General features: G+C 44.2%; 63 protein-coding genes and 2 other annotated features. Of the genes, 62 read left to right on the top strand and 1 reads right to left on the bottom strand.

The genetic code is table 11. The annotated features are described in order from the left end of the window. Nucleotides 1-357: 357 nt before the first annotated feature. Nucleotides 358-1011 (bottom strand): LysE family translocator, encoded by a 654-nt coding sequence (locus G476_RS0102195; RefSeq protein WP_026688660.1) that lies wholly within the window; start codon nt 1009-1011, stop codon nt 358-360. Nucleotides 1012-1124: 113 nt separating this feature from the next. On the opposite strand from G476_RS0102195, the gene G476_RS0102190 reads away from it, so the two are divergent. The 62 genes from G476_RS0102190 (at nt 1125) to rpsK (ending at nt 52763) form a co-directional block, all read left to right on the top strand. Then, on the top strand, nt 1125-1865 hold the full coding sequence (locus G476_RS0102190) for a YqcI/YcgG family protein (protein WP_026688659.1): 741 nt from the start codon (nt 1125-1127) through the stop codon (nt 1863-1865). A 354-nt stretch (nt 1866-2219) separates the two neighbouring features. After that, on the top strand, nt 2220-2921 hold the full coding sequence (locus G476_RS0102185) for an MgtC/SapB family protein (protein WP_051314617.1): 702 nt from the start codon (nt 2220-2222) through the stop codon (nt 2919-2921). 609 nt (nt 2922-3530) lie between these two features. Next, nucleotides 3531-3992 (top strand): CtsR family transcriptional regulator, encoded by a 462-nt coding sequence (locus tag G476_RS0102175; protein WP_026688657.1) that lies wholly within the window; start codon nt 3531-3533, stop codon nt 3990-3992. A gap of 31 nt (nt 3993-4023) precedes the next feature. Further along, nucleotides 4024-4563, top strand: a complete 540-nt coding sequence (gene mcsA, locus G476_RS0102170) for a protein-arginine kinase activator protein McsA (protein ID WP_026688656.1) — start codon at nt 4024-4026, stop codon at nt 4561-4563. Between the two features lie 3 nt (nt 4564-4566). Beyond that, entirely contained in the window at nt 4567-5643 is a 1077-nt protein-coding gene (mcsB, locus tag G476_RS0102165; RefSeq protein WP_026688655.1) for a protein-arginine kinase McsB, read from the top strand. 22 nt (nt 5644-5665) lie between these two features. Continuing rightward, a complete protein-coding gene (gene clpC / locus G476_RS0102160) occupies nt 5666-8119 on the top strand; it encodes an ATP-dependent protease ATP-binding subunit ClpC (protein WP_026688654.1) in 2454 nt (817 codons plus the stop codon). A 339-nt stretch (nt 8120-8458) separates the two neighbouring features. Next, the gene (radA, locus tag G476_RS0102155) at nt 8459-9868 is read left to right on the top strand and encodes a DNA repair protein RadA (protein ID WP_026688653.1); all 1410 of its coding nucleotides are present in this window, start codon (nt 8459-8461) and stop codon (nt 9866-9868) included. Beyond that, nucleotides 9846-10925: a DNA integrity scanning diadenylate cyclase DisA gene (disA, locus tag G476_RS0102150; protein ID WP_026688652.1), complete on the top strand. Its 1080-nt coding sequence runs from the start codon at nt 9846-9848 to the stop codon at nt 10923-10925. Before radA ends, disA begins: the two co-directional genes overlap by 23 nt. A 197-nt stretch (nt 10926-11122) precedes the next feature. Further along, a complete protein-coding gene (locus tag G476_RS0102145) occupies nt 11123-12223 on the top strand; it encodes a PIN/TRAM domain-containing protein (protein WP_026688651.1) in 1101 nt (366 codons plus the stop codon). 29 nt (nt 12224-12252) lie between these two features. Then, nucleotides 12253-12957 (top strand): 2-C-methyl-D-erythritol 4-phosphate cytidylyltransferase, encoded by a 705-nt coding sequence (gene ispD, locus G476_RS0102140; RefSeq protein ID WP_026688650.1) that lies wholly within the window; start codon nt 12253-12255, stop codon nt 12955-12957. After that, on the top strand, nt 12950-13429 hold the full coding sequence (ispF, locus tag G476_RS0102135; RefSeq protein WP_026688649.1) for a 2-C-methyl-D-erythritol 2,4-cyclodiphosphate synthase: 480 nt from the start codon (nt 12950-12952) through the stop codon (nt 13427-13429). The genes ispD and ispF overlap by 8 nt, the downstream gene beginning before the upstream one ends. Before the next feature lie 299 nt (nt 13430-13728). After that, nucleotides 13729-15189: a glutamate--tRNA ligase gene (gene gltX / locus G476_RS0102130; RefSeq protein ID WP_026688648.1), complete on the top strand. Its 1461-nt coding sequence runs from the start codon at nt 13729-13731 to the stop codon at nt 15187-15189. Then, nucleotides 15190-15411, top strand: a binding site (T-box leader). Nucleotides 15412-15795: 384 nt separating this feature from the next. Next, a complete protein-coding gene (gene cysE / locus G476_RS0102125; protein WP_026688647.1) occupies nt 15796-16473 on the top strand; it encodes a serine O-acetyltransferase in 678 nt (225 codons plus the stop codon). Next, entirely contained in the window at nt 16463-17863 is a 1401-nt protein-coding gene (gene cysS, locus G476_RS0102120; protein WP_026688646.1) for a cysteine--tRNA ligase, read from the top strand. The genes cysE and cysS overlap by 11 nt, the downstream gene beginning before the upstream one ends. A 3-nt stretch (nt 17864-17866) precedes the next feature. Continuing rightward, nucleotides 17867-18286: a Mini-ribonuclease 3 gene (locus G476_RS0102115; protein WP_026688645.1), complete on the top strand. Its 420-nt coding sequence runs from the start codon at nt 17867-17869 to the stop codon at nt 18284-18286. A gap of 4 nt (nt 18287-18290) precedes the next feature. Next, a complete protein-coding gene (gene rlmB, locus G476_RS0102110) occupies nt 18291-19046 on the top strand; it encodes a 23S rRNA (guanosine(2251)-2'-O)-methyltransferase RlmB (RefSeq protein ID WP_026688644.1) in 756 nt (251 codons plus the stop codon). A gap of 1 nt (nt 19047) precedes the next feature. Next, the gene (locus tag G476_RS0102105; protein WP_026688643.1) at nt 19048-19560 is read left to right on the top strand and encodes an NYN domain-containing protein; all 513 of its coding nucleotides are present in this window, start codon (nt 19048-19050) and stop codon (nt 19558-19560) included. Nucleotides 19561-19865: 305 nt separating this feature from the next. Continuing rightward, nucleotides 19866-20504, top strand: a complete 639-nt coding sequence (gene sigH / locus G476_RS0102095; RefSeq protein WP_035185971.1) for an RNA polymerase sporulation sigma factor SigH — start codon at nt 19866-19868, stop codon at nt 20502-20504. A gap of 676 nt (nt 20505-21180) precedes the next feature. Further along, a complete protein-coding gene (gene rpmG / locus G476_RS23140) occupies nt 21181-21330 on the top strand; it encodes a 50S ribosomal protein L33 (protein ID WP_084405562.1) in 150 nt (49 codons plus the stop codon). Nucleotides 21331-21368: 38 nt separating this feature from the next. Further along, nucleotides 21369-21572 carry a preprotein translocase subunit SecE gene (secE, locus tag G476_RS0102090; protein ID WP_035185935.1) on the top strand — a complete coding sequence of 68 codons (204 nt, stop codon included), beginning with the start codon at nt 21369-21371 and terminating at the stop codon, nt 21570-21572. Between the two features lie 56 nt (nt 21573-21628). Beyond that, nucleotides 21629-22162, top strand: a complete 534-nt coding sequence (nusG, locus tag G476_RS0102085; RefSeq protein ID WP_026688639.1) for a transcription termination/antitermination protein NusG — start codon at nt 21629-21631, stop codon at nt 22160-22162. 181 nt (nt 22163-22343) lie between these two features. Continuing rightward, the gene (rplK, locus tag G476_RS0102080; protein WP_026688638.1) at nt 22344-22769 is read left to right on the top strand and encodes a 50S ribosomal protein L11; all 426 of its coding nucleotides are present in this window, start codon (nt 22344-22346) and stop codon (nt 22767-22769) included. Between the two features lie 152 nt (nt 22770-22921). Continuing rightward, nucleotides 22922-23617, top strand: a complete 696-nt coding sequence (gene rplA, locus G476_RS0102075; protein ID WP_026688637.1) for a 50S ribosomal protein L1 — start codon at nt 22922-22924, stop codon at nt 23615-23617. Nucleotides 23618-23666: 49 nt separating this feature from the next. Then, nucleotides 23667-23813, top strand: a sequence feature (ribosomal protein L10 leader region). 39 nt (nt 23814-23852) lie between these two features. After that, entirely contained in the window at nt 23853-24353 is a 501-nt protein-coding gene (gene rplJ, locus G476_RS0102070) for a 50S ribosomal protein L10 (RefSeq protein WP_026688636.1), read from the top strand. Nucleotides 24354-24419: 66 nt separating this feature from the next. Beyond that, on the top strand, nt 24420-24782 hold the full coding sequence (gene rplL / locus G476_RS0102065; RefSeq protein WP_026688635.1) for a 50S ribosomal protein L7/L12: 363 nt from the start codon (nt 24420-24422) through the stop codon (nt 24780-24782). Between the two features lie 122 nt (nt 24783-24904). Continuing rightward, the gene (locus G476_RS0102060) at nt 24905-25510 is read left to right on the top strand and encodes a methyltransferase (RefSeq protein WP_026688634.1); all 606 of its coding nucleotides are present in this window, start codon (nt 24905-24907) and stop codon (nt 25508-25510) included. A gap of 404 nt (nt 25511-25914) precedes the next feature. After that, a complete protein-coding gene (gene rpoB / locus G476_RS0102055; RefSeq protein WP_026688633.1) occupies nt 25915-29457 on the top strand; it encodes a DNA-directed RNA polymerase subunit beta in 3543 nt (1180 codons plus the stop codon). 36 nt (nt 29458-29493) lie between these two features. Then, entirely contained in the window at nt 29494-33108 is a 3615-nt protein-coding gene (gene rpoC / locus G476_RS0102050) for a DNA-directed RNA polymerase subunit beta' (RefSeq protein WP_026688632.1), read from the top strand. A 400-nt stretch (nt 33109-33508) separates the two neighbouring features. After that, entirely contained in the window at nt 33509-33757 is a 249-nt protein-coding gene (locus G476_RS0102045) for a 50S ribosomal protein L7ae-like protein (RefSeq protein ID WP_026688631.1), read from the top strand. 114 nt (nt 33758-33871) lie between these two features. After that, complete coding sequence (gene rpsL / locus G476_RS0102040; RefSeq protein ID WP_026688630.1) at nt 33872-34285, top strand: 30S ribosomal protein S12; 414 nt, start codon at nt 33872-33874, stop codon at nt 34283-34285. Nucleotides 34286-34336: 51 nt separating this feature from the next. Then, nucleotides 34337-34807 (top strand): 30S ribosomal protein S7, encoded by a 471-nt coding sequence (gene rpsG, locus G476_RS0102035; RefSeq protein WP_026688629.1) that lies wholly within the window; start codon nt 34337-34339, stop codon nt 34805-34807. Between the two features lie 140 nt (nt 34808-34947). Next, on the top strand, nt 34948-37026 hold the full coding sequence (gene fusA / locus G476_RS0102030) for an elongation factor G (RefSeq protein WP_026688628.1): 2079 nt from the start codon (nt 34948-34950) through the stop codon (nt 37024-37026). Between the two features lie 129 nt (nt 37027-37155). Further along, entirely contained in the window at nt 37156-38346 is a 1191-nt protein-coding gene (tuf, locus tag G476_RS0102025) for an elongation factor Tu (protein ID WP_026688627.1), read from the top strand. Nucleotides 38347-39289: 943 nt separating this feature from the next. Next, nucleotides 39290-39598, top strand: coding sequence for a 30S ribosomal protein S10 (gene rpsJ / locus G476_RS0102020; protein ID WP_026688626.1), 309 nt, complete (start codon nt 39290-39292; stop codon nt 39596-39598). A gap of 30 nt (nt 39599-39628) precedes the next feature. Next, complete coding sequence (rplC, locus tag G476_RS0102015; RefSeq protein WP_026688625.1) at nt 39629-40258, top strand: 50S ribosomal protein L3; 630 nt, start codon at nt 39629-39631, stop codon at nt 40256-40258. Between the two features lie 29 nt (nt 40259-40287). After that, nucleotides 40288-40911 (top strand): 50S ribosomal protein L4, encoded by a 624-nt coding sequence (gene rplD / locus G476_RS0102010; RefSeq protein WP_026688624.1) that lies wholly within the window; start codon nt 40288-40290, stop codon nt 40909-40911. Continuing rightward, on the top strand, nt 40911-41201 hold the full coding sequence (gene rplW, locus G476_RS0102005; protein ID WP_026688623.1) for a 50S ribosomal protein L23: 291 nt from the start codon (nt 40911-40913) through the stop codon (nt 41199-41201). Before rplD ends, rplW begins: the two co-directional genes overlap by 1 nt. Nucleotides 41202-41233: 32 nt before the next feature. After that, nucleotides 41234-42064: a 50S ribosomal protein L2 gene (gene rplB, locus G476_RS0102000; RefSeq protein WP_026688622.1), complete on the top strand. Its 831-nt coding sequence runs from the start codon at nt 41234-41236 to the stop codon at nt 42062-42064. Nucleotides 42065-42127: 63 nt separating this feature from the next. Next, nucleotides 42128-42406, top strand: coding sequence for a 30S ribosomal protein S19 (rpsS, locus tag G476_RS0101995; protein WP_026688621.1), 279 nt, complete (start codon nt 42128-42130; stop codon nt 42404-42406). A 21-nt stretch (nt 42407-42427) separates the two neighbouring features. Further along, nucleotides 42428-42769 (top strand): 50S ribosomal protein L22, encoded by a 342-nt coding sequence (gene rplV / locus G476_RS0101990; RefSeq protein WP_026688620.1) that lies wholly within the window; start codon nt 42428-42430, stop codon nt 42767-42769. Between the two features lie 3 nt (nt 42770-42772). Then, nucleotides 42773-43432 carry a 30S ribosomal protein S3 gene (gene rpsC / locus G476_RS0101985; protein WP_026688619.1) on the top strand — a complete coding sequence of 220 codons (660 nt, stop codon included), beginning with the start codon at nt 42773-42775 and terminating at the stop codon, nt 43430-43432. Nucleotides 43433-43434: 2 nt separating this feature from the next. After that, on the top strand, nt 43435-43869 hold the full coding sequence (rplP, locus tag G476_RS0101980) for a 50S ribosomal protein L16 (RefSeq protein WP_026688618.1): 435 nt from the start codon (nt 43435-43437) through the stop codon (nt 43867-43869). Then, nucleotides 43859-44062 carry a 50S ribosomal protein L29 gene (gene rpmC / locus G476_RS0101975; RefSeq protein WP_026688617.1) on the top strand — a complete coding sequence of 68 codons (204 nt, stop codon included), beginning with the start codon at nt 43859-43861 and terminating at the stop codon, nt 44060-44062. The genes rplP and rpmC overlap by 11 nt, the downstream gene beginning before the upstream one ends. Before the next feature lie 21 nt (nt 44063-44083). Continuing rightward, a complete protein-coding gene (rpsQ, locus tag G476_RS0101970) occupies nt 44084-44347 on the top strand; it encodes a 30S ribosomal protein S17 (RefSeq protein ID WP_026688616.1) in 264 nt (87 codons plus the stop codon). A gap of 50 nt (nt 44348-44397) precedes the next feature. Beyond that, complete coding sequence (gene rplN / locus G476_RS0101965) at nt 44398-44766, top strand: 50S ribosomal protein L14 (protein WP_026688615.1); 369 nt, start codon at nt 44398-44400, stop codon at nt 44764-44766. Between the two features lie 41 nt (nt 44767-44807). Beyond that, nucleotides 44808-45119, top strand: coding sequence for a 50S ribosomal protein L24 (rplX, locus tag G476_RS0101960; protein ID WP_026688614.1), 312 nt, complete (start codon nt 44808-44810; stop codon nt 45117-45119). A 31-nt stretch (nt 45120-45150) separates the two neighbouring features. Beyond that, the gene (gene rplE, locus G476_RS0101955; protein ID WP_026688613.1) at nt 45151-45690 is read left to right on the top strand and encodes a 50S ribosomal protein L5; all 540 of its coding nucleotides are present in this window, start codon (nt 45151-45153) and stop codon (nt 45688-45690) included. Nucleotides 45691-45717: 27 nt separating this feature from the next. Next, complete coding sequence (locus G476_RS0101950) at nt 45718-45903, top strand: type Z 30S ribosomal protein S14 (protein ID WP_026688612.1); 186 nt, start codon at nt 45718-45720, stop codon at nt 45901-45903. A gap of 27 nt (nt 45904-45930) precedes the next feature. Beyond that, nucleotides 45931-46329, top strand: a complete 399-nt coding sequence (gene rpsH, locus G476_RS0101945) for a 30S ribosomal protein S8 (RefSeq protein ID WP_026688611.1) — start codon at nt 45931-45933, stop codon at nt 46327-46329. A 28-nt stretch (nt 46330-46357) separates the two neighbouring features. Beyond that, the gene (rplF, locus tag G476_RS0101940; RefSeq protein ID WP_026688610.1) at nt 46358-46894 is read left to right on the top strand and encodes a 50S ribosomal protein L6; all 537 of its coding nucleotides are present in this window, start codon (nt 46358-46360) and stop codon (nt 46892-46894) included. Nucleotides 46895-46927: 33 nt separating this feature from the next. Beyond that, nucleotides 46928-47290 (top strand): 50S ribosomal protein L18, encoded by a 363-nt coding sequence (gene rplR, locus G476_RS0101935; RefSeq protein WP_026688609.1) that lies wholly within the window; start codon nt 46928-46930, stop codon nt 47288-47290. Between the two features lie 25 nt (nt 47291-47315). Next, nucleotides 47316-47816, top strand: a complete 501-nt coding sequence (gene rpsE, locus G476_RS0101930) for a 30S ribosomal protein S5 (RefSeq protein WP_026688608.1) — start codon at nt 47316-47318, stop codon at nt 47814-47816. A 13-nt stretch (nt 47817-47829) separates the two neighbouring features. Beyond that, entirely contained in the window at nt 47830-48018 is a 189-nt protein-coding gene (gene rpmD / locus G476_RS0101925) for a 50S ribosomal protein L30 (protein WP_026688607.1), read from the top strand. Nucleotides 48019-48049: 31 nt separating this feature from the next. Beyond that, the gene (gene rplO, locus G476_RS0101920; RefSeq protein WP_026688606.1) at nt 48050-48490 is read left to right on the top strand and encodes a 50S ribosomal protein L15; all 441 of its coding nucleotides are present in this window, start codon (nt 48050-48052) and stop codon (nt 48488-48490) included. Beyond that, entirely contained in the window at nt 48490-49782 is a 1293-nt protein-coding gene (gene secY, locus G476_RS0101915; protein ID WP_026688605.1) for a preprotein translocase subunit SecY, read from the top strand. The genes rplO and secY overlap by 1 nt, the downstream gene beginning before the upstream one ends. Before the next feature lie 72 nt (nt 49783-49854). Next, the gene (locus G476_RS0101910) at nt 49855-50508 is read left to right on the top strand and encodes an adenylate kinase (RefSeq protein WP_026688604.1); all 654 of its coding nucleotides are present in this window, start codon (nt 49855-49857) and stop codon (nt 50506-50508) included. Next, nucleotides 50505-51251, top strand: a complete 747-nt coding sequence (gene map, locus G476_RS0101905) for a type I methionyl aminopeptidase (RefSeq protein ID WP_026688603.1) — start codon at nt 50505-50507, stop codon at nt 51249-51251. The genes G476_RS0101910 and map overlap by 4 nt, the downstream gene beginning before the upstream one ends. 25 nt (nt 51252-51276) lie before the next feature. After that, on the top strand, nt 51277-51579 hold the full coding sequence (locus G476_RS0101900; protein WP_026688602.1) for a KOW domain-containing RNA-binding protein: 303 nt from the start codon (nt 51277-51279) through the stop codon (nt 51577-51579). A gap of 4 nt (nt 51580-51583) precedes the next feature. Next, nucleotides 51584-51802, top strand: coding sequence for a translation initiation factor IF-1 (infA, locus tag G476_RS0101895; RefSeq protein ID WP_010896341.1), 219 nt, complete (start codon nt 51584-51586; stop codon nt 51800-51802). 48 nt (nt 51803-51850) lie between these two features. Continuing rightward, nucleotides 51851-51964 (top strand): 50S ribosomal protein L36, encoded by a 114-nt coding sequence (rpmJ, locus tag G476_RS0101890; protein WP_026688601.1) that lies wholly within the window; start codon nt 51851-51853, stop codon nt 51962-51964. Between the two features lie 22 nt (nt 51965-51986). Continuing rightward, on the top strand, nt 51987-52352 hold the full coding sequence (rpsM, locus tag G476_RS0101885) for a 30S ribosomal protein S13 (protein ID WP_026688600.1): 366 nt from the start codon (nt 51987-51989) through the stop codon (nt 52350-52352). An 18-nt stretch (nt 52353-52370) separates the two neighbouring features. Beyond that, entirely contained in the window at nt 52371-52763 is a 393-nt protein-coding gene (gene rpsK / locus G476_RS0101880; RefSeq protein WP_026688599.1) for a 30S ribosomal protein S11, read from the top strand. Nucleotides 52764-52813: the final 50 nt, after the last annotated feature.

The raw sequence follows: 52813 nt of genomic DNA, 5'->3' as shown, positions 1-52813 counted from the left end.
GGGATTTAATCAAGTTAGTAGTGGCTTTAGTCGAGTTAGAGGTACCTTTAATCAAGTTAGCTCAAACTGGAGTACTTTACCCAAATCCACCCATTTAAAGAGGCTATCATGAATGTTGGGGGATATATAATGAATCCTCGAGCATTTATGATGAAGCTCGTCTCCTAAGGGTAGAGTTAAACAACTAAAAAGTTCTTCACAGTCCCTTATTAATAGACAAACATGTCGCAGAGGGTTGATAGAGTAGGGGGAGAGACGAATCAGGTTAGCCCTCTACCCATTATAAACGGACTTTCACCTACCTTTTTTTCTTTTGTTGCTATCAATCCCTTCTTGATACGCTCCCTAGCAACCGACTCAATCAAACCATCCGCTCTCTAAATAGATAAAATCGAATGCCTGATAGGTAAAGGTAAGACCAAAAAACAACAAACAAATGCCGGCAACAATGTTGATGCGGTAGATCGCTCTTTCGTGAATGCTCGTCCTTAAAACATGAATAAGAATAGAAATAAGGATATTCCAGATTAGCACCCCCAACAAAATATAAAAACTGTTTAACAGTACGGCTGTATTAGTATGGTGAATGCTTAAATGACTGAGAGTGGAGCCGTAAATGCCAAACCAAAACATTATATTGAGAGGGTTTAAAATAGCGATACCAAAACCAATTAAGTAACTCTTCACACAGGTGACCTCTTCATGGTCTCTCTCTCCAATTGCCATTGAAAATCGAGGTCTGTTAAAAGATTGATAGCCGAGATAAAGAAGCATTACAGCACCAATCACCATCATGGTACCATGAATCAAAGGGTTGGTGAATAAAGCAACGGCCCCTCCGTAAATCAACCCCATGAAAACAAAGTCGGCGGATAGGCCTCCTAAACCGACAGCCAAAGCACCCCAAAACCCTAAAATTAACCCTTTTTTCAACATTTCCAAGCTGATGGGTCCAATTGGAGCAGCTAGTGTAATCCCAAGAAAAATAAAATAAAACCAGCTTTCGCTCATGAAACTTCCTCCAATATCGTATTCATTATTAAGAGTACATGCATTAGGGTAAGGAAATAGAATATAGGGGAATGAGTAAAACAATATATTTATACAGATAAGGAGAAGGTAAAATGATGGATACGTACTTATTGACGCGACAGCAAATTAAAGAGCAGGAGCATGTGCCTGCTTGGCTACGTGAAGAATTTGAGATCTTTGAAACGATCGTCTCCGACTCCACGTTTCCTTGCTACTTTGGCAGGCATGGATTGCTTCAAGATGAGTTGAGGTATTCGTATATTGAACAAGACAAACGGGAGCACCTACCTGACACGTTACGCTCTTTTTTAGAGCTATTAAAAAGTGATCCGGACATAAGAAGAGGGTTGTTTTTGTTTGTTAAGCCAAACGAAAGTGAAACCATTGAGGATTTTCGAAGAGACTTTTGGGAGGTTTTGCAATTCCTCCACAATGAGGACACAAAGCCTTGGCCAAAGCAGATTCCTAGAGAACCTGAGCATCATTTGTGGACATTTAGCTTTGATGGAGAACCTATCTTTGCATTTGGGAATGCTCCAGCTTATATTCAAAGGAAAACAAGAAACCTAGGAAATGGACTGGTAATTGGTTTTCAACCGCGTACGATTTTTCATGGGTTGGAAGGGACGGAACCGAGCGGAGTTAATTCAAGAGAAGCTGTTAGAAGGCGAGTTGAAGCCTGGGATCAACTTCCGAAACATCCGGACATCAGCCATTACGGTGATGAAACACATCACGAGTGGAAACAGTTTTTTATTGGTGATGACTGTGAACCAATAACACAAAGGTGTCCGTTCCACCATAAAGAAGATGGTGCAAAAGTGAATAAATGACGAGAAACAGAGGTTATTTCAATCCCGATGTAGTAAATAACTAAGGTAGGGTAAAAAGAAAGAGTGAAGAAGAGCCCTTGTCCTTACTATATGTGGTTGATCTTTACAAGGAATAAAAGCCGGATGGCCTGAGATATCTGTTTGTATTGAGGAGCGGCTACATTACGATTGTAGAAGTGTGGGGAATTCACTAGTGACAGTAGAAGAATGCTAGTAACACTAAACGTGTGAAGCTTGTCGACTTCATCTGGTTTTTAGTCATGATCAATAGAATTATTTATACGAGACCAGTTTTCTTATAAAGAAGTAATTGGGGATGAGGAGACAGAAACCAAATTAGAAGGGGTTTAGGGGATGTACGAAGCATTTATAGCTGCAGTTGCAGCAGGGACTTTGGTAAAGATGAGCTTTGCCGCTTTGGCAGGGCTAATCATCGGATTAGAGAGAGAGTTAAAAGGGAAGCCGCTTGGGTTAAAAACGTGCTTGATTGTTTCTGTGACGGCTTGTTTGCTGACAATTGTATCATATGAGTCAGCCATGATTTATTCTGAGGCCTATTCAAGACCTATGGATCCAGGGCGTATACCGTCGTACATTATTAGTGGGATCGGGTTCTTGGGAGCAGGGGTAATCTTAAGAAGAAACAATGATGTCATTTCTGGTTTAACTACAGCTGCACTCGTATTAGCTTCTGCGGGACTTGGAATTACAATTGGTGTCGGTTTTTATGTAGAGGCGATAATAGGTGTATTTTTCTTAATTTTAGGTGTACGTATCTTGCCTGATTTCCTTGAGTGGCTAGGGTTGAAAAAGCTCAATGAGATAGAAGTTCGTAGCAAGATTGTTGTAAAAACCAGTACGGATTTAACACAGTTACTAAAAAGCATTAAGCAAAAAGAGATGGGCTTAAAGCGAGTGAAAGTAAAAGAAGAGGGAGATAAGATTATTCTTACGTGTGTGATTGTGACGGATAAGAAGTCTTATACTACGGATATCTTTTATGCGATAAAGTCTCTTGAGAATGTGGAACAAGTAGAAGTAGAGAATATTACGTAGGAAAAGTAAGAAGAAGCGATATTCATGTATGATTGAATATCGCTTTTTTGTGGAATAAGGAGAGAAGGGAAGAAAGTCGTTTGTAAGAATGGCTTTTTGTTTGATGTGTGTGACGTTTTTGAAGAGCAACAAAACTTAATGGAAGGCTTTTCTTGTATTAAAGGAATGATCCTTTCGAAAAGCTAACACCTACTATTTTGAAATAAGTACGCCAATTACACATTTACCACCGCTAAATTCAAAATAAGTACGCCAATTACACATTTATCTCCGCTAATTTGAAAATAAGTCCGTCTTACGTAAGTCGAAAGGTCACCACCAGCTCTCCCTCTCCCTTCCTAAAAGTGTTTAATCGTGGGGTTTTTCGTAGGATTCTGTCGCTTTTACGTTTTTTGGAATGAATGAAAAAAATGAAGGCAATAATGGGATAAGGCACAGAACATTCATCTTATCAGCTCTACTTTACATAGGGATCGGCCAGTGAAATTTTTAAGCAAAATGATTGCAAAGGGACGGAATTTGGGTATAATAAAATTAAAGTCAAAGATAGTCAAAGTCAAACTATCTTGAGCAGCAAACCCATGTCACAAGTGCGAGGAGGCTGATGCGATGCGCAATATATCTGATGTTATTGAACATTATTTGAAGGGGATCATTGATCAAAGTGAAGACGAGATTATTGAAATTAAACGAAGCGAATTAGCTGAGCATTTTCAATGTGTTCCGTCTCAGATTAATTATGTGATCAGTACGCGATTTACACTTGAAAAAGGGTACATTGTAGAAAGTAAAAGAGGCGGAGGCGGCTACATCCGCATTACGAAAGTGCAGGTTGATAATCAAAAAGAGCTGTTTGACCACACCGTTTCAATGATTGGCAAGAGGGTTGCTCAAAGCCCAGCCTCGAACATGGTAAGGCGGCTATTGGAAGAAGAAGCCATCTCGAAGCGCGAAGCAAACTTAATGTTTAGTGCAGTGGACAGAGAAGTGTTGACACTGCCTTTGCCAGTTCGTGATGAAGTACGGGCTGCCATTTTAAAAGCGATGATTACGTCGTTAAAGTACCGATAAACACTTATGAATAGGTTGAGGAGGGGTGACGATGCTTTGTCAAGAATGCAACGAGCGACAGGCTACACTGCATTTTACAAAAATCATCAATGGTGAAAAAACAGAGATTCATATATGTGATGTTTGTGCCAAAGAAAAAGGCGATCACATTCCAGGCTCGAAGGGTTTTTCCATACATCAACTGCTATCTGGTCTGTTGGATTTTGAACAGCCTGTATCTCATCCCACTTCTCAGGGTGGTACATCAAGGCGAGAGGCGCTTAGGTGTCCGTCATGCGAGATGACCTATGACAAGTTCGCACAAATCGGCCGGTTCGGTTGTGCGGATTGTTATAAGACTTTCCAGTCAAAGCTCGATCCGATTTTCAAGCGGATTCACAGTGGAAATGTCGTTCATGGGGGTAAAGTGCCGAAGCGTATCGGAAAGGATCTGCATTTGCATAAAGAAATTGAGAAGCGTAAGCAGGAACTTCAGGCATTAATTGCGAAAGAAGAATTTGAACAGGCAGCAGAACTGCGTGATCGCATTCGTTCCCTGGAAAAATCCTTAGCGGAAAAGAAGGAGGGGTAAACCGTGTCACTGCAGCAATTTATCAGTCAGGCTATTAGTCCTTGGATGAAAAAGGAGGGTCCCAACTCCGACATTGTACTGAGCAGCAGGGTTCGGTTGGCCCGCAACATTCAAGATGTTCCGTTTCCGATGTTGGCTTCGACAGAATCGTTAGTTTCTTTATCTGATCGGGTTAAATCGGAGTACAGTGGACATAGCCATCACCGTTTTGGAACCATTGAGCTGTTAAACACAGGGGATATGAAGCAAAATGAAAAGCGGGTGCTTGTTGAAAAGCATTTGATTAGCCCGGCTCTATCAGACGAGTCGCGAGCGGGCGCTGTTTTGCTTAGTGAAGATGAATCCCTTAGCGTGATGATCAATGAGGAAGACCATATCCGGATTCAGTGCCTCCTGTCCGGCTTTCAGCTGTCAGAGGCGTTAAAGTTAGCCAATGAGGTAGATGATTGGCTTGAAGATAAATTAGATTTTGCTTTTGATGAAAAAAGAGGGTACCTCACAAGCTGCCCGACAAATGTTGGTACAGGGCTTCGCGCTTCGGTGATGATGCACCTACCCGCATTGGTCATAACAAGGCAGATGAACCGTATTTTACCCGCCGTCAACCAGTTAGGCCTTGTTGTGAGAGGGATATACGGAGAAGGTAGTGAAGCCCAGGGGAACTTGTTTCAAATCTCGAACCAAATCACTCTTGGAAAGACCGAAGAAGATATTGTTCAGGACTTGCAAAGTGTGGTGTTGCAACTCATTCAGCAGGAGCGAGCAGCAAGAAAGGCGCTACTCGAGCAATCGAGGGTTCAGATGGAAGACCGCGTCTACAGGTCCTACGGGATTTTGGCATATAGTAGAACGATGGAATCAAAAGAAGCGACGAAACGGTTGTCTGATGTACGTTTAGGGATAGACATGGGAATCATCAAAGACGTAAGTGCGAATATATTAAATGAACTTATGATTCTGACACAGCCCGGCTTTTTGCAACAATACGCGGGCGAAGTGTTGTCCCCCGAACAGCGGGATCAAAGAAGAGCGACACTGATTCGCGACAGGTTGCGTTTAGAAACGAAAAAGGATAACTAATCATTATCGGAGGTGGAGGAATATGATGTTTGGACGTTTTACAGAGAGAGCACAAAAAGTATTGGCATTAGCACAAGAGGAAGCAACACGACTAGGTCATAACAATATTGGAACAGAGCATATCTTACTTGGACTTGTACGAGAAGGGGAAGGGATTGCTGCGAAGGCGTTATCTGCACTTGGCCTAAGCCCTGAAAAAATTCAAACGGAAGTGGAACAGCTGATTGGCCGCGGGGAAGAAGGATCGAAGACGATTCATTACACCCCTCGTGCGAAAAAGGTGATTGAGCTTTCCATGGATGAAGCAAGAAAGCTTGGTCACTCTTATGTGGGCACTGAGCACATTCTCCTTGGACTTATCCGAGAAGGGGAAGGTGTCGCTGCGAGAGTACTGAACAACTTAGGTGTGAGTTTAAATAAAGCCCGTCAGCAAGTTCTTCAGCTACTAGGTAGCAGTGAATCTTCCAATAGTCAGCAGCAAACTGGCGGGGCTGGGGCGAACGTGAACACGCCTACCCTCGATAGCCTTGCTCGTGACTTGACGGCAATCGCGAAAGAAGAGCAGATTGACCCGGTGATCGGTCGTTCAAAAGAAATCGAACGAGTCATCCAAGTCCTTAGTCGTCGTACGAAAAACAACCCGGTTCTTATTGGAGAGCCAGGTGTTGGTAAGACTGCAATTGCAGAAGGTCTTGCTCAGCAGATCGTCAACAATGAAGTGCCTGAAACCCTTCGTAACAAGCGAGTCATGACACTTGATATGGGAACCGTTGTTGCAGGGACAAAATACCGTGGGGAATTTGAGGATCGCCTTAAAAAGGTGATGGAGGAGATTCGTCAAGCAAACAATGTCATCTTATTCATTGACGAACTTCACACATTAATCGGTGCTGGGGGAGCAGAAGGTGCGATTGATGCATCGAACATCTTAAAGCCGTCACTAGCCCGTGGGGAGCTTCAGTGTATCGGAGCTACGACGCTTGATGAGTACCGTAAATATATTGAAAAGGACGCTGCTTTGGAGCGTCGTTTCCAGCCAATCCGCGTAGAAGAGCCGACAAACGATGAGTCCATTCAAATTTTGAAAGGCCTTCGTGATCGCTATGAAGCTCACCACAGAGTAACCATTACCGATGACGCGATCGACGCGGCTGTTAAGCTATCGGATCGTTACATTGCCGATCGCTTCTTACCGGACAAAGCCATTGATTTGATTGATGAAGCTGCATCCAAAGTGCGCCTTCGTTCTTATACTGCACCACCGAACTTGAAGGAGCTTGAGCAAAAGCTTGAAGAAACACGAAAAGAGAAAGACGCAGCGGTTCAAAGCCAAGAGTTTGAAAAAGCAGCTTCTCTTCGTGATAGTGAGCAGCGTGTTCGTGAAGAACTAGAGGCGATGAAAAAAGAGTGGAAAGAAAAGCAAGGACAAGAGAACTCCGAAGTTACGACAGAAGACATTGCTTTGGTTGTAGCTAGTTGGACAGGAATTCCTGTAAGTAAGCTAGCAGAAGAAGAAACCGAGCGTCTGTTGAAAATGGAAGAGATTCTTCACAACCGCGTTATTGGTCAAGAAGAGGCAGTAAAAGCGGTGTCCAAAGCGATCCGCCGAGCTCGTGCCGGGTTGAAAGATCCGAAGCGTCCGATTGGTTCCTTTATCTTCCTTGGACCAACTGGTGTAGGTAAAACGGAGCTTGCGAGAGCGGTAGCCGAGTCCTTGTTCGGTGATGAAGATTCCATCATCCGAATCGACATGTCCGAGTTCATGGAGAAACATACGACTTCTCGTCTCGTTGGTTCACCTCCAGGTTATGTCGGTCACGAAGAAGGCGGACAGTTAACTGAAAAAGTACGTCGTAAACCATACTCTGTCATTCTGTTGGATGAAATTGAAAAAGCACACCCTGAAGTATTCAACATTTTACTTCAAGTGTTAGAAGACGGGTTCTTGACTGACTCTAAAGGTCGTCGAGTAGACTTCCGTAATACAGCGATTATCATGACTTCAAACGTCGGTGCAAGCACGCTTCGTCAGTCCAAGAGCATGGGCTTTACTGCAGAGCGTGACGGTGAGAACTATAAAGACATGAAAGGCAAAGTCATGAGTGAGCTCAAGAAAGCCTTCCGTCCTGAGTTCTTGAACCGTATCGATGAAACAATTGTGTTCCACTCCTTAGAGAGAGTTCACATTAAAGAGATCGTGACGCTTATGGCAGATCAGCTTACGAAGCGCTTGAACGAGCAAGAAATCGGCTTCGAAATCTCCGAAGAAGCGAAGTTGAAAATTGCCGATGAAGGATACGACCCGGATTACGGAGCGCGACCACTCCGCCGAGCGCTTCAAAAACAAGTGGAAGACCGCTTGTCAGAAGAATTGCTCAGAGGTAACATTCACAAAGGCCAAAACGTAAAGCTGGATGTAAAAGATGGCGATTACGTTGTTGAAACTGTAGGAGCAGGAAGTAAGCAAAGTAAATAAACCTCCTGCAAAACCGGGGAAGTCTGTCTACAGACCTCCCCGGTTTTCCTATAGGTAAGACAACCAGTACTAGAAGGTAAGTACTAGGCTTTAAAATGTGGATGGCTCTTAGTCATCAGTAAACTTTTTCAGTTCCCTCAGTGCTTTGCCCGATTAGGCTCGCCTGCACCGCCGCGGAAAGGAAGCGGAGCCTTACACACTGAAGTAAGGGCGGGCTCGCTGTATTCAACGCTCCTTCCAAAAAACGTAATCATTACCTCCATGCACCCTTTACCTTGTCCAATGAAAAACGTGATAAAATAAAAGCAATACATATAGGATTAAAGGACGGGGAAATATATGGCAAAGCGAAAGACCAAATATGTCTGTCAAGAATGCGGATACGAGTCAACCAAGTGGATGGGGAAGTGCCCAGGGTGTCAAAGTTGGAACACCATGGTCGAAGAGTTCGAGGAAAAGCAAACCGCTGCTAATTCAAGAAGCTTTGTGACAAGTGCGAAAGGTGGCGTATCAAAGCCACAAGCGATAACCCAGGTGGAAAGAAAGCAGGAGCCGCGCATTAGTACGAACATGAAAGAGCTCAACCGAGTTCTTGGCGGTGGTATTGTACCAGGATCATTGGTGCTGGTCGGAGGAGACCCGGGAATCGGAAAATCCACGCTTCTTCTTCAGGTTTCTTCAGAGATGGCAAAGAAACAAGAGCGTGTCCTCTATATCTCTGGGGAGGAAAGTGTCAAACAAACGAAGCTTAGGGCAGATCGTCTCGGAATTGCAGAAGATCATTTGTTTGTTCTTGCCGAAACAGATGTGGAATACATTGAGAAAGTAATCGAAGAAATGAATCCGACCCTTGTGATCATCGATTCCATTCAAACGGTTTACCTAGATGGGGTCACGAGTGCACCGGGAAGTGTATCCCAAGTGAGGGAATGTACGGCGGCGTTTATGAAGATTGCAAAAACCCGCGGCATTGCCATCTTCCTTGTAGGTCACGTGACGAAACAGGGAGCCATTGCAGGCCCTCGTCTTCTTGAGCATATGGTTGACTCGGTTCTTTACTTTGAAGGAGAACGTCATCATACTTTTCGTATTTTGCGAGCTGTTAAAAACCGATTCGGATCTACAAATGAAATGGGTATCTTTGAAATGAAAGAAGAAGGGCTGACGGAAGTCTTGAATCCTTCGGAAATCTTTTTACAAGAGCGGACGGTAGGATCAGCGGGATCCACTGTTGTCCCATCCATGGAAGGAACGAGAACGGTCCTTGTTGAGATCCAGTCCCTTATATCCCCGACGAGCTTTGGAAACCCAAGGAGAATGGCCACAGGTCTTGACCATAACCGTATCTCTTTACTCATGGCAGTACTTGAAAAGCGGGTAGGGATGCTGTTACAAAACCACGATGCTTATGTAAAGGTGGCAGGTGGTGTAAGGCTTGACGAACCGGCAATCGACTTAGCTGTCACTGTAGCGATTGCATCGAGCTTTAGAGATGTACCGACGAGACCCGCCGATGTGGTTATTGGAGAGGTTGGCCTTACTGGAGAAGTTCGCCGGGTAGCAAGACTTGAGCAACGGGTTATTGAAGCCGCTAAGCTTGGTTTTGAGCGGGCAATCATTCCGAAGAAGAACCTCGGGGGCTGGACAATTCCTGATGGTATTGAAGTAATAGGTGTAAATACAGTAAACGAAGCGTTGGAAGAATGTTTAGGAGGTGCATCTTCAGATGGATCCACGTTCAAGCTATGATTCTAATTTCATAAGTAATGTGTTGCAGCTTGTTGCGCCGGGGACACCCCTTAGAGAGGGGATTGATAACGTCTTACGTGCGAAAACCGGCGGATTGATTGTCCTTGGATATAATAACGAGATGATGCATATTGTAGACGGAGGTTTCTTTATCAATTGTGAGTTCTCTCCGGCCTATTTATATGAGTTGGCTAAAATGGATGGAGCCATCATTTTAAGTGAAGACGGCAAACGCCTTCTATATGCAAACACCCAACTTGTCCCGAACAATGCCATCGACTCAACGGAAACGGGCATTCGTCACCGGACCGCCCAACGTGTCGCTCGTCAAACGGGCAACTTGGTCATCTCGATCTCTCAGCGTCGTAACGTCATTACTTTGTATCAAGGGGAATACCGTTATTCGTTAAAAGATATTGGCGTAATTTTAACAAAGGCAAACCAGGCCATTCAAACGTTGGAAAAATACAAAAGTGTGTTGGACCAAAGCGTTACAAATCTAGGCGCACTCGAATTTGAAGAGCTTGTTACCATACAAGAAGTCTCTCAGGTCATGCACCGAGTGGAGATGGTTCTTCGAATTAAAAGTGAAATTTTAAACTATGTGAATGAATTAGGGAACGAAGGACGTCTCATTTCCATGCAGTTGGAGGAGCTAGTATCCAATACGGAAAAAGAAGCGGTACTACTCATTAAGGACTATATGAAAGATCGAACGAGTGACCCTCTTCAAATTTTAAGACAGCTTAAGAAGCTGTCCAGTGATGAACTATTGGACGATCAGATTATTGTAAAGCTATTAGGGTATAGTAAAAGTCCAAATCTCTCGGAGTTTGCTGTTTGTCCTCGGGGCTTTAGGATTCTTCACAAGATTCCTAGGATTCCACCGCTTGTTGTCGAGAATTTGATTCAAAAGTTTGACGACCTTCCTCATATCATGAGAGCTTCCACGGAAGAACTTGATGAGGTAGAAGGGATCGGAGAAGCAAGGGCCCGCAAAATTAAAGAAGGACTGACAAGAATACAGGAACAGTTGTTTATTGACCGCCATATTTAGATCCTGTCAAACAAAATCGGACCTTGACGAATATCTGGGTTTAACGATATAATGTTTTGTTTTCCTTCGTTGACAATAAAAAAACCCTTTGATATTGTTAATTTATTGAATTTGTAGTATGTAAGTTTCTGTGATTTTTTTAGAATAATGTTTCAAATTCAGTGACTTGTCTATAATGATTAAAGGAGGTGAAGGCGATGCTAAGACGAGTTTTACAGTTATTTATCATCATTGTCGGTGGCGCGGTAGGATTTATATTTATACCTGATTTGTTGGAATTATTGAATGTTGGAAATGCCCAGTGGCTTGAAAGTCCGTATGTGGGTGCCTTGATAGGTGCACTTATATTATTTATAGCAACGTATTGGTTTACCGATGACCTTGTTGGCCTGATCAGGCTGGTAGAGGAATCATTAGTAAAAGCACCGGTCACCGATTTGTTGTTTGGTACGATGGGTTTGATTGTAGGTTTGATTGTTGCCTTCTTGATTGGTTTACCACTTGATGCGTTAGGAATACCTGTTCTAAGCACGTATCTGCCTCTTTTCGCAACATTTTTCCTAGGTTATCTCGGATTCCAAGTTGGATTTAAAAAGCGAGATGAACTTATGGGGCTAACGGCTATTTCAAGTCGATTAGGCTCAAGAGACGGGAAGAGAAAAGACGATGAAGATGAAAAGGTTCATAAAGGATCCATTAAAATCCTCGATACGAGTGTCATCATCGATGGACGAATCGCGGATATTTGTCAAACAGGCTTCTTGGATGGAACGTTAATTATTCCTGAGTTTGTTTTGGAAGAGCTCCAGCATATTGCCGACTCTTCAGACGTTCTTAAGCGCAACAGAGGAAGACGAGGGCTCGACATCTTGAACAAAATTCAAAAAGAACTTCCGATCAATGTAGAGATTTATGAAGGAGATTTTGAAGAAATTCAAGAAGTAGACTCTAAGCTTGTTAAGCTGGCAAAAGTCATTGATGGTTATGTAGTAACAAACGATTTTAACTTAAATAAAGTGTGCGATCTTCAAGGTGTTTCTGTCTTGAATATTAACGACTTGGCAAATGCAGTTAAACCGGTTGTTTTACCAGGTGAAGAAATGGCTGTTCAAGTGATTAAAGATGGGAAGGAACAAAACCAAGGAGTAGCTTATCTAGACGATGGTACAATGATTGTTGTTGAAGACGGACGTAATTATATTGGAAAGCAAATTGAAGTGATTGTCACAAGTGTTTTACAAACATCTGCCGGGCGTATGATTTTTGCTAAGCCCAAACTTATGGAAAAAGCACTGTAAGTCTTTGTATAGATGATGGGGGAAAAGGTATGAAGAAGTATACGGTCATTATCCCGGCGGCCGGTCAAGGAAAGCGGATGGCTGCAGGGCGTAATAAACAATTCCTCCTTCTCGATGATAAACCGCTCATTATTCATACGTTGTCTGTATTTGAACAAGATCCTCATTGCAAAGGAATTATTCTTGTTGTAAACAAACAAGAGATTGACGAGATGTCCGCTTTAGCCAAAAAGTACGGTATAAAAAAAGTGGAACAGGTCGTTTGTGGTGGTGAGGAAAGGCAGCACAGTGTTTTTGCCGGATTAAAGGCGACACGTTCGAACGATGAAGACATTGTTCTTATTCATGATGGTGCCAGACCGTTTATTAAACACAATCATATCCAAGAGCTCGTACAATCTGCCTTTGACTATGGAGCGGCGGTTATCGCCGTTCCTGTCAAAGATACAATGAAGCAGGTTGTACACCAACAGGTCACGAATACAGTAGACCGATCAAGCTTGTGGGCTATCCAAACGCCGCAGGCTTTTCGTCTTTCTGTTATTGTGCGTGCTCACGAGGCGGCTGAATATAAGGGGTTTTTAGGTACCGATGATGCTAGTTTAGTGGAATGGATGGACGAGCCTGTCCGCATCGTAGAAGGAGACTACCAAAATATCAAACTGACCACACCGGAAGACATGTGGTTTGCAAAAGCGATTATGGAAATGAGAAAGGAAGAAACCAATGCTTAGAATTGGACAAGGGTTTGATGTGCATCAACTAGTAGAAGGGCGACCGCTCATTATTGGGGGAATTGAGATTCCTTATGAAAAGGGACTACTCGGGCACTCGGACGCCGACGTGCTCTTACATACAATAGCCGACGCATGCCTTGGAGCCATTGCAGAAGGGGATATCGGCAAGCACTTTCCTGATACGGACCCGGAGTTTAAAGATGCCGATTCCAAGGAACTGTTAAAGCACGTGTGGGCGCTCGTAAAAGACAGAGGATATGAGCTCGGAAACGTGGATTGTACCATCATGGCACAAATGCCAAAGATGGCTCCACACATCGAGGCGATGCGTTGCCAAATTAGTGAGCTCTTGGAAGCAGACATGGCGCAAGTGAATGTAAAAGCCACAACCACAGAAAAGCTCGGATTCACAGGTAGAGGAGAAGGCATTGCAAGCCAAGCTGTCGTTCTTTTAACACAACGGTCATAGTACGGCTGGGACAGATGCTTAGCTTTCTTAACGAATGTAGGAAAAGCCATAACCACCTAAATCGAAAACGCTGTTTTAGTCCACAAGCTTTAGTGGTAAAATAATGAGCGGACAATAGAAGAAATGTTTGAACGCTTTAAATAAACGCTGTTTTCGAAAGAATTGTTGCTTTTATACAAGAAGAGTTGAAGCAGAAGAGCCCGTATGCTTCAACCAAAATTCTATTGATAAAGATAGTAATAAAAAATCAACAATTGATACGAATACAGCTTTAACAAAAGAATGGAAGGTGTCATACAATGAGTCAAGAAATTCGTGTGCGCTTTGCGCCGTCGCCTACTGGGCACTTGCATATTGGGGGAGCACGCTCCGCCCTATTTAATTACTTATTTGCACGTAACCAAAACGGCAAATTTATCGTAAGGATAGAAGACACAGACCAAGCTCGTAATGTGGATACAGCAACGGAGAAGCTGATGGAAAGCATGAGATGGCTAGGCATTGAATGGGATGAGAGCATTGATGTCGGAGGTCCTTATGGTCCTTACCAGTGTATGGAACGAATCGACATTTATAAAAAGTACCTTCAGCAGCTCCTTGACGAAGGAAAAGCCTACTACTGCTACATGACAGAAGAAGAGCTTGAGGCCGAGCGAGAAGCTCAACGTGCCAGAGGTGAGACGCCAAAGTACTCTGGACGAGATCGTGACCTCACAGAAGAGCAACGTGAAGCGTATGAAAAAGAAGGCAAGAAGCCGGTCGTTCGTTTTCGCGTTCCGGAAAACGACTCTGTGGTGATAGAAGATGCTATTCGAGGAAATGTAACATTTGAAAATGAAGGGATCGGCGACTTTGTTATTGCCCGTAAAGACGGTGTGCCAATGTACAACTTTGCGGTAGTTATCGATGATCACCTCATGAAGATCTCTCACGTGATTCGTGGAGAGGAGCACTTATCGAATGCCCCTCGCCAAGCGATGATTTTCCAAGCATTTGGATGGGAAGTGCCGACGTTTGCTCACGCCTCTCTTATTTTGAACGAAGACCGTCAAAAAATGAGTAAGCGTGATGAGTCAATCATTCAGTTTGTTGAACAATATCGTGATCTAGGTTACCTACCTGAGGCGATCGTGAATTTCTTAGCTCTTCTTGGCTGGTCTTCCGGTCGTGAAGAGGAAATCTTCTCAAAAGATGAATTGATTAAAGAATTCAACCTTGAGCGTGTCCATAAAGCGCCTGCGGTGTTTGATACTGACAAACTGGCATGGATGAATAATCAATACATGAAAGAAGCGGATCTTGATCGTGTAGTTGAGCTTAGCTTGCCACATCTCGTAAAAGCAGGGAAACTTCCTGAAGAGATGACGGAAGAAGAGCAAGAGTGGGCGAAAAGACTGATTGCCCTTTATCAAGAGCAAATGAGCTTCGGAGCAGAAATCGTCGAGCTTACTGATTTGTTCTTCAAGGATGAAATCGAGTATAATGAAGAAGCGAAAGCTGTATTAGCTGAAGAACAGGTACCTGAAGTCATGGCGGCATTTAAAGAAGAAGTGCTCGCACTAGAAGATTTCGAGCCTGCTACGATTAAAAAAGCAATCAAGTCCGTTCAAAAGGCTACAGGACATAAAGGCAAGAAGTTGTTTATGCCAATTCGTGTAGCGACAACCGGACAGATGCATGGTCGCGATCTTCCGGATACGATTTCTCTTCTCGGTAAAGACGTGATTGTTACTCGTTTAAATAGCGTATTAAATGGATAAATAAAAGTATTGAAGAGGAAAAGTAAAAGGTAAAGTCTTTTCTCCAGAGAGAGCTGCCCTGGCTGAAAGCGGCTTAAAAGACTAGCCTTTGAACATGCCCCTCTGAGCCCCTTATTGAACCCACGTGCAGTAGGTAAGGGCGGCACCCACCGTTACCCGGGTCAAGCGGAGCTAATGATTAGCTCAAGCAGAGTGGAACCGCGCATAAGAAGCGTCTCTGAGTCATCTAATGACCCAGGGGCGCTTTTTCTTTTCCCAACATCGCGGTGCCCGCTACGAATGAAGCATTCGAAAAAAATATGACTCTTAGTCAGTAGGACTTTTACTTTTTTGGAGTGCCGTGTCCATTTTGTATGCGTAGCTGAGCGCCAGCAGCGACACTCCTGCGGCAGTGACGAGCGTTTGCATCGTGAGTTTTCTACGAGTTGCTTCGACGCAGATTACTACGAAGCATGACTTGCAGAGGAAGAAGCAGGAGGTTCTACTGGCCTCGCCGGCACCGCCGCGGAAAGGGAGCGGATGGCGTGAGGCGGAGCCTATACACTGAAACAAGGGTATATTCATATTCGCAAATAAACCTTCACAAGGAAAAAGGAGGCTTGACCGTTGTTTAAAACATTTAAAAACGACATTGATGTCGTCATGGACCAAGACCCCGCAGCTCGGAACCGACTTGAAGTGATTTTTAATTATTCCGGGGTCCATGCGATTTGGAGTCACCGACTTGCCCACGGACTTTGGAAAAGAAGATTTTACTTTTTGGCTCGCTTTCTTTCTCAAGTCAGCCGCTTTTTTACAGGCATTGAAATTCACCCAGGAGCGAAAATCGGTCAACGTCTCTTCATCGATCACGGCATGGGCGTCGTTATCGGGGAAACGTGTGAGATTGGTGACAACTGCACCATCTATCAAGGTGTGACGCTTGGAGGAACAGGGAAAGAAAAAGGCAAACGCCATCCGACGTTGGAAGATAATGTTCTCATTGCAACGGGAGCGAAAGTCTTAGGCTCCATGAGGATCGGAGAGAACTCCCGAATCGGTGCCGGTTCTGTCGTACTAAAAGAAGTCCCACCGAACTCGACTGTTGTGGGAATTCCCGGAAAAGTCGTCATTCAAGACGGAGTGAAAGTCGGTCATGACTTGGATCATATCAATTTGCCCGACCCCGTTTCTGATAAGTTCAGGGAGTTAGAAGAAGAAATGGCTAAACTAAAAGAAGAAATTGCAGAGCTAAAAAAGCAGGACCAATCAAGCTTAAAAGGAGGCGTCTCTCATGACCATTAAGCTATACAACACACTTACGAGACAAAAAGAAACATTCGAACCAATTGAAGAGGGCAAGGTAAAGATGTATGTGTGCGGACCGACTGTCTACAACTACATTCATATCGGTAATGCAAGACCTGCTGTTGTTTTTGATATGGTACGTCGTTTCTTTGAATACCGTGGATTTGATGTGAAATATGTATCGAACTTTACAGACGTAGACGATAAAATCATTAAAGCGGCAGAAGAGATGGGCGAGGACGTAACCGCTGTTGCAGAGAAGTTCATCCAAGCCTATCACGAAGATACAGGCGCCCTTGGTGTGAAAAAGGCAGATGAGCATCCACGGGTAATGGATACGATGCCTGAAATTATCGAGTTTGTGGAAAAACTTGAAGAGAAGGGTTACGCTTATGAGTCCGGTGGAGACGTGTACTTTAGAACCCGCAAGTTCAAAGGATACGGGAAGCTCTCTCACCAGTCTGTAGATGATCTTCAACTTGGAGCCCGTATCGAAGTGGGAGAAAAGAAGGAAGATCCACTTGATTTTGTACTATGGAAAAGTGCGAAGCCGGGAGAAATCTCTTGGGATAGCAAGTGGGGTAAAGGACGTCCAGGCTGGCATATTGAATGCTCCGCCATGGTAAAAAAATACCTTGGTGACACGATTGATATCCATGCAGGGGGTCAAGACCTTTCTTTTCCTCACCATGAAAATGAAATTGCCCAATCAGAAGCACTAAACGAGAAGAAGATGGCAAACTATTGGATTCATAATGGCTACATCAATATCGATAACGAAAAAATGTCCAAATCCCTTGGGAACTTTATTCTTGTGCATGACATTATTAAAAAATTCGATCCTGAAGTGGTTCGCTTTTTCATTGTTAACAATCATTACCGGAGCCCAATCAACTTTAGTGATTCCCAGCTTGCAAGCGCAAAAAGTAGCTTAGACCGAATTAAAACCACGTACCAAAACGTGGAGTATCGTTTATCTGAAACGGCAGATCTCGGTGAAGACCAAGAGAAGTGGACAAAAGAGGTAGATGCTCATCACGATGAGTTCAACCGTGAAATGGAAGATGACTTTAACAGTGCCAATGCTGTAGCGGCTATGTTCAATCTTGTAAAGACAGCGAACCTTTATCTTCGTGAAAAGCATACAAGTGAGGTTGTTCTAAGTCACATCCTGAAAACGTTAGAGAAGATGGCCTACGTGATCGGGGTAGTGTTGAAGGAAACGGCTGAGATGGTGGATGAAGAGATCGATGCTTTGATCCAAGAGCGTATCGACGCAAGGAAGAATCGCGACTTTGCACGAGCGGACGAGATTCGAGATGACCTAAAAGAAAAAGGGATTATTCTAGAGGATACAGCCCAAGGCACCCGTTGGAAGAGGGTGTAATGATTGAAGCTCAATAAAGACGTGAAGGAAGTTGACCAATTAAACGGTCTTACCCTTGCTTATATGGGAGATGGGGTGATGGAGATGTACGTCCGCTATCGCCTCATCGCTTCCGGGCAAGTAAAACCAAACCAACTCCACCGAGAGGCAACGAAGTATGTCTCGGCTAAAGCTCAGGCCAAGGTCATCACGAAGCTCCTTGATGGCGATACGCTATCGGAAAAAGAACGGTCGATTGCTTTGAGAGGGCGAAACGCAAAATCAGCGACTGTTCCAAAAAACACAGATGTCTCAACGTATCGATACAGCACTGGGTTTGAAGCGCTGTGTGGTTATTTGTATTTAAAAGAAGATCATGAACGTCTGGATGCGCTCATGACGTCTGCATTTGACATTCTTGACGAAAGAGAAGAAGGGAGGTAACGAAATGTCTGAAAAACACGATATGATAGCAGGGAAAAATCCTGTAATTGAAGCTTTGAAATCACCAAGACCCATTCATAAAATATGGGTCGCTGAAGGTTCCCAAAAAGGACAAATGGGGAAGGTGCTCGACCTTGCCAAGTCAAGAAAAGTAAATGTGCAATTCGTTCCGAAAAAGAAAATCGATCAAATGGTTGATACGGCTCAACACCAAGGGGTCATTGCCCAAGTAGCAGCATATGAATATCAAGAAATTGATGATTTGTTCCAAGCCGCTGAAAAGAGTGGACAGCCGCCGTTTTTCCTTCTCCTAGATGAATTGGAAGACCCTCATAACTTAGGGTCGATTTTGAGAACGGCTGATGCAGTAGGGGCTCATGGTGTCATTGTTCCAAAACGACGATCTGTAGGCTTGACGGCCACAGTGGCCAAGGCGTCTACTGGTGCGATTGAGCATATTCCTGTTGCGAGGGTGACGAACTTGTCCCGAACGATGGATGAGTTAAAGGATCGAGGCCTTTGGTTTGTCGGAACGGATGCGAGTGGGAAAGAAGACTACCGTGAAACAGATTTTGATATGCCGGTAGGGTTAGTGATCGGAAGTGAAGGGAAAGGGCTTAGCCGCCTTGTAAAAGAAAAATGTGATTTCTTAGTGCAGATTCCAATGGTCGGACATGTGACATCATTGAATGCTTCCGTTGCTGCAGCGTTGCTCATGTACGAAGTATACCGTAGGCGCAACCCAAAAGGACAAGCCTAACATGAGGCGCTTCTTGCTTGTTGATGGGTACAACATCATTGGGGACTGGCCGGAGCTACGAGACATGCAAAAACACGACCTGGAAGATGCCAGGGATATCTTAATAGAAAAAATGGCCGAATACCAAGGGTACACGGGAACGAAAGTGATCATTGTTTTTGATGCACACATGGTACCGGGGCTCGGGAAGAAATATACTAACTATCGACTCGAGATTGTATACACTAAAGAAAAAGAAACAGCCGATGAGCGGATCGAAAAGCTCGTAAGATCCCTCAAACGTGTAGACACGGAAATTTCTGTAGCGACGTCGGATTTCGTTGAGCAGCGGGTGATTTTTGCCAGTGGTGCTCTTAGAAAATCGGCCAGGGAATTGCGAACGGAAGTAGAGGCGATTGAAAAAGGGATTGCGAAAGAGGTATTAAGCGTAAAGAAGAAAACAGCCAGGTCGAAGCTACCTATTACGGACGAGATGGCTGAAATTTTCGAAAAATGGCGTCGAGGTGAGCAATGAGCACCTTGACGCCATTTGTTTTTGTTTAGTATAATGTTTCTATATTTAGACAATTCAATCTGTTTAAAAAGGTTAAGTGTGTTTGTTCTGAAGGAAGCTTGTGCGAAAGGCATATATGACCAAAAACAAGAGGTCGTAGCCAAAGCTCACTTAGGTGTGGCATATAATAATGCCATAACATCTCCTGAAAAAGGACAACCACTTAAAAAAACTTATGCGCTTACATCAAGATGGGTCGGTGCAATCAACGCCCCTTTTTAATGCAGAAAAACAGGGTCGGAGGGATCGCGGTGGCTTTAGACCTCATGGAAGCTGGACGGAATGTCAAGTTTGAAGGATTGGACGATGAAACCCTAGTGGAGTATGTCCGAGAAGGCGACAGCTCGGCACTCGAGTATTTGATTAATAAATACAAGAACTTTGTACGGGCGAAAGCGAGATCATACTTCCTGATTGGGGCAGATCACGAAGACATTGTCCAAGAAGGGATGATTGGTCTTTACAAGTCCATACGAGACTTTAAAGGAGACAAGCTTTCTTCTTTTAAGGCCTTTGCCGAGCTTTGCATTACGCGCCAGATCATCACAGCGATTAAAACAGCTACGCGGCAGAAACACATACCTCTCAATTCTTATGTATCCTTGGACAAGCCGTTATACGACGAGGAGTCGGACAGGACGTTATTGGATGTTATTTGTGGCTCAAGGGTAAGTGACCCTGAAGAACTATTAATCAATCAAGAAGAATTTGATGACATCGAGTTGAAGATGACAGAGATTTTAAGCGAACTCGAACGTCAAGTGCTCATGCTTTATTTGGATGGACGCAGCTATCAGGAGATTTCGGCAGATCTTAACAGACACGTGAAATCGATTGACAACGCACTTCAACGTGTAAAAAGGAAGCTCGAGCGATATGTAGAAATAAAAGGTGTTAAGTTATAAGAACTGGTTTTCGTTTGGATTGTTGCTTTTGTACAAGAATATGAGTATGCCTTTTAGTTATTAAACTCATTTATGTGATGTGCCGTGTCCATGTGTTTTGCGTAGCTGAACGCTAGCGGGGACACTCCTGCGGCCGTGGAGCCAGGAGAGACCCCGCAAGGGCTTTGCCCGAGGAGGCTCGCCGGCACCGCCGCGGAAAGGGAGCGGATAGCGTGAAACGGAGCCTTGCAAACTGGTGCGTAGGTATACTCTAAAAAGCAACACTTTATATGAAAACAGCCTATAAGAAAAGGGTGACTTACTAGGGTAGAAATCCTATCTTGGTGAGTCACCCTTTAAAGCAAGATCAGAGTTGCTTCGCCTGTTGGTACGACCGCCTACGCTAATTAACAAGTAATTAGCACCGCATCCGAGTAAAGGACGCGTAGACTTCAACCAAGAAGTTAGCCATTTATAAAGAGTTTAGTAGGGAAGCAACTCGACTTACAAGAAGCAAAAAAACAACAAAAAAGACCTCATGTTGTGTAGTGAACTTTCTCATCCTCTTGTTATGAAATAAAGGAAAAGCGGCGAGACTGTGAGGGAAGGGACGTTGACATCCCTTCTTTTATTATGATAAATTTGTAAGGTATGTACATCTGTGCACATAGGTTTTTGCACACGTAAGGAGTATACTATGTCAACTAAAGTCGTTCTCGCATGTTCGGAATGTAAATGCCGAAACTATTCAACCACTAAAACGCAAAGCAGCCAAGCGGAGCGTTTGCAAAAGAAGAAGTACTGTAACACTTGCGCAAAGCATACAACCCATGTGGAGACGAAGTAATTGCATATAAGTATAGATGAAGGTTGGAGGTGGCTTGTATGGCAGAAACAACATCAACAGCAAAGAAACCAGTGAAGTTCCTAAAAGAAGTCTCGACGGAAATGAAGCGAGTAACGTGGCCTACACGTAAGGAACTTGTGCGTTACACGGGAGTCGTTATTGCAACAGTAGCATTTATCGCAGTATTCTTCGCAATTATCGACACGGGTATTTCTGAATTGATTCGTATGATTCTTAATTAGTAACATCGGTTTTTAGCTGCTTTTAGAGGAGGGAAGGACATTACGTCCTGATCGTCATGGAGAAAAATTGGTTTGTTGTCCACACATATTCAGGTTATGAGAACAAAGTAAAAACGAACCTTGAAAAGCGTGTGGAGTCTATGGACATGACTGACAAGATCTTCCGCGTACTCGTTCCTGTAGAGGAAGAGACAGAAGTGAAGAATGGAAAGAGCAAGCAAGTAACAAAAAAAGTCTTTCCGGGTTATGTTATCGTTGAAATGGTAATGACAGATGACTCTTGGTACGTTGTTCGTAACACACCGGGAGTAACAGGATTTGTCGGGTCTGCAGGTGCGGGATCTAAACCTACACCGCTTCTTCCTGAAGAAGTAGACGCGATCTTACGTCAAATGGGCGTTGAAGAGCCTAAAGCGGCAGTGGACTTTGAAATCAAAGAACCTGTTAAGGTGAAAGAGGGTCCATTTGCTAACTTCATCGGGACGATTGAAGATATTCACGTGGAGAAGCGTAAGCTTAAAGTACACGTAAATATGTTTGGTCGAGAGACACCTGTTGAGCTCGAATTTACTCAAGTTGAGAAGATTTAATCGTCTGCCAATAAATAGAATTTTAAATTCGACTTGATATTCATTTTTATAAGTGATAAAATTTGAATGTTGTTAATGACGTGAACATCATGTTCACGTTTTTTCCTGCAAACATGCAGGCATATGAGTGGGAGGGCAAATGCCCGGTATACCACATCACGGACTTAAGGAGGTGTGTCGCGTGGCTAAAAAGGTCATTAAAGTTGTAAAACTTCAAATCCCAGCTGGTAAAGCAAACCCAGCACCACCTGTTGGTCCAGCACTTGGTCAAGCAGGCGTGAACATCATGGGATTCTGTAAAGAATTTAACGCTCGTACACAGGAACAAGCGGGCTTAATCATTCCAGTTGAAATCACGGTATTTGAAGACCGTTCATTTACATTTATCACTAAAACTCCACCGGCTGCAGTATTGTTGAAGAAAGCAGCAGGAATTGAAACGGCTTCTGGTGAGCCGAACAAGACTAAGGTGGCAACGTTAAGTCGTGATAAAGTTCGTGAAATCGCGGAAACGAAAATGCCTGATCTAAACGCAGCTGATGTTGAAGCAGCAATGCGTATGGTTGAAGGTACTGCCCGTAGCATGGGGATCGTTATCGAAGGTTAATTAAACCCATGAAGTGTAAGTGAGGTTGCGATGCGGGGATGATTTTCTCCCGCCTGGAATGCATTGGGTGAACAAGCCCATTACACTCCGGGCTCGCAACCTTTATTAGTGGGAGGTCTAACCGCTAAAACCACAATCAAGGAGGAAATAACATGGCTAAGAAAGGCAAAAAGTTCGAAGATGCTTTGAAGCTCGTTGATCGCGAAAAAGCGTACGACGCGCAAGAAGCAATCGAGTTAGTAAAGAAAACGGCAACAGCTAACTTTGACGAAACTGTTGAATTAGCTGCGCGCCTTGGCGTAGATCCAAAGAAAGCAGATCAGCAAATTCGTGGAGCAGTCGTACTTCCAAACGGAACAGGTAAAACACAACGTGTACTTGTTTTCGCTAAAGGCGACAAAGCGAAAGAAGCAGAAGCTGCTGGAGCAGACCACGTAGGTGAAGAGGAACTCATCAACAAAATCAACCAAGGTTGGTTCGACTTTGATGTTGTAGTTGCTACACCTGACATGATGGCTCAAGTTGGTAAACTAGGTCGAGTGCTTGGACCAAAAGGTCTAATGCCAAACCCTAAAACTGGCACAGTAACTTTCGATGTAGAAAAAGCTGTGAACGAAATTAAAGCTGGTAAAGTGGAATACCGTGTTGATAAATCCGGTAACATTCACGTACCAATCGGAAAAGTATCATTTGATACTGAGAAGTTGCAAGAGAACTTCCAAACAATGATTGATACATTGTTAAAAGCGAAGCCTGCAGCTGCTAAAGGAACTTACATGCGCAATGTTTCCGTTGCTTCTACAATGGGACCTGGCGTTAAGGTAAATTCTTCCGCATATAAACTTTAATCAAGGTATTGACTTCTCGTTTTGAGGAGGATATACTGTTCAATAGTGATTTTCATAAACACTCATACCGTAGACAGCAGGAGCGACATGTCGCTTAATATCCTGCCTAGGTGAAATCATGATCAGATCCCTGTTTATACAGGTTTTCGATACGTGTGCCTCCATGTCTACGACGTGGAGGCATTTTTATTTCTCCGGTATGAACCATTCATTCTATAGGAGGTGTCAGAACAGGATGAGCAAAATTATTGAGAAAAAACAAGCGGTTGTTCAGGAAATTGCTGCGAAACTTAAGGAAAGCCAATCAACAATTGTTGTTGACTATCGCGGACTTGACGTTTCAGAAGTAACTGAACTTCGTAAGCAACTACGTGAAGCAAACGTAGACTTCAAAGTTTACAAAAACTCAATGACTCGTCGTGCGACTGCTGAAGCTGGTCTAAGTGAATTGGACGAGCAACTAGTAGGACCGACTGCTATTGCATTTAGTAACGACGATGTTATCGCTCCTGCGAGAATTCTTAACAAATTCGCGAAGGATCACGATGCATTGGAACTAAAAGCTGGTGTCATTGAAGGGCGCGTTGCATCTCTCGAAGAAGTTAAAGCACTTGCGGAACTACCATCCCGCGAAGGTTTGCTTGGAATGCTTCTCAGCGTTATGCAAGCTCCAATCAGAAACTTTGCATTGGCTACAAAAGCTGTTGCAGAACAAAAGGAAGAACAAGGCGCGTAACATTTACATGCCTGAAATCGGCTTGACCATAAACTAGAAACTTATAATAAATAGGAGGAAAGACAAATGACTAAAGAGCAAATTATTGATGCAATTAAAGAAATGTCTGTACTAGAACTAAACGATCTTGTTAAAGCGATCGAGGAAGAATTCGGAGTAGAAGCTGCTGCACCTGTAGCTGTAGCTGGTGGCGGAGCTGGAGAAGCTGCTGAAGAACAAACTGAATTCGACGTAGTACTTGAGTCTGCTGGAAGCTCAAAAATCGGCGTAATCAAAGTGGTTCGTGAAATCACTGGCCTAGGTCTTAAAGATGCGAAAGCTCTTGTAGACGGCGCTCCTGCACCAATCAAAGAAGGCGTTTCTAAAGACGAAGCTGAAGAAATGAAAGCTAAGCTTGAAGACGCTGGAGCTTCTGTAGAAGTTAAATAATGAACGCTCTAAAAACTCGCTTTGGTTCATCCAAGGCGAGTTTTTTTACACGATAAAAGGTAGTCTCTTGTTCTAGTGAGTAAAGGAACTACCGACACTTTCAATCATGGCAGGTGGAAACGATGAGTCACTATTATTCTGATAAGCCAGATGTTGCGAGTCAACCTGAAAAAGTAGCAGTCCATGTGCGAGAACACAAGCTGACCTTTTTGTCTGACAGAGGCGTCTTTTCAAAAGGGGGCTTGGATTTTGGAACTCGTGTGCTACTTGAGGCCTTTACGATTCCTGAAATAGATGGACCGATTGGGGACATTGGCTGCGGATGGGGACCAATTGGAATTACTTTGGCTAAAGAAATGCCCGAACGTACCTTTGTGATGGTCGACATCAATGAGCGTGCGATTAAGCTCGCGAAGGAAAATGCCTCAAATAACCAAGTGAGTAATGTAGAAATTAAAGAGAGCATGCTCTTTTCCGAGATCAAAGACCGAGAGTTCGCGGCGATATTAACGAACCCTCCCATTCGCGCTGGAAAAGAAACCGTATACCAACTTCTTGAAGAAGCATATGTTCAATTAAAAACAGGCGGCGAGTTGTGGGTGGTCATTCAGAAAAAACAGGGTGCACCGTCTGCGAAGAAAAAGCTTGAAGAGCTTTTCGGTGTTGGTGAAGTGGACGTGCCTCTAAAAGAAAAAGGGTACTTTATTCTGCGCGCCAAAAAACATTGACTCTGTTTTTCGGTTGTGTTAATGTTATTTAATGCGTATGTAAATGAAAATAGGGTCAATGCGTTTAAATATAGGATCCGTGAATAAAAAGGGTAATTTTGGACAAACTAGTAACGTCTTTTATGCTTTTGTGATAAAAGACTTTGAAAATACCCTTTTTTGGTTTTTTCACCTTTTATCAAAGGTAACAATCACGAACCTGTAGATTGACCTATTTTATGTTTAATGGGGATCAAACGTATGCCCATTAGCTCATAGATAGGAAAGCATTTTCATGTCTATGTTTAGCTTAAGCGTCATGATGGCGAGGATAGTAGTATTGTTTATTTTGCTGCGTCTGTTGCTAATTGGATTGACGTTTGCGCTTTTCTTAATAAAAACGTTAGGTTTGAGGGGTGAATCAGTTGACAGGTCAACAAGTTCAGTATGGACGTCACCGCCAGAGAAGAAGCTATGCGCGAATCAACGAAGTTTTGGAGCTTCCAAACTTAATCGAGATTCAAACGGCTTCTTATCAATGGTTTCTTGATGAGGGTATTCGCGAGATGTTTTCAGACATCTCCCCGATCGAAGACTTCACAGGTAATTTGGTTTTAGAGTTTATTGATTATAGCTTAGGAGAGCCAAAGTACTCTGTCGAAGATTCAAAAGAGAGGGATGTTACTTATTCTGCACCTCTTCGTGTCAAGGTCCGCTTGATCAACAAAGAGACAGGAGAAGTAAAAGAGCAGGAAGTATTTATGGGAGATTTCCCACTTATGACCGAAACAGGGACATTCGTTATTAACGGTGCAGAGCGTGTTATCGTGTCTCAGCTCGTTCGTTCTCCAAGTGTCTATTTCAACGACAAAATTGACAAAAACGGTAAGAAAGGCTTCGGAGCTACTGTGATTCCAAACCGCGGTGCTTGGTTGGAGCTTGAAACCGATGCTAAAGATGTCGTTTATGTGCGTATTGACCGTACACGAAAAATCCCGGTTACGGTATTACTCCGTGCTCTCGGGTTTGGAACTGATCAAGAGATCATTGACTTACTGGGAGAAGATGAATACTTACGTAACTCACTTGACAAAGACAACACGGACAGCTCAGAGAAAGCGCTACTTGAAATCTATGAGCGCCTTCGCCCAGGAGAGCCACCAACTGTTGATAATGCCAAGAGTCTCTTAGAGTCTCGTTTCTTTGATCCGAAGCGCTATGACTTGGCTAATGTTGGTCGCTACAAAATGAATAAGAAACTTCATATTAAGGAACGCCTTTTCAACCAGCGCTTAGCTGAAACGCTCGTTGATCCGGATACAGGCGAAGTACTTGCAGAAGAAGGGGTTATGATTGATCGCCGTCTTCTTGATCGTCTGATTCCTTACTTGGAGAATAACGTTGGTTTCCGTCATTACACTCTAAATGGTGGTGTAGTGGAAGAGGAAGAAGTAGAGCTTCAATCTGTTCTTATTCATCCTCAAAACGGTAAAGAAGACGCTCAGCCGATCCGTGTGATCAGCAATGGCGTGGTGGACCGCAGTGTGAAGAACATCACACCTGCAGACATCATTTCTTCCATCAACTACTTCTTTAACCTATTACATGGCGTCGGCAACACCGATGACATTGACCACTTGGGTAACCGTCGTCTTCGTTCTGTAGGTGAGTTGCTTCAGAACCAATTCCGTATCGGGCTATCCCGTATGGAACGTGTTGTTCGAGAGCGTATGTCGATCCAAGATGCGAATATGATTACGCCACAGGCATTAATCAACATTCGTCCGGTTATTGCATCCATTAAAGAGTTCTTCGGTAGCTCTCAGCTATCTCAGTTTATGGACCAGACAAACCCGCTTGCAGAACTTACACATAAGCGTCGTCTGTCTGCATTAGGACCTGGTGGTCTGACTCGTGAGCGTGCCGGCTTTGAAGTACGAGACGTTCACTACTCTCACTATGGTCGTATGTGTCCAATCGAAACACCTGAGGGTCCAAACATTGGACTAATCAACTCTCTTTCCAGCTTTGCGAAAGTAAATGAGTTCGGCTTTATGGAAACACCTTATCGTAAGGTTGACCATGAACGCGGTGGCGTATCCGAACAAATTGACTATTTGACAGCTGACGAAGAGGATAACTATGTAGTGGCCCAGGCTAACGCGAAGCTTGACGAGACTGGATTGTTCGTCGATGACAACATCATTTGTCGTTTCCGTGGTGAGAACATCGTTGTACCTAAAGACCGCGTGGATTACATGGACGTATCGCCAAAGCAGGTAGTATCTGCCGCGACCGCGTGTATCCCGTTCTTGGAAAACGATGACTCCAACCGTGCCCTAATGGGAGCGAACATGCAACGTCAGGCTGTACCGCTTCTTAACCCTGAGTCTCCACTTGTGGGAACAGGTATGGAGTATGTGTCTGCTAGAGACTCTGGTGCTGCTGTTATCTCGAAAGCAAAAGGCCGCGTTGAACGCGTGTCCGGTAACTATATTCAAGTTCGCCGTCTTGAAGAAGTGGACGGAAAAGAAATTGAAGGGAATGCCATTCGCTATAACCTTCAAAAATTCATCCGATCCAACCAGGGAACTTGCTACAACCAACGTCCGATCGTAAGTGAAGGGGACATCGTAACACCAGGTGAGATCCTTGCTGATGGACCATCAATGGAAAAAGGTGAAATGGCACTAGGTCGTAACGTCGTAGTCGGATTTATGACATGGGACGGTTACAACTATGAGGATGCCATCATCTTGAGTGAACGTCTTGTAAAAGACGATGTTTACACGTCCATTCACATTGAAGAATATGAGTCTGAAGCTCGTGACACGAAGCTTGGACCTGAAGAAATTACACGTGACATTCCTAACGTCGGTGAAGATGCTCTTCGCAACCTTGACGACCGTGGGATTATCCGCGTCGGTGCGGAAGTAAAAGACGGAGATATCCTTGTTGGTAAAGTAACGCCTAAAGGTGTAACAGAACTAACAGCGGAAGAACGCCTTCTACATGCGATCTTTGGTGAAAAAGCTCGAGAAGTGCGTGATACGTCACTCAGAGCGCCTCATGGCGGAGACGGAATCGTTCTTGACGTGAAAATCTTCAACCGTGAAGACGGGGACGAACTACCACCAGGCGTGAATCAGCTTGTGCGCGTATACCTCGTGCAAAAGCGTAAAATTCACGAAGGTGACAAAATGGCCGGTCGTCATGGTAACAAGGGTGTTATCTCGAAGATCCTTCCGGAAGAAGATATGCCTTATCTTCCAGATGGAACACCGATCGATATTATGTTAAACCCACTTGGGGTACCATCTCGTATGAACATCGGACAGGTACTTGAAATGCATATGGGTATGGCTGCAAAAGCCCTCGGTATCCACATTGCGTCTCCTGTATTTGACGGTGCTCGTGAGGAAGATGTATGGGCTACAATCGCCGAAGCTGGCATGGCTGAAGACGCGAAGACAGTCCTTTATGATGGAAGAACAGGGGAAGCATTTGATAACCGTGTATCTGTTGGTGTAATGTACATGATCAAACTAGCACACATGGTTGATGACAAGCTTCACGCTCGTTCTACAGGACCATACTCACTCGTTACGCAACAACCACTTGGTGGTAAAGCCCAGTTTGGTGGACAGCGTTTTGGTGAGATGGAGGTATGGGCACTTGAAGCATACGGTGCTGCTTATACACTTCAGGAAATCCTGACGGTGAAATCCGATGACGTCGTCGGGCGTGTGAAAACGTACGAAGCGATCGTTAAAGGAGAAAACGTACCAGAACCAGGTGTACCTGAATCCTTTAAAGTTCTTATCAAAGAGCTTCAAAGTCTTGGTATGGACGTGAAGATGCTCTCCAGTAATGAAGAAGAGATTGAACTGCTGGAGCTAGATGACGAAGAAGATCAGAACAACGACAAGTTGAATCTAAACTTAGAGTCCACTGAATCGAACAGTTAATGGCAGATCTTGAAAGTCGAAAGGGAGGTTGGCCCCTTGATAGATGTTAATAACTTTGAGTATATGAAAATCGGCTTGGCTTCTCCGGATAAAATCCGCTCTTGGTCAAGAGGAGAAGTTAAAAAGCCTGAAACAATTAACTATAGAACGCTAAAGCCTGAAAAAGACGGCTTGTTCTGTGAACGCATTTTCGGTCCAACAAAAGACTGGGAATGTCACTGTGGGAAATACAAGCGTGTCCGTTATAAAGGTGTCGTTTGTGACCGCTGTGGTGTTGAAGTGACTCGTGCGAAAGTACGTCGTGAGAGAATGGGGCACATCGAGCTTGCTGCCCCTGTCTCCCACATCTGGTACTTCAAAGGGATCCCAAGCAGAATGGGGCTTGTCCTTGACATGTCCCCACGTTCTCTTGAAGAAGTTATCTACTTCGCTTCTTATGTAGTAACGGAAACAGGAGATACACCACTTGAATTAAAACAATTGCTTTCTGAGAGAGAGTACCGTACGTATCGAGAAAAATACGGACGTTCTTTCACGGCCCAAATGGGTGCAGAAGCGATTCGCAAACTTCTTCAAGACATTGATCTTGATAAAGAAGTAAATATGCTGAAAGAAGAATTGCTTACAGCTCAAGGTCAAAGACGTACACGTGCGATCAAGCGCCTTGAAGTTCTTGAAGCATTCCGTAATTCAGGCAACAACCCAGATTGGATGATCTTAGACGTTCTTCCTGTCATTCCACCGGAATTACGTCCGATGGTTCAGTTGGACGGTGGTCGTTTCGCGACTTCCGATTTGAACGACCTTTATCGCCGGGTAATTAACCGTAACAACCGATTGAAGCGACTCCTCGATCTTGGTGCACCAAGCATTATCGTACAAAACGAGAAGCGTATGCTTCAAGAAGCTGTCGATGCTTTGATTGATAACGGACGTCGTGGTCGTCCAGTAACCGGACCGGGTAACCGTCCGTTAAAATCTCTTTCTCACATGCTTAAAGGGAAGCAAGGTCGTTTCCGTCAGAACCTTCTTGGTAAACGAGTTGACTACTCCGGTCGTTCTGTAATCGTAGTAGGTCCACACTTAAAGATGTACCAATGTGGTCTGCCAAAAGAAATGGCACTTGAACTATTTAAGCCGTTCGTTATGAAAGAGCTTGTGAGTAAGGGACTTGCTCACAACATTAAGAGCGCTAAGCGTAAAGTTGAGCGTGTTCAACCTGAAGTATGGGATGTATTAGAGCAAGTAATTAGGGAGCACCCGGTGCTTCTTAACCGAGCACCTACCCTTCACAGACTTGGAATTCAGGCGTTTGAACCAACACTTGTTGAAGGTCGTGCTATTAAGCTTCACCCACTTGTGTGTACAGCTTATAACGCCGACTTTGACGGGGACCAAATGGCCGTTCACGTTCCACTTTCTGCAGAAGCACAAGCCGAGTCTCGTCTTCTCATGCTTGCAGCTCAAAACATCTTGAACCCTAAAGATGGTAAACCGGTTGTTACGCCGTCCCAGGATATGGTACTTGGTAACTACTACCTTACACTTGAGCGAAAAGATGCAGTCGGAGAAGGTAATGTGTACTATGGTCCGAACGAAGTGCTTACAGCATATCAAAACGGATACGCACACCTTCACACTCGAATTGCTGTACCGGTAGATTCTCTAGGTGATAAACCGTTTAAGGATCACCAAAAAGGAAAGCTGATTCTAACTTCAGTTGGTAAGGTTATCTTTAACGAAATCCTGCCTCCTGAATTCCCTTATCTTAATGAACCGACAGCATACAACCTTCAGGAAGAAACGCCTGACAATTACATCGTGCCAACAGACACGGATGTGAAAAAGGAAATTGCTAAGCGTGACATTATTAAACCGTTTAAAAAAGGTTTCCTAGGTGACATCATCGCGCAAGTATTTAAGAAGTTTAAAGTATCCGAAACGTCAATCATGCTTGATAAGATGAAAGACTTAGGATTCTATTACTCCACAAAAGCCGGTATTACAATTGGTGTATCGGATATCGTGGTACTTAAAGACAAGCAGAAAATCTTGGACGATGCGGAAACGAAAGTAGACCGAGTCTTAAAGCAATTCCGTCGTGGTTTAATCACGGAAGAAGAGCGTTACGATAAGGTTATTGAAATTTGGAGTTCCGCTAAAGATGTGATCCAAAGCAAGTTGATGGGTACACTTGACACGTCCAACCCAATCTTTATGATGAGTGATTCCGGTGCCCGAGGTAACGCATCGAACTTTACGCAGCTTGCGGGTATGCGTGGTCTGATGGCAAACCCATCCGGACGAATCATCGAACTTCCGATCAAATCCAGTTTCCGTGAAGGACTAACAGTACTTGAGTACTTTATCTCCACTCACGGTGCTCGTAAAGGTCTTGCCGATACGGCCCTTAAAACAGCCGACTCGGGTTACCTTACTCGTCGACTGGTTGATGTTGCACAGGACGTTATCGTACGTGAACAAGATTGTGGAACAGACCGTGGTTTGAAAGTAGCCGCGATCAAGGAAGGAACAGAAGTCATCGAGCCATTGTATGATCGTCTAGTTGGTCGTTTAACATTCCAGACTGTTCTTCATCCTGAAACTGGGGAAGTACTGGCTGAGAAAAACCAAACACTCGACGAAGACACGTCAAAAATGATCGAAGACGCTGGTGTTAAAGAGTTGATCATTCGTTCTGCCTTTACGTGTGACACAAAGCACGGGGTATGTAAGTCTTGTTACGGACGTAACCTTGCAACAGGTGCGGAAGTAGAAGTAGGCGAAGCAGTAGGAATTATCGCTGCCCAGTCTATCGGTGAGCCAGGTACACAGTTAACGATGCGTACCTTCCACACAGGTGGGGTAGCCGGAGACGATATTACACAAGGTTTACCGCGTATCCAAGAGGTATTTGAGGCGCGTAACCCTAAAGGTCAGGCTGTCATTTCTGAAATCGAAGGTGTTGTAACCGACGTTAAAGATGTGAATGAAAAGAAAGAGGTTATTGTTAAAGGTGACCTTGAAACACGTTCTTACACGACGCCATATGGCTCCCGTATGAAAGTTGAAGTAGGAGCAGAAGTAAAACCAGGTCAAGAACTCACTGAAGGTTCAATTGATCCTAAGGAGCTTCTAACTGTCTCAGGCGTACAAGGTGTACAAGAGTACCTTCTCCGTGAAGTACAAAAAGTTTACCGTATGCAAGGGGTAGAAATTGGTGATAAGCACGTTGAGGTAATGGTACGACAAATGCTTCGTAAGATCCGCGTCCTTGATGCTGGAGATACAGAAGTACTACCAGGTTCTCTCATCGAGATTCACCAGTTTAACGAAGCAAACAAAGATGTTCTCTTGCGTGGTGGCACACCAGCAACAGGTAAACCAGTTCTTCTTGGTATTACAAAAGCATCTCTTGAAACAGACTCCTTCCTTTCTGCGGCATCCTTCCAGGAGACAACGCGTGTCCTGACAGACGCAGCAATTAAAGGTAAGCGAGATGAGCTTGTAGGACTGAAAGAGAACGTTATTATCGGTAAGCTTGTTCCTGCTGGTACAGGAATGCAACGTTACCGCAAGATTAACGTATCGATGGAAGATGACAAGCAAGGCGAAATGCCAACGATTGAAGAAGCGACGATTCAAGATTAATTTAAGGAGCGGGCTGGGACATATAAAGATCGTGTTTCAATGGATTTAATTCATTCATTGAAACACTTTTGTCCCAGCATTACCCTTTAAAAAATGAGTACGCTTCTTAGTTCAGGTACCCTTTTCATCTTACGAAATTCCGTGTCTCATTGGTTGCGTAGCTGAATGCTAGCTGCGACACTCCTGCGGCAGTAGGAGCCAGGAGAGACCCCGTAAGGGCATAGCCCGAGGAGGCTCGCCGGCACCGCCGCGGAAAGGGAGCGGATAGCGTGAAGCGGAGCCTTGGATACTTAAGCAAGGGTATACTCATAAGAAAAAATTCATTAGGCTGTTGACACAAATTATCACGGGTGATAATATATAAAAGTGCGCCTAAACCTGATGCTTTGGAGGATCAAACATGTCTTATGAAAAAGTAGTGCAGGCGAATGAAAGAATAGTGGGCACGAAACAAACACTTAAAGCACTGGAAGAACAGCAGGTTAAAGAATTGATCATTGCCGACGATGCTGATCAAGGTGTCCTCGCTAAGGTTTTGGCATTAGCTGAAGACCAAGGGGTGCCGATCTTAACCGTTGACTCTATGAAAAAGCTTGGAAAAGCTTGTGGAATCGACGTATCAGCAGCAATTGTAGCAATTAAAAAGTAAATTAGTTTTTGCTTAAGGGGACTACCTTCTGCGGCAAAAACTTTACTTTTGCACTTTTATGAACCACCTGGACCAGTGGACTTAAAGATAGTTGATATGAAAGGAGGAAATACCATGCCGACAATTAACCAATTAGTACGCAAAGGTCGCGTATCTAAAACAAAAAAGTCCGACTCACCAGCTTTAAATAAAGGATATAACAGCTTCAAAAAGTCTCAAACGGACTTGAGCTCACCGCAAAAGCGTGGCGTTTGTACTCGTGTTGGTACAATGACACCAAAGAAGCCAAACTCCGCATTGCGTAAATATGCTCGTGTTCGTCTAACGAACCAAATTGAAGTTACAGCTTACATCCCAGGAATCGGACACAACCTACAAGAACACAGTGTTGTTCTTATCCGTGGTGGACGAGTAAAAGACTTACCGGGGGTACGTTACCACATCGTACGTGGTGCGCTTGATACTGCGGGAGTTGAAAACCGTGCACAAGGTCGTTCCAAGTACGGAACGAAGCGTCCTAAGAAATAATTGATTAACACCAATAGAAATGACTAATAATGGATGGAAGGAGGGGACCACATGCCTCGTAAAGGACCAGTACCAAAAAGAGATGTATTACCTGATCCACTTTACAAATCGAAGCTTGTTACTCGTATGATCAACCGTATGATGATCGACGGTAAAAAAGGGAAAGCACAAACAACTCTTTACAAGTCTTTTGAATTAGTAAAAGAACGTACCGGCAATGATCCTCAAGAAGTATTCGAACAAGCACTTAAAAACATCATGCCTGTTCTTGAAGTAAAAGCACGCCGTGTTGGTGGTGCAAACTACCAAGTACCAATCGAAGTAAAACCAGAGCGTCGTACTGCTCTAGGACTTCGTTGGTTAGTAAGCTATGCTCGCCTTCGTGGTGAAAAAACGATGGAAGAGCGTCTTGCTAATGAAATCATGGACGCTGCAAACAACACGGGAGCCGCTGTTAAAAAGCGCGAAGACACTCACCGTATGGCGGAAGCAAACAAAGCATTCGCTCACTACCGCTGGTAGGAATATCAACGTCCTCTTAAGGTCGACGATAATTCAAATACAGTTATTCGAGAAGATATCGTGAGGCGGCCGGGTGACCGGCCATTCCTCATATTCTCTCAACACACTAACATCTTCACTTAAGGAAGGAGAAATTGACCATGGCTAGAGAATTCTCCTTGGAAAAGACGCGTAATATCGGAATCATGGCGCACATTGACGCTGGTAAAACGACGACGACTGAACGTGTACTTTTCTACACAGGGCGTATTCACAAAATCGGTGAAACGCACGAGGGTGCTTCTCAAATGGACTGGATGGACCAGGAGCAAGAGCGTGGAATCACGATCACTTCTGCTGCCACTACAGCCGCTTGGAAAGAACACCGTGTTAATATCATCGATACTCCAGGGCACGTAGACTTTACTGTAGAGGTAGAGCGTTCTTTACGTGTACTTGATGGTGCCGTTGCTGTTCTTGATGCACAGTCCGGTGTAGAACCACAAACGGAAACAGTTTGGCGTCAAGCGACTACGTATGGCGTACCACGTGTTGTTTTCGTAAACAAAATGGACAAGATCGGTGCAGACTTCATCTACTCACTAGGCACAATGCACGATCGTCTTGGTGCTAACGCACAAGCGATCCAGTTGCCAATCGGTGCGGAAGATGACTTCGAAGGAATCATCGACCTTGTTGAAATGAATGCCTACTACTACTTAGATGATCTTGGATCACGTACGGAAGCACGTGAAATCCCAGATGAGTATAAGGATCAAGCAAATGAATACCGTGAAAAGTTACTAGAAGCGGTTTCCGAACTTGACGAAGAATTAATGATGAAATACCTTGAAGGTGAAGAGCTTACGACTGAAGAGATCAAAGCTGCGATCCGTAAAGGTACTTGTGACGTTGAATTCTACCCTGTCATCTGCGGATCTGCCTTTAAAAACAAAGGTGTTCAGTTAATGCTAGATGCTGTAATCGACTACCTTCCATCTCCATTGGACGTACCTCCAATGACTGGATTGAAGCCGGATAGTGAAGAAGAAGTTCTACGTAAGCCAAGTGATGACGAGCCATTCTCTGCATTGGCATTTAAAGTTATGACGGATCCTTTCGTAGGTAAACTAACATTCTTCCGCGTATACTCTGGTACTGTTGACGCTGGTTCTTACGTTAAGAACTCAACAAAAGACAAGCGTGAGCGTATGGGACGTATTCTACAAATGCACGCCAATCACCGTGAAGAGATTCCGACTGTCTACGCTGGTGACATCGCTGCGGGTGTAGGACTTAAGAGCACAACAACAGGAGACACAATCTGTGATGAGAAGAACATGGTTATTCTTGAATCCATGGAATTCCCTGAGCCAGTAATCTCCCTTTCTGTAGAGCCTAAGTCTAAAGCAGACCAAGATAAAATGGGTATCGCTTTAGGTAAACTTGCAGAAGAAGATCCAACATTCCGCACACACACTGATGAAGAAACAGGACAAACGATCATCGCTGGTATGGGTGAGCTTCACCTTGACATCATCGTTGACCGTATGAAGCGTGAATTCAAAGTGGAAGCAAATGTTGGTGCACCTCAAGTTTCTTACCGTGAGACAATCCGTCAAGCGGCGAAAGTTGAAGGTAAATTCGTACGTCAATCCGGTGGTCGTGGACAATTTGGTCACGTTTGGGTTGAGTTCGAACCTAACGAAGAAGGCAAAGGCTTCGAATTCGTTGATAAAGTCGTCGGTGGTGTTGTTCCTCGTGAATACATCCCTTCTGTTGGACAGGGTCTTGAAGAGTCTCTTAAAAACGGAATGCTCGCCGGTTACGAAGTTATCGACGTAAAAGCTACTCTTGTTGATGGGTCTTACCACGATGTTGACTCCAACGAGATGGCATTTAAAGTTGCTGCTTCCCTTGCTGTTAAAGAAGCGGCGAAAAGATGTAACCCAGCTATTCTTGAGCCAGTCATGAAAGTAGAAGTGGTTGTTCCTGAAGAGTACATGGGTGACATCATGGGTGACGTAACTTCCCGTCGTGGACGTGTTGAAGGTATGGAAGCCCGCGGTAATGCACAAATCGTTAAAGCGATGGTGCCACTTTCCGAAATGTTCGGTTACGCGACTTCCCTTCGTTCAAACACGCAAGGACGCGGACAGTACACTATGCACTTTGACCACTATGAAGAAGTACCGAAGAGTATTTCTGAAGAGATCATCAAAAAACAGTCTGGTAAGTAATCTGTTATTGTCTCGCAGGTCATTTTGTTGTAAGCTAAGTTTGTTGTAAGCTTAGAGTGGTGAACGGCACTGCTTTTCATCATTCTCCCTAATATAAAAATTCTATGAAATTCAAGGAGGAATTAGATCATGGCTAAAGAAAAATTTGATCGTTCCAAGACGCATGCCAACATTGGTACTATTGGACACGTTGACCACGGTAAAACAACACTAACTGCTGCAATCACTCACGTACTTCATAAGAAATCCGGTAAAGGTACTGCGATGGCTTATGACCAAATCGACGGAGCTCCTGAAGAGCGCGAGCGTGGAATCACAATCTCCACTGCACACGTTGAGTACGAAACTGACAGCCGTCACTATGCACACGTAGACTGCCCAGGACACGCTGACTACGTTAAGAACATGATCACTGGTGCTGCTCAAATGGACGGAGCTATTCTTGTAGTATCCGCTGCTGACGGCCCAATGCCACAAACTCGTGAGCACATTCTACTTTCTCGTCAGGTAGGGGTACCTTCAATCGTAGTATTCCTTAACAAAACTGACCAAGTTGACGACGAAGAGCTACTTGAGCTAGTAGAAATGGAAGTACGTGACCTTCTTTCTGAGTACGACTTCCCTGGCGATGACATCCCAGTAGTTAAAGGTTCTGCTCTTAAAGCACTAGAAGGCGACGCTGATCACGAGCAAGCGATCGTAGACCTAATGCAACAAGTTGACGATTACATCCCAACTCCAGAGCGTGACAAAGACAAGCCATTCATGATGCCAGTAGAGGACGTATTCTCTATCACTGGTCGTGGTACTGTTGCAACTGGACGTGTTGAGCGTGGACAACTTAACGTAGGTGACGAAGTTGAAATCATCGGTATTGAAGAAGAGTCTAAGAAGACTACTGTAACTGGAGTAGAAATGTTCCGTAAGCTTCTTGACTATGCTGAAGCTGGTGACAACATTGGAGCGCTACTACGTGGTGTATCCCGTGACGACATCACTCGTGGACAAGTTCTTGCTAAGCCAGGAACAATCACTCCACACACAAAGTTCAAAGCTGAAGTTTATGTACTATCTAAAGAAGAGGGTGGACGTCACACTCCATTCTTCACTAACTACCGTCCACAGTTCTACTTCCGTACAACTGACGTAACTGGTATCTGTAACCTACCAGAAGGCGTTGAGATGGTAATGCCTGGTGACAACATCGAGATGACAGTTGAGCTTATCAACCCAATCGCGATCGAAGAAGGTACTAAGTTCTCTATCCGTGAGGGTGGACGTACTGTTGGTGCCGGCGTTGTTGCTGAAATCACTGAGTAATAACTTTCAAACAACCCTTGGGATTTTCCCAAGGGTTGTTTTTTATATTTATTTGTACGTGTTTCTTCTATATTATATGTCCTGGAAAACAAAGTTGTCTTCGTTAGACTCACAACCCTTGGCTGACATTTGATTATGAGAGGTGCAACTGTAGTGAACGACAACAGAACAGGCAGCTATTAATAATGAATATATTAATTTGAAATATGAATCTTGGTATAAAGAGATGAGATGGAAACGGCATGACCGAAGACTCCTGCGGTAGTAGGAGGAAGCCACTGAAAAAGTACACCCCGACTTTTTCACTGCCTTTATTTGAATGGCAATGGCTCCAGGTTGCGCGCCTGATACGAGAAATCCACTCGTATCATGCTTTCAAAACAGGCAACCGTTACGCTCATTGCTTCGAAGGCACTGAAAAAGTTAAAGATCGAACTTTTTCAGTGCCTTCTAGTAGGGGCCAGGGGAGACCCCGCAGAGCGCCAGCTCGAGGAGGCTCGCCGGTACCACCGCGGAAAGCGAAGGTCATGCCGTTTCCATCAACTATGGTTTTTTTTTAGGATTAAATCAACTAACGTTTTTTAGCATTCTTGATTTTTACTCAACAAGTAAATCTCAGAATAGATCCTATGCTTTATAGAAAAATACTCCGAATTACTTCCCAATCGAAACCACTCTAAAAAGAAAACATTCCCACACTGTCTAACCCTTGAAATACAAGGCGATAATCTATATAATAGATAATTGTGATTGAACATATTATTTATGAAAAAAACTTGATTCCTGAGTTGGATTCATGTATACTGAATAATGTTGGTCACATGACAGGCGTAGATGTGGGAGGTTACCGACACACCAGGCCCCTTTGCCATGGGACGGTGCGAGGACAATTTCCGCGGAGCAAGTCTATTTCCAAAAATGGGCGAAAGAAGGAGGTAATCAAATGGCAAAACAAAAGATTCGTATTCGTCTTAAAGCTTACGATCACAGAACTCTTGATCAATCTGCAGAGAAAATCGTTGAAACAGCAAAGCGTTCAGGTGCAAGTGTAGCGGGGCCAATCCCACTACCAACTGAAAAGTCTATTTACACGGTTCTTCGTGCGGTACACAAATACAAGGATTCTCGTGAGCAGTTCGAGATGCGTACTCATAAGCGTTTAATCGACATCATTGAGCCAACACCACAAACTGTGGATGCTCTAATGAGATTAGACCTGCCATCAGGCGTTGACATTGAAATCAAACTATAAATGATTGTTTAATAACAGGAGGTGTGACTCATGACCAAAGGAATCTTAGGTAAGAAATTAGGAATGACTCAAGTGTTCGCTGAAAACGGCGAGGTCATCCCAGTAACAGTAATCGAAGCGACTCCAAACGTTGTTCTTCAAAAGAAGACGGTTGAAGCTGACGGTTACGAAGCTATTCAAGTTGGTTACGGTGACAAGAAAGACCACCGCGCTAACAAACCTGAAAAAGGACACGCTGCTAAAGCTGACACTGCCCCTAAGCGCTTCGTTAGAGAAATTCGCGATGTGAACTTAGCGGATTATGCAGTTGGTCAGGAAGTCAAAGTAGATACTTTTACAGCTGGAGACGTTGTAGACGTAACAGGACAATCCAAAGGTAAAGGTTTCCAAGGTGCGATCAAGCGCCATAACCAATCCCGCGGACCAATGTCCCACGGTTCACGTTATCACCGTCGCCCTGGTTCAATGGGACCTGTAGACCCGAACCACGTACGTAAAGGTAAAAACTTACCTGGACAAATGGGTGGAGAAACAAAAACGGTTCAAAACCTTGAAGTTGTCCGTGTTGATACAGAACGTAACCTGCTCTTGGTAAAAGGAAATGTACCAGGCGCTAAGAAAAGCTTCGTTACAGTAGAATCTGCTGTAAAAGCTAAATAAGTAGATCGATTAGGAAAGGAGGAGCCCTGATGCCTAAAGTTACTTTATTTAACCAAACTGGCTCTCAAGTTGGCGATATCGAGCTATCCGATAGCATTTTCGGTATTGAACCAAATGAAAGTGTTCTATATGACGCTGTTATCATGCAGCAAGCTTCACAAAGACAAGGTACTCACTCTGTCAAAGGACGTTCAGACGTTCGCGGTGGCGGAAAGAAACCTTGGAGACAAAAAGGTACTGGCCGTGCCCGTCACGGTACAATCCGTTCACCATTATGGGTTGGCGGGGGTGTCGCATTCGGTCCTACACCTCGTAGCTATGGCTACAAATTACCGAAAAAAGTTCGTCGTTTGGCGATCAAATCTGCTCTTTCTTCTAAAGTACAAGCTGAAGAAATTCGCGTACTAGAAGGATTGAGCCTAGAAACACCAAAAACAAAAGAGATGAAAGCCGTTTTAGCCGGTCTTACTTCAGGAGAAAAAACACTTGTTGTAACAGCTGACTACAATGACGCTATCGCTCTTTCTACACGCAACCTACCTGGAGTAAAAACAGTTACTGCAGATGGTATTAATGTGTTAGACGTCGTGAGCCACAGCAACCTTGTGATCACTCAAGACGCTGTTAAAAAGGTAGAGGAGGTGCTTGCATAATGGCAAACGCTCGTGATATTATTAAGCGCCCCGTAATCACTGAACGTTCTACTGACTTGATGGAAGAGAAAAAGTACACTTTTGAAGTGGACACTCGCGCTAACAAGACTCAGATCAAAGTCGCTATCGAAGAGATCTTTGGTGTAACAGTAGAAAAAGTCAACACACAGAATTACAAAGGTAAATTCCGTCGTTTCGGACGTTATACAGGCTACAAGAGCAAGCGCAAAAAAGCCATTGTTCAGTTAACACCAGATAGCAAAGAACTAGACTTCTTTGAAGGTGTATAAGAATTATTTTTTAAAGAAGGAGGGAAACCCTGATGGCTATTAAAAAGTATAAACCAACCACTAACGGTCGTCGTGGAATGTCTGTTCTTGACTTCCAAGAAATCACGACCGACAAACCGGAAAAGTCTCTACTAGCTCCACTTAGCAAAAAAGCTGGTCGAAACAACCATGGTCGCATTACTGTACGTCACCAAGGTGGCGGACATAAGCGTCAATACCGTATCATCGACTTTAAGCGTAACAAAGATGGAATTCCAGGCCGCGTTGCTACGATCGAATACGATCCAAACCGTTCTGCGAACATCGCTCTTATCAACTATGTTGATGGAGAGAAGCGTTACATCCTTGCACCAAAAGGACTTAAAGTTGGTATGGAAATCTTCTCAGGAAAAGACGCCGACATCAAAATCGGTAACGCTCTTCAACTGAAAGACATTCCAGTGGGTACAATCATCCACAACATCGAGCTTAAGCCTGGTAAAGGTGGACAGCTAGTGCGTTCAGCAGGTGCTGAAGCTCAACTTCTTGGTAAAGAAGGAGATTACGTACTTGTACGTCTTCGCTCTGGTGAAACTCGTATGATCCTTGCTACTTGCCGCGCTACAATCGGTCAAGTAGGAAACGCAGAGCACGAACTTGTAACAATCGGTAAAGCCGGTCGTTCTCGTTGGTTAGGCAAGCGCCCAACTGTTCGTGGTTCTGTTATGAACCCTGTTGATCACCCACACGGTGGTGGTGAAGGACGTGCGCCAATCGGACGTAAATCACCAATGTCTCCTTGGGGTAAACCAACACTTGGATTCAAAACGCGTAAGAAAAACAAAGACACGGATAAATATATTGTGCGTCGTCGCAAAAAATAACGGGATTGTACTACGGTTCTCGTTAAGAAGAACCGTAGGTCAATCACGAAGGGAGGTACACACATGGGTCGCAGCTTAAAAAAAGGACCTTTTGTCGATGAACATCTAATGAAGAAAGTTGAAGTACAAAACGAGAATGATGACAAGAAAGTGATCAAGACTTGGTCTCGTAGATCTACAATTTTCCCACAATTCATCGGTCACACGATCGCAGTTTACGATGGTCGTAAACACGTACCGGTTTACGTAAATGAAGATATGGTTGGACACAAGCTTGGCGAGTTCGCACCATCAAGAACTTACAAAGGCCACGCTTCTGACGACAAGAAAACAAGACGCTAATAAAGAGGGGAGGTACTTTCCATGGAAGCAAAAGCAGTAGCGAAACAAGTGCGTATTGCTCCTCGCAAGGCACGTTTAGTGGTTGACTTAATTCGTGGTAAGGAAGTTGGCGAAGCCATCTCAATCCTTAAACACACTCCGAGATCAGCTTCTCCAATCGTTGAGAAACTTGTTAACTCGGCAATCGCTAACGCTGAGCACAATTACGAAATGGAACCAAACAACTTGGTTGTAAGTCAAGTATTCGTTGATGAAGGTGTTACACTTAAAAGATTCCGTCCACGTGCGATGGGTCGAGCTAGCCGAATCAACAAACGTACGAGTCATATTACAGTTGTTCTTACAGAAAAGAAGGAGGGATAAGCAGTGGGTCAAAAAGTGAATCCTAACGGACTGCGTGTCGGCGTTATTCGCGGATGGGAGTCCCAATGGTATGCAGATAAAGACTATGCTGATCTACTTCACGAAGACATTAAAATTCGTGAGTATCTTGAGAAGCGTCTAAAAGACGCATCCGTATCCACTATCGAAATCGAACGTGCCGCTAACCGCGTGAACGTTACGATCTATACTGCTAAACCAGGAATGGTTATCGGTAAAGGTGGATCTGAAGTAGAAGCTTTACGTAAAGCTCTTAACCAACTTACTGGCAAGCGTGTACACATCAACATTAACGAAATCAAGTCTCCGGACAAAGATGCTCGTCTTGTTGCTGACAACGTTGCTCGCCAACTAGAAAATCGTATTTCTTTCCGTCGTGCTATGAAGCAAACAATCCAACGCACAATGCGTGCTGGAGCACAAGGTATTCGTACCCAAGTTTCAGGACGTCTAGGCGGAGCGGACATTGCTCGTTCTGAATCTTACAGCGAAGGTACTGTACCACTACACACACTTCGTGCGGACATCGACTACGGTACTGCAGAAGCAGACACTACCTACGGTAAAATCGGTGTTAAGATCTGGATCTATCGTGGTGAAGTCCTTCCGACGAAAGGAACGAAACAAGAGGAAGGAGGAAAATAATCATGCTAATGCCTAAACGTGTAAAATTCCGTCGTGAGCACCGTGGTAAGATGCGCGGTCGTGCGAAAGGCGGCACAGAAGTTGCATTTGGTGAATACGGCCTGCAAGCTCTCGAAGCGTCTTGGATTACAAACAGACAAATCGAGTCAGCTCGTATTGCTATGACACGTTATATGAAACGTGGCGGTAAAGTATGGATTAAAATTTTCCCAGATAAGCCTTACACTGCTAAACCTCTAGAAGTTCGAATGGGTTCCGGTAAAGGTGCTCCTGAAGGATGGGTTGCAGTAGTAAAACCAGGGAAAATCATGTTTGAAATTGCGGGGGTTTCTGAAGAAGTTGCGCGTGAAGCACTACGACTTGCTTCTCACAAACTACCGATCAAAACTAAGTTTGTAAAACGAGATGAAGTGGGTGGTGACGCAAATGAGAGCTAATGAGATCCGCAACCTAACCACTGCTGAGATTGAACAAAAGTCAAAGTCTCTTAAAGAAGAGCTTTTCAACCTTCGCTTTCAACTTGCGACTGGACAGTTAGACAATCCAGCCCGCATCCGTGAAGTTAAAAAAGCTATTGCACGTGCGAAAACAGTTTTGCGTGAAAGAGAGCTTGGAATTACTAACGATTAATACTGAGAGGAGGTTTGCACTGTGGCTGAGCGTAATAACCGCAAGACTTACACAGGTCGTGTTGTATCCGACAAAATGGACAAAACGATCACTGTTCTTGTAGAAACGTACAAAATGCATCCGCTATACGGCAAACGCGTTAAATACTCCAAAAAGTTAAAAGCACATGATGAAAATAACACTGCGAAAGCTGGAGATATCGTCCGCGTAATGGAGACTCGTCCGCTTTCAAAAGACAAGCGCTTCCGTCTTGTAGAAGTCGTTGAAGAAGCTGTCATCGTTTAATAAAAGATAAAGACTGACGTTTGCTTACCTGAAGGGAGGTAAATTGATCCATGATCCAACAAGAAAGTCGTTTAAAAGTAGCTGATAACTCAGGTGCCCGTGAAGTACAATGTATCAAAGTTCTCGGAGGTTCCGGACGTAAAGTAGCCAACATCGGTGACATTATTGTTTGTTCCGTAAAACAAGCAACACCTGGTGGCGTTGTCAAGAAGGGTGAAGTCGTTAAGGCGGTAATCGTACGCTCTAAGAGTGGTGCGCGTCGTCCAGACGGATCTTACATTAAGTTTGACGAGAACGCAGCGGTAATCGTACGTGATGACAAGAGCCCACGTGGTACTCGTATCTTCGGACCAGTTGCCCGTGAACTTCGTGAAAACCAATTCATGAAGATTGTATCCTTGGCTCCTGAAGTTCTTTAATCATAAATGGACACGAAATGTCTGTTAAGGAGGTGCCCCTCATGCATGTAAAAAAGGGAGATAGCGTTAAGGTAATCTCTGGTAAGGACAAAGGCAAGGAAGGAAAAATCCTTGAAGCATATCCGAGCAAAGACCGCGTACTTGTAGAAGGTGTTAACATGGTGAAAAAACATGCGAAACCATCTCAAGCGAACCCACAAGGCGGTATTTTGAACCAGGAAGCGGCTATTCACGTTTCTAACGTAATGCCGATCGACCCGAAATCGGGCGAACCAACACGTGTTGGATATAAAGTAGAAAACGGTAAAAAAATTCGTATCGCCAAGAAATCCGGCGAAGCGTTAGATAAGTAACAAGTTTTAGGTTGAAAGGAGGTTCACCACTATGAGTCGTCTTAAAGAAAGATACAATGGAGAGATTGTTCCAGTTCTTACTGAAAAATTCAATTACTCTTCCGTAATGGCAGTTCCACAAATCGATAAGATCGTAATCAACATGGGTATTGGTGATGCGGTTCAGAACTCTAAAGTACTAGACAAAGCTGTTGAAGAACTTACTGAGCTTTCTGGTCAAAAGCCAATCATCACTAAAGCGAAAAAGTCTATTGCAGGCTTCAAGCTTCGTGAAGGTATGCCGATCGGTGCGAAAGTAACCCTTCGCGGTGAGCGCATGTATGATTTCCTTGATAAACTTATCGCTGTTTCTTTGCCGCGTGTACGTGACTTCCGCGGGGTTTCAAAGAAAGCCTTTGACGGACGAGGTAACTATACATTGGGAGTTAAAGAGCAGTTAATTTTCCCTGAAATTGAGTATGACAATGTAGATAAAGTTCGTGGAATGGACATCGTCATTGTTACTACGGCTGAAACGGATGAAGAAGCTCGTGAACTACTCACTCAAATGGGTATGCCGTTTCAAAAATAAGATCTCGCCGAAAAGGAGGTTTGAACCTTGGCAAAGAAATCAATGATCGCTAAAGCTAAAAAGCCTAAGAAGTTCAATGTGCAAGAATATACACGTTGCGAACGTTGTGGACGTCCACACAGTGTCATTCGCAAATTTAAATTGTGCCGTATCTGTTTCCGTGATCTCGCGCACAAAGGTCAAATTCCGGGCGTTAAAAAAGCAAGCTGGTAATTCCGTGTAGGGAAGGAGGTAAATACGATGGTCATGACTGATCCTATTGCAGATATGCTAACTCGTATTCGTAATGCGAATACTGTACGTCATACAAGCTTGGAGCTTCCTGCTTCCAAGATCAAGAAAGAAGTTGCTGACATCTTAAAGCGTGAAGGTTTCATTCGCGACTTTGAATATATTGAGGACAACAAGCAAGGCATCCTTCGTATTTTCCTTAAGTACGGTGTAAATAACGAGCGCGTTATCACTGGACTTAAGAAAATCAGTAAACCAGGTCTACGTGTTTATGCAAAAGCTGATGAAGTACCACGAGTACTTGGCGGTTTAGGAATCGCAGTAATCTCTTCATCAACTGGCATTATCACAGACAAAGAAGCTCGTCAAAAGCAAGTTGGCGGCGAAGTACTAGCATACATTTGGTAATATGAACGGAAGAATGGAGGTGTAAGGCATGTCTCGAATTGGTTTAAAACCTGTTGAGATTCCATCCGGTGTTGAAGTGAAACTAGAAGGTACTACCATTATGGTCAAAGGACCTAAAGGTGAACTAACTCGTACACTTCACGCTGACATGGTCGTAAAACAAGAAGACAACCAGATCACTGTTGAGCGCCCATCTGATCACAAAGATCACCGCGCACTTCACGGTACTACTCGTTCCGTGATCAACAACATGGTCGAAGGTGTAACTAAAGGATTTGAAAAGACGCTTGAGCTAGTCGGTGTAGGTTACCGTGCTCAAAAGTCAGGGAACAAAGTCACTCTAAGCGTTGGACTATCTCACCCTGTTGAGTTTAATCCAGAAGACGGTCTTGAGCTTGACGTTCCTGAAAACACGAAAATTATCGTAAAAGGTATCGATAAAGAACGCGTTGGAGCACTTGCTTCTAACATTCGTGCTGTAAGACCACCTGAACCTTACAAAGGCAAAGGAATTCGCTATCAAGGCGAATACGTACGCCGTAAAGAAGGTAAAACAGGTAAATAAGTTTAAATAACGGATTGAAAGGAATGACGTTCAATGATCACAAAGGCTGACAAGAACGTGGTACGTAAGAAAAGACACGCACATGTTCGTCGCTCGATCACGGGAACTGCTGAACGTCCTCGTTTGAATGTTTTCCGTTCTAATAAGCACATTTATGCGCAAGTAATTAACGACGTCGATGGCGTTACAGTTGCTGGTGCATCGAGCTTAGACAAAGAACTTAAACTTGATAACGGCGGAAATAAAGAAGCGGCTCGTCAAATCGGCGAATTGGTTGCGAAACGTGCCCTTGAGCAAGGTGTTGAAACTGTGGTATTTGACCGCGGAGGATACCTTTATCATGGTCGAATCCAAGAACTTGCAGATGCAGCTCGTGAAGCTGGTCTGAAGTTTTAATTAACCACAAAAGGAGGGAAACTCATTGCGTAGTATCGACCCTAACAAACTTGAACTTGAAGAAAGAGTAGTTACTGTTAACCGTGTTGCGAAAGTGGTTAAAGGTGGTCGTCGCTTCCGCTTCGCTGCACTAGTTGTAGTAGGAGATAAAAACGGACACGTTGGCTTCGGTATGGGTAAAGCACTTGAGGTACCTGAAGCTATCCGTAAAGCGATTGAAGACGCTAAGAAAAACCTAATCACGATCCCAATCCAAGGTACAACAATCCCTCACCAAATTACTGGTGAATTCGGAGCAGGAAGTGTACTTCTAAAGCCTGCATCTGAAGGTACAGGAATCATCGCTGGTGGACCTGTTCGTGCTGTACTTGAGCTTGGCGGTGTAGGTGACATTCTAAGTAAATCCCTAGGATCAAACAACCCAATTAACATGGTGCGTGCGACTCTACAAGGATTAACTGAACTAAAAAGCCCGGAAGAGGTTGCAAAACTTCGCGGCAAATCAGTAGAAGAGCTACTAGGTTAAGGAGGGAATTAACATGGCTAAAAAACTTGAAATTACCCTCACACGCAGCCTGATCGGACGCCCTGAAGATCAGCGCGTAACCGTAAAAACGCTAGGTCTTCGTAAAATGCACCACACAGTGGTACAAGAAGACAACGCAGCTATTCGCGGTATGGTGAACAAAGTATCTCACCTTGTTACTGTAAAAGAAATCGAAGCGTAACTTGAAGATAATGAGTTGAGGAGGTGCCGACATGAAACTTCACGAACTTAAGTCCTCAGAGGGTTCCCGTAAGGTTCGCAAACGTGTTGGACGTGGTATCGCTACTGGTAACGGTAAAACTGCCGGTCGTGGACACAAAGGACAAAACGCTCGTTCCGGAGGCGGAGTACGCCCAGGATTTGAAGGTGGCCAAATGCCAATCTTCCGCCGCTTGCCAAAGCGCGGATTTACAAATCCTACGCGTAAAGAGTTTGCTATTGTAAACCTTGAAACGTTAAACCGTTTCGACGCTGGAACGGAAGTAACTCCTGAGCTATTGATCGAGTCCGGTGTTGTAAGCAACGCTAAAGACGGAATCAAAGTTCTAGGGAATGGAAAGCTTGAGAATAAGCTTACAGTTAAAGCCAACAAATTCTCTGCTTCTGCTAAAGAAGCAATTGAGGCTGCAGGCGGAACTACAGAGGTGGTCTAATGTTTCAAACCATCTCCAATATATTTAAAATTGGTGATTTGAGACGTAAGGTATTATTCACCCTAGCCATGCTAGTTGTATTCCGTATTGGTGCACATATCCCTGCACCGGGTGTAGATCCAAACGTCCTGAACTTTCAGGATGAGATGAATGCCTTTGGCTTTCTAAATACATTCGGTGGCGGAGCTCTTGAAAATTTCTCGATCTTCGCTACAGGGATCATGCCCTACATTACGGCATCGATTATCGTGCAACTTTTAAGAATGGACGTTGTTCCTAAGTTCGCAGAATGGGCTAAACAAGGAGAAGCGGGTCGACGAAAGTTGGCACAATTCACTCGTTATGGAACAATCGTCATTGCTTTTATGCAAGCACTTGGAATGTCGATCGGGTTTAACCGAATCTTCCCGGGTCTTGTACCGAACCCAAGCGTTGTAACGTTTTTGCTTATCGCTCTTACATTGACTGCAGGTACTGCATTCTTAATGTGGCTCGGTGAACAAATTACGGCACAAGGTGTAGGGAATGGAATCTCGATTTTAATCTTTGCGGGTATTGCTGCTGCAATTCCAAATGGTGTCAACCAGATCTATGCTACACAGATTGCTGATGCCGGAGACGCATTGTTCATTAATATCGTTACGGTGCTACTGCTACTTTTAGCACTACTACTCATCGTAGTAGGAGTGATCTTTGTTCAGCAAGCACTTCGTAAAATCCCTGTGCAATACGCAAAGCGTTTAGTATCAGGAAAACCACAAGGCGGTCAGTCTACTCACTTGCCACTTAAAGTGAACGCTGCCGGGGTTATTCCGGTTATTTTTGCTATGTCACTCTTCATTTTCCCGCCTACGGTCGCAGGATTCTTCGGAGATGATAATGCAATTGCCGGCTGGGTCCAGACGAACTTTGATTATACGCAGCCATTCGGCCTTGTCGTTTACGCTTCGTTAATCATCGGGTTCACGTATTTCTATACGTTTGTCCAAGTCAACCCTGAACAAATGGCCGACAACTTGAAAAAGCAAGGCGGCTATATCCCTGGAATCCGTCCTGGTAAAACAACGCAAGTCTATATCACACGAATCCTATACCGTCTGACATTTGTAGGTGCCCTATTCTTGGCTACCGTTTCTGTTATCCCGGTTTTCTTCACTCAGGCTGCGGGACTTCCTCCTGCCGTTCAAATTGGAGGTACGGGTCTTCTCATCGTAGTAGGGGTTGCCCTTGATACGATGAAGCAGATTGAAAGTCAAATGATCAAACGTAGCTATAAAGGATTTATTAAATAAGGAGAGGGAGATTGCGTGTAAGCTCCTCCCTTTGCCTTCGATCGTGAATGAAGAACGATGGAGGGATAATCGATGAATTTAATCTTAATGGGTCTTCCGGGTGCGGGTAAAGGTACTCAAGCCGATAAAATCGTTGAAAAATACGGTGTACCGCACATTTCAACCGGGGATATGTTCCGTGCTGCAATTAAAGGTGGAACGGAGCTCGGGTTGAAAGCAAAATCCTACATGGATGCTGGAAACCTTGTTCCAGATGAAGTTACTGTTGGAATCGTCAAAGAGCGTCTTGCTAAAGACGACTGTAAGAAGGGCTTCTTACTCGATGGATTTCCAAGAACAGTTGCACAAGCTGAAGCACTAGAAGAGATTCTCGCTGAACTCGATCGTCAACTTGACCATGTTGTTTACATTAAGGTACCTGAAGAGGACTTGTTTAAGCGTCTTACTGGTAGATGGGTTTGCCCAACATGTGGTACTACCTACCACGAGATCTTCAATCCTCCAAAGGATGCCGGCAAATGTGACAAAGATGGCAGCGAATTGATTCAACGAGAAGATGATAAGCCTGAAACAGTAGAGAAGCGCCTACAGGTTAATCTCGAACAAACTCAGCCACTTATTGACTTCTATGAGAATAAAGGCTACCTTCGTAATGTCGATGGTAACCAAGACATTCAAAACGTCTTTGAAGATCTTGATGTATTGTTGAAAGGAAGCAATCGATGATTATAGGCAAGACCGAGCGAGAGCTTGACATTATGCGTGTTGCCGGAAGAATCGTTGCTTTAACGCATCAAGAGCTAAAAAAACACATCCAGCCTGGTATTACTACGAAGGAATTGGATAACATCGCAGACAAGTTTATTCGTCAACATGATGCGATTCCATCTTTTAAAGGCTATAATGGATTTACTGGTAGCATCTGCGCTTCAGTGAATGAAGAATTGGTACACGGTATTCCGGGCAACCGCGTTTTGAACGAAGGTGACATTATCAGCATTGATATTGGCGCCAAGTACAATGGCTACCATGGAGACTCAGCTTGGACTTACCCTGTCGGGACGATCTCTGAACAAGATCAAAAGCTTTTAGACGTGACGGAGGCTTCCCTCTTTAAAGGTCTGGAAGAAGCAAAACCGAAAGAACGTTTGTCCAATATCTCACATGCGATCCAAACGTATGCAGAATCTCATGGATTCTCTGTTGTCAGGGAATATGTCGGTCACGGAGTCGGTCAGGATCTACATGAAGATCCACAAATCCCGCACTTCGGTCCACCAGGAAAAGGCCCTCGTCTAAAACCGGGGATGGTTTTAGCGATTGAGCCGATGATAAACGCCGGTTCAAGACACGTTAAAACACTATCTGATAACTGGACAGTGGTCACCACTGATGGAAAACGCTGTGCCCATTTCGAACACACAATTGCTATTGTTGAAACAGGATATGAAATTTTGACAAAAGCCTAGCAAACTAAAGGTGGTCGGTCACTAAATGAAAGATCCTGAAACCGTTCCTGAGCTCGGTGAGCTCGTGCGAATAGTAAAAGGAAGAGATAAAGATCAATATGCCTGTGTCATTGAAGTTCTTGATACACGTTTTGTTCGGATTGCCGACGGGGATAAACGTAAGGTAGACCGCGCAAAGAAAAAGAACATTCAGCACCTGGAGCGGACGGATCTCATTTCTCCTGAAGTGAAAAATAGCATTGTCGATACGGGACGTGTCACCAATGCAAAATTGCGATTTGCAATTTCATCATATATGAATGACAATTTACTGAAGGAAGGAGAGTAAATTCATGGCCAAAGAAGATGTAATTGAAGTAGAAGGAACGGTTATTGAGCCGCTTCCTAACGCGATGTTTCGTGTTGAATTAGAGAATGGACACAAAATTCTTGCCCACGTATCCGGTAAGATTCGTATGCACTTCATCCGTATTTTACCTGGAGATAAAGTGACCGTTGAATTGTCTCCCTATGACTTAACCCGTGGTCGCATCACGTATCGTTATAAATAAGCTGATGGAAAGCGAAACCGCACTCCGTATCACAAGGAGGTAAAGAGCATGAAGGTAAGACCATCTGTAAAGCCAATGTGCGAAAAATGTAAAGTTATTCGCCGTAAAGGTACCGTCATGGTAATCTGCGAAAACCCAAAACACAAACAAAAACAAGGTTAATCCAACAGGAGGTGTAACGTAAATGGCACGTATTGCTGGAGTCGACATTCCTCGTGACAAGCGAGTTGTCGTATCTTTGACTTACGTTTACGGTATCGGACAAACAAGAGCTGCTAAAGTTCTTGAAGAAGCTGGTGTATCTGAAGACACTCGCGTACGCGATTTGACTGAAGACGAGCTTGGCCGTATTCGTGAAGTAGTAGATAGCATTAAAGTAGAAGGTGACCTTCGTCGTGAAGTGTCTCTTAACATCAAACGTCTAATCGAAATCGGTTCTTACCGTGGAATCCGCCACCGTCGTGGCCTACCGGTTCGCGGTCAGAAAACGAAAAACAACGCACGTACGCGTAAAGGACCTCGCCGTACTGTAGCGAACAAGAAGAAGTAAAGGAGGTAATGTACTGTTATGGCTAAACCAAAAACGACTCGTTCAAAGCGTCGTCAACGTAAGAATATTGAATCTGGAGTTGCACACATCCGTTCAACGTTTAACAACACGATCGTAACGATCACAGACCTTCGCGGTAACGCAATCTCTTGGGCTAGTGCTGGTGCATTAGGCTTCAAAGGTTCACGTAAATCAACTCCTTTCGCAGCACAAACAGCTGCTGAAACTGCTGCAAAAGCGGCGATGGAGCACGGCATGAAGAGCGTAGAAGTTTCCGTAAAAGGCCCTGGTGCCGGACGTGAAGCAGCTATTCGTTCCCTTCAAGCTACTGGTCTGGAAGTAAACATGATCAAAGATGTAACTCCAGTTCCTCACAACGGCTGCCGTCCACCAAAACGTCGTAGAGTATAATGACAGATGAGGGTATGGATTTTCGTACCCGTGTCAATAATGGTTAAGAG

This window comes from Alteribacter aurantiacus DSM 18675, assembly GCF_000429705.1.
GTDB classification, from domain to species: domain Bacteria; phylum Bacillota; class Bacilli; order Bacillales; family Salisediminibacteriaceae; genus Alteribacter; species Alteribacter aurantiacus.
Note: the sequence above shows the minus strand (reverse complement) of the source record. Positions and strands in the feature narration are given on the sequence as shown.

Coding starts and splice junctions, on each gene's coding strand:
- ispD (WP_026688650.1), top strand. CDS start 12,253: ATGAAGAAGTATACGGTCATTATCCCGGCGGCCGGTCAAGGAAAGCGG.
- ispF (WP_026688649.1), top strand. CDS start 12,950: ATGCTTAGAATTGGACAAGGGTTTGATGTGCATCAACTAGTAGAAGGG.
- rplN (WP_026688615.1), top strand. CDS start 44,398: ATGATCCAACAAGAAAGTCGTTTAAAAGTAGCTGATAACTCAGGTGCC.
- cysS (WP_026688646.1), top strand. CDS start 16,463: ATGACCATTAAGCTATACAACACACTTACGAGACAAAAAGAAACATTC.
- G476_RS0102185 (WP_051314617.1), top strand. CDS start 2,220: ATGTACGAAGCATTTATAGCTGCAGTTGCAGCAGGGACTTTGGTAAAG.
- rplD (WP_026688624.1), top strand. CDS start 40,288: ATGCCTAAAGTTACTTTATTTAACCAAACTGGCTCTCAAGTTGGCGAT.
- G476_RS0102175 (WP_026688657.1), top strand. CDS start 3,531: ATGCGCAATATATCTGATGTTATTGAACATTATTTGAAGGGGATCATT.
- nusG (WP_026688639.1), top strand. CDS start 21,629: ATGGAGAAAAATTGGTTTGTTGTCCACACATATTCAGGTTATGAGAAC.
- rplL (WP_026688635.1), top strand. CDS start 24,420: ATGACTAAAGAGCAAATTATTGATGCAATTAAAGAAATGTCTGTACTA.
- rpsG (WP_026688629.1), top strand. CDS start 34,337: ATGCCTCGTAAAGGACCAGTACCAAAAAGAGATGTATTACCTGATCCA.
- rpsK (WP_026688599.1), top strand. CDS start 52,371: ATGGCTAAACCAAAAACGACTCGTTCAAAGCGTCGTCAACGTAAGAAT.
- rpmG (WP_084405562.1), top strand. CDS start 21,181: ATGTCAACTAAAGTCGTTCTCGCATGTTCGGAATGTAAATGCCGAAAC.
- rplR (WP_026688609.1), top strand. CDS start 46,928: ATGATCACAAAGGCTGACAAGAACGTGGTACGTAAGAAAAGACACGCA.
- rplB (WP_026688622.1), top strand. CDS start 41,234: ATGGCTATTAAAAAGTATAAACCAACCACTAACGGTCGTCGTGGAATG.
- G476_RS0102145 (WP_026688651.1), top strand. CDS start 11,123: ATGCTAAGACGAGTTTTACAGTTATTTATCATCATTGTCGGTGGCGCG.
- G476_RS0102105 (WP_026688643.1), top strand. CDS start 19,048: ATGAGGCGCTTCTTGCTTGTTGATGGGTACAACATCATTGGGGACTGG.
- fusA (WP_026688628.1), top strand. CDS start 34,948: ATGGCTAGAGAATTCTCCTTGGAAAAGACGCGTAATATCGGAATCATG.
- mcsA (WP_026688656.1), top strand. CDS start 4,024: ATGCTTTGTCAAGAATGCAACGAGCGACAGGCTACACTGCATTTTACA.
- rplE (WP_026688613.1), top strand. CDS start 45,151: ATGAGTCGTCTTAAAGAAAGATACAATGGAGAGATTGTTCCAGTTCTT.
- rplO (WP_026688606.1), top strand. CDS start 48,050: ATGAAACTTCACGAACTTAAGTCCTCAGAGGGTTCCCGTAAGGTTCGC.
- sigH (WP_035185971.1), top strand. CDS start 19,866: ATGGAAGCTGGACGGAATGTCAAGTTTGAAGGATTGGACGATGAAACC.
- disA (WP_026688652.1), top strand. CDS start 9,846: ATGGATCCACGTTCAAGCTATGATTCTAATTTCATAAGTAATGTGTTG.
- infA (WP_010896341.1), top strand. CDS start 51,584: ATGGCCAAAGAAGATGTAATTGAAGTAGAAGGAACGGTTATTGAGCCG.
- rplC (WP_026688625.1), top strand. CDS start 39,629: ATGACCAAAGGAATCTTAGGTAAGAAATTAGGAATGACTCAAGTGTTC.
- rlmB (WP_026688644.1), top strand. CDS start 18,291: ATGTCTGAAAAACACGATATGATAGCAGGGAAAAATCCTGTAATTGAA.
- gltX (WP_026688648.1), top strand. CDS start 13,729: ATGAGTCAAGAAATTCGTGTGCGCTTTGCGCCGTCGCCTACTGGGCAC.
- rplV (WP_026688620.1), top strand. CDS start 42,428: ATGGAAGCAAAAGCAGTAGCGAAACAAGTGCGTATTGCTCCTCGCAAG.
- rpsM (WP_026688600.1), top strand. CDS start 51,987: ATGGCACGTATTGCTGGAGTCGACATTCCTCGTGACAAGCGAGTTGTC.
- rpmJ (WP_026688601.1), top strand. CDS start 51,851: ATGAAGGTAAGACCATCTGTAAAGCCAATGTGCGAAAAATGTAAAGTT.
- rpsJ (WP_026688626.1), top strand. CDS start 39,290: ATGGCAAAACAAAAGATTCGTATTCGTCTTAAAGCTTACGATCACAGA.
- rplP (WP_026688618.1), top strand. CDS start 43,435: ATGCTAATGCCTAAACGTGTAAAATTCCGTCGTGAGCACCGTGGTAAG.
- G476_RS0102045 (WP_026688631.1), top strand. CDS start 33,509: ATGTCTTATGAAAAAGTAGTGCAGGCGAATGAAAGAATAGTGGGCACG.
- secY (WP_026688605.1), top strand. CDS start 48,490: ATGTTTCAAACCATCTCCAATATATTTAAAATTGGTGATTTGAGACGT.
- rplW (WP_026688623.1), top strand. CDS start 40,911: ATGGCAAACGCTCGTGATATTATTAAGCGCCCCGTAATCACTGAACGT.
- G476_RS0102190 (WP_026688659.1), top strand. CDS start 1,125: ATGATGGATACGTACTTATTGACGCGACAGCAAATTAAAGAGCAGGAG.
- G476_RS0101900 (WP_026688602.1), top strand. CDS start 51,277: ATGAAAGATCCTGAAACCGTTCCTGAGCTCGGTGAGCTCGTGCGAATA.
- radA (WP_026688653.1), top strand. CDS start 8,459: ATGGCAAAGCGAAAGACCAAATATGTCTGTCAAGAATGCGGATACGAG.
- rpsS (WP_026688621.1), top strand. CDS start 42,128: ATGGGTCGCAGCTTAAAAAAAGGACCTTTTGTCGATGAACATCTAATG.
- rpsH (WP_026688611.1), top strand. CDS start 45,931: ATGGTCATGACTGATCCTATTGCAGATATGCTAACTCGTATTCGTAAT.
- G476_RS0102195 (WP_026688660.1), bottom strand. CDS start 1,011: ATGAGCGAAAGCTGGTTTTATTTTATTTTTCTTGGGATTACACTAGCT.
- map (WP_026688603.1), top strand. CDS start 50,505: ATGATTATAGGCAAGACCGAGCGAGAGCTTGACATTATGCGTGTTGCC.
- tuf (WP_026688627.1), top strand. CDS start 37,156: ATGGCTAAAGAAAAATTTGATCGTTCCAAGACGCATGCCAACATTGGT.
- G476_RS0102060 (WP_026688634.1), top strand. CDS start 24,905: ATGAGTCACTATTATTCTGATAAGCCAGATGTTGCGAGTCAACCTGAA.
- rplF (WP_026688610.1), top strand. CDS start 46,358: ATGTCTCGAATTGGTTTAAAACCTGTTGAGATTCCATCCGGTGTTGAA.
- clpC (WP_026688654.1), top strand. CDS start 5,666: ATGATGTTTGGACGTTTTACAGAGAGAGCACAAAAAGTATTGGCATTA.
- rplA (WP_026688637.1), top strand. CDS start 22,922: ATGGCTAAGAAAGGCAAAAAGTTCGAAGATGCTTTGAAGCTCGTTGAT.
- rpmC (WP_026688617.1), top strand. CDS start 43,859: ATGAGAGCTAATGAGATCCGCAACCTAACCACTGCTGAGATTGAACAA.
- rplX (WP_026688614.1), top strand. CDS start 44,808: ATGCATGTAAAAAAGGGAGATAGCGTTAAGGTAATCTCTGGTAAGGAC.
- G476_RS0101910 (WP_026688604.1), top strand. CDS start 49,855: ATGAATTTAATCTTAATGGGTCTTCCGGGTGCGGGTAAAGGTACTCAA.
- secE (WP_035185935.1), top strand. CDS start 21,369: ATGGCAGAAACAACATCAACAGCAAAGAAACCAGTGAAGTTCCTAAAA.
- rpmD (WP_026688607.1), top strand. CDS start 47,830: ATGGCTAAAAAACTTGAAATTACCCTCACACGCAGCCTGATCGGACGC.
- rplJ (WP_026688636.1), top strand. CDS start 23,853: ATGAGCAAAATTATTGAGAAAAAACAAGCGGTTGTTCAGGAAATTGCT.
- rpsL (WP_026688630.1), top strand. CDS start 33,872: ATGCCGACAATTAACCAATTAGTACGCAAAGGTCGCGTATCTAAAACA.